The 56,387-nt window shown below is 41.2% G+C and carries 61 protein-coding genes, 1 tRNA gene and 1 pseudogene; 29 read left to right on the top strand and 34 right to left on the bottom strand.

Translation table 11 applies throughout. The features are described from left to right. Positions 1–43 precede the first annotated feature (43 nt). On the bottom strand, positions 44–493 hold the full coding sequence (locus tag IM507_RS18435) for a CopD family protein (protein ID WP_287637490.1): 450 nt from the start codon (positions 491–493) through the stop codon (positions 44–46). A 113-nt stretch (positions 494–606) separates the two neighbouring features. Here IM507_RS18435 and IM507_RS18430 point away from each other — a divergent pair, with 113 nt between their 5' ends. Next, a complete protein-coding gene (locus tag IM507_RS18430; RefSeq protein WP_287637489.1) occupies positions 607–3,303 on the top strand; it encodes a CBS domain-containing protein in 2,697 nt (898 codons plus the stop codon). 218 nt (positions 3,304–3,521) lie between these two features. On the opposite strand, the gene IM507_RS18425 is transcribed toward IM507_RS18430, so the two are convergent. Beyond that, complete coding sequence (locus IM507_RS18425; RefSeq protein ID WP_002733784.1) at positions 3,522–3,686, bottom strand: hypothetical protein; 165 nt, start codon at positions 3,684–3,686, stop codon at positions 3,522–3,524. 112 nt (positions 3,687–3,798) lie between these two features. Further along, positions 3,799–4,092 carry an RNA recognition motif domain-containing protein gene (locus tag IM507_RS18420; RefSeq protein WP_004160869.1) on the bottom strand — a complete coding sequence of 98 codons (294 nt, stop codon included), beginning with the start codon at positions 4,090–4,092 and terminating at the stop codon, positions 3,799–3,801. Between the two features lie 241 nt (positions 4,093–4,333). Here IM507_RS18420 and pheS point away from each other — a divergent pair, with 241 nt between their 5' ends. From pheS to cdd, 4 genes are all read left to right on the top strand, one after another. After that, a complete protein-coding gene (pheS, locus tag IM507_RS18415; RefSeq protein WP_002793490.1) occupies positions 4,334–5,338 on the top strand; it encodes a phenylalanine--tRNA ligase subunit alpha in 1,005 nt (334 codons plus the stop codon). 13 nt (positions 5,339–5,351) lie between these two features. Continuing rightward, complete coding sequence (locus IM507_RS18410; RefSeq protein ID WP_103112545.1) at positions 5,352–5,696, top strand: DUF4870 domain-containing protein; 345 nt, start codon at positions 5,352–5,354, stop codon at positions 5,694–5,696. A 74-nt stretch (positions 5,697–5,770) separates the two neighbouring features. Continuing rightward, on the top strand, positions 5,771–6,898 hold the full coding sequence (locus tag IM507_RS18405) for an NAD(P)/FAD-dependent oxidoreductase (protein WP_002734407.1): 1,128 nt from the start codon (positions 5,771–5,773) through the stop codon (positions 6,896–6,898). Positions 6,899–7,527: 629 nt separating this feature from the next. Next, positions 7,528–7,929, top strand: a complete 402-nt coding sequence (gene cdd, locus IM507_RS18400; RefSeq protein WP_002732296.1) for a cytidine deaminase — start codon at positions 7,528–7,530, stop codon at positions 7,927–7,929. A gap of 104 nt (positions 7,930–8,033) precedes the next feature. Here cdd and IM507_RS23580 read toward each other — a convergent pair whose 3' ends face one another. From IM507_RS23580 to IM507_RS18390, 3 genes and pseudogenes are all read right to left on the bottom strand, one after another. Next, positions 8,034–8,249, bottom strand: coding sequence for a hypothetical protein (locus IM507_RS23580; protein ID WP_024970209.1), 216 nt, complete (start codon positions 8,247–8,249; stop codon positions 8,034–8,036). 57 nt (positions 8,250–8,306) lie between these two features. Next, positions 8,307–8,390, bottom strand: a pseudogene (locus IM507_RS23735) (BrnT family toxin); the annotation flags it as partial. A 227-nt stretch (positions 8,391–8,617) separates the two neighbouring features. After that, positions 8,618–9,883 (bottom strand): YcjF family protein, encoded by a 1,266-nt coding sequence (locus tag IM507_RS18390; protein WP_069473924.1) that lies wholly within the window; start codon positions 9,881–9,883, stop codon positions 8,618–8,620. 58 nt (positions 9,884–9,941) lie between these two features. On the opposite strand from IM507_RS18390, the gene IM507_RS18385 reads away from it, so the two are divergent. Both IM507_RS18385 and IM507_RS18380 read left to right on the top strand, forming a co-directional pair. After that, complete coding sequence (locus IM507_RS18385) at positions 9,942–11,117, top strand: DUF4336 domain-containing protein (protein ID WP_287637488.1); 1,176 nt, start codon at positions 9,942–9,944, stop codon at positions 11,115–11,117. 58 nt (positions 11,118–11,175) lie between these two features. Further along, entirely contained in the window at positions 11,176–11,421 is a 246-nt protein-coding gene (locus tag IM507_RS18380; protein ID WP_002732005.1) for a ssr2422 family thylakoid membrane protein, read from the top strand. A gap of 31 nt (positions 11,422–11,452) precedes the next feature. On the opposite strand, the gene IM507_RS18375 is transcribed toward IM507_RS18380, so the two are convergent. From IM507_RS18375 to IM507_RS18355, 5 genes are all read right to left on the bottom strand, one after another. Beyond that, on the bottom strand, positions 11,453–12,589 hold the full coding sequence (locus IM507_RS18375; RefSeq protein ID WP_002731683.1) for an amino acid ABC transporter permease: 1,137 nt from the start codon (positions 12,587–12,589) through the stop codon (positions 11,453–11,455). Positions 12,590–12,924: 335 nt separating this feature from the next. Next, positions 12,925–13,191, bottom strand: a complete 267-nt coding sequence (gene psaK / locus IM507_RS18370) for a photosystem I reaction center subunit PsaK (RefSeq protein WP_002734065.1) — start codon at positions 13,189–13,191, stop codon at positions 12,925–12,927. A 144-nt stretch (positions 13,192–13,335) separates the two neighbouring features. Beyond that, positions 13,336–13,572 (bottom strand): 50S ribosomal protein L28, encoded by a 237-nt coding sequence (rpmB, locus tag IM507_RS18365; RefSeq protein WP_002732080.1) that lies wholly within the window; start codon positions 13,570–13,572, stop codon positions 13,336–13,338. Between the two features lie 254 nt (positions 13,573–13,826). Next, positions 13,827–14,249 carry a PIN-like domain-containing protein gene (locus IM507_RS18360; protein WP_002733914.1) on the bottom strand — a complete coding sequence of 141 codons (423 nt, stop codon included), beginning with the start codon at positions 14,247–14,249 and terminating at the stop codon, positions 13,827–13,829. Further along, positions 14,246–14,962, bottom strand: coding sequence for a DUF433 domain-containing protein (locus IM507_RS18355; protein WP_123230099.1), 717 nt, complete (start codon positions 14,960–14,962; stop codon positions 14,246–14,248). The genes IM507_RS18360 and IM507_RS18355 overlap by 4 nt, the downstream gene beginning before the upstream one ends. A 174-nt stretch (positions 14,963–15,136) precedes the next feature. Between IM507_RS18355 and IM507_RS18350 the strand changes: the two genes are divergently transcribed. The 12 genes from IM507_RS18350 to IM507_RS18295 all read left to right on the top strand — a co-directional run bounded on the left by IM507_RS18350 (position 15,137) and on the right by IM507_RS18295 (position 29,312). Next, the gene (locus IM507_RS18350; RefSeq protein WP_123230100.1) at positions 15,137–18,340 is read left to right on the top strand and encodes a type ISP restriction/modification enzyme; all 3,204 of its coding nucleotides are present in this window, start codon (positions 15,137–15,139) and stop codon (positions 18,338–18,340) included. A 148-nt stretch (positions 18,341–18,488) separates the two neighbouring features. After that, positions 18,489–21,302, top strand: coding sequence for a preprotein translocase subunit SecA (secA, locus tag IM507_RS18345; protein ID WP_069473927.1), 2,814 nt, complete (start codon positions 18,489–18,491; stop codon positions 21,300–21,302). A gap of 238 nt (positions 21,303–21,540) precedes the next feature. After that, positions 21,541–21,744: a hypothetical protein gene (locus IM507_RS18340; RefSeq protein WP_148045308.1), complete on the top strand. Its 204-nt coding sequence runs from the start codon at positions 21,541–21,543 to the stop codon at positions 21,742–21,744. A 175-nt stretch (positions 21,745–21,919) separates the two neighbouring features. Next, positions 21,920–23,107: an AAA family ATPase gene (locus tag IM507_RS18335; protein ID WP_287637486.1), complete on the top strand. Its 1,188-nt coding sequence runs from the start codon at positions 21,920–21,922 to the stop codon at positions 23,105–23,107. A gap of 24 nt (positions 23,108–23,131) precedes the next feature. Next, positions 23,132–23,638 carry a DUF4276 family protein gene (locus tag IM507_RS18330; RefSeq protein WP_080601585.1) on the top strand — a complete coding sequence of 169 codons (507 nt, stop codon included), beginning with the start codon at positions 23,132–23,134 and terminating at the stop codon, positions 23,636–23,638. Positions 23,639–24,318: 680 nt separating this feature from the next. Next, positions 24,319–24,798: a 2-C-methyl-D-erythritol 2,4-cyclodiphosphate synthase gene (gene ispF, locus IM507_RS18325; protein ID WP_002732071.1), complete on the top strand. Its 480-nt coding sequence runs from the start codon at positions 24,319–24,321 to the stop codon at positions 24,796–24,798. 41 nt (positions 24,799–24,839) lie between these two features. Beyond that, positions 24,840–25,067, top strand: coding sequence for a type II toxin-antitoxin system VapB family antitoxin (gene vapB / locus IM507_RS18320; protein WP_002732589.1), 228 nt, complete (start codon positions 24,840–24,842; stop codon positions 25,065–25,067). Further along, positions 25,067–25,453, top strand: a complete 387-nt coding sequence (locus IM507_RS18315) for a type II toxin-antitoxin system VapC family toxin (RefSeq protein ID WP_002793526.1) — start codon at positions 25,067–25,069, stop codon at positions 25,451–25,453. The genes vapB and IM507_RS18315 overlap by 1 nt, the downstream gene beginning before the upstream one ends. A 92-nt stretch (positions 25,454–25,545) precedes the next feature. Continuing rightward, positions 25,546–27,303, top strand: coding sequence for an arginine--tRNA ligase (gene argS, locus IM507_RS18310; protein WP_287637484.1), 1,758 nt, complete (start codon positions 25,546–25,548; stop codon positions 27,301–27,303). A 570-nt stretch (positions 27,304–27,873) separates the two neighbouring features. Then, positions 27,874–28,266, top strand: coding sequence for a Mo-dependent nitrogenase C-terminal domain-containing protein (locus tag IM507_RS18305; RefSeq protein ID WP_002750927.1), 393 nt, complete (start codon positions 27,874–27,876; stop codon positions 28,264–28,266). A gap of 30 nt (positions 28,267–28,296) precedes the next feature. Beyond that, positions 28,297–29,055: a hypothetical protein gene (locus tag IM507_RS18300; protein WP_002743467.1), complete on the top strand. Its 759-nt coding sequence runs from the start codon at positions 28,297–28,299 to the stop codon at positions 29,053–29,055. Between the two features lie 5 nt (positions 29,056–29,060). Next, positions 29,061–29,312, top strand: a complete 252-nt coding sequence (locus IM507_RS18295; protein ID WP_002750923.1) for a hypothetical protein — start codon at positions 29,061–29,063, stop codon at positions 29,310–29,312. Between the two features lie 42 nt (positions 29,313–29,354). Here IM507_RS18295 and IM507_RS18290 read toward each other — a convergent pair whose 3' ends face one another. The 6 genes from IM507_RS18290 to IM507_RS18265 form a co-directional block, all read right to left on the bottom strand. Continuing rightward, positions 29,355–29,762 (bottom strand): hypothetical protein, encoded by a 408-nt coding sequence (locus IM507_RS18290; protein WP_123230101.1) that lies wholly within the window; start codon positions 29,760–29,762, stop codon positions 29,355–29,357. Continuing rightward, on the bottom strand, positions 29,762–31,708 hold the full coding sequence (locus tag IM507_RS18285) for an AAA family ATPase (protein WP_069473930.1): 1,947 nt from the start codon (positions 31,706–31,708) through the stop codon (positions 29,762–29,764). Before IM507_RS18285 ends, IM507_RS18290 begins: the two co-directional genes overlap by 1 nt. Positions 31,709–31,717: 9 nt before the next feature. Then, on the bottom strand, positions 31,718–31,885 hold the full coding sequence (locus IM507_RS18280; RefSeq protein ID WP_002733637.1) for a hypothetical protein: 168 nt from the start codon (positions 31,883–31,885) through the stop codon (positions 31,718–31,720). An 80-nt stretch (positions 31,886–31,965) separates the two neighbouring features. Then, positions 31,966–32,319, bottom strand: coding sequence for a restriction endonuclease (locus IM507_RS18275; protein WP_256094001.1), 354 nt, complete (start codon positions 32,317–32,319; stop codon positions 31,966–31,968). Then, a complete protein-coding gene (locus IM507_RS18270) occupies positions 32,277–32,474 on the bottom strand; it encodes a hypothetical protein (RefSeq protein ID WP_176721617.1) in 198 nt (65 codons plus the stop codon). Before IM507_RS18270 ends, IM507_RS18275 begins: the two co-directional genes overlap by 43 nt. Position 32,475: 1 nt before the next feature. Next, the gene (locus IM507_RS18265; protein WP_069473931.1) at positions 32,476–32,802 is read right to left on the bottom strand and encodes a hypothetical protein; all 327 of its coding nucleotides are present in this window, start codon (positions 32,800–32,802) and stop codon (positions 32,476–32,478) included. Positions 32,803–33,070: 268 nt separating this feature from the next. Between IM507_RS18265 and IM507_RS18260 the strand changes: the two genes are divergently transcribed. The 6 genes from IM507_RS18260 to IM507_RS18235 all read left to right on the top strand — a co-directional run bounded on the left by IM507_RS18260 (position 33,071) and on the right by IM507_RS18235 (position 39,081). Next, complete coding sequence (locus tag IM507_RS18260; RefSeq protein WP_123230102.1) at positions 33,071–33,772, top strand: 16S rRNA (uracil(1498)-N(3))-methyltransferase; 702 nt, start codon at positions 33,071–33,073, stop codon at positions 33,770–33,772. 385 nt (positions 33,773–34,157) lie between these two features. Further along, entirely contained in the window at positions 34,158–34,787 is a 630-nt protein-coding gene (locus IM507_RS18255; RefSeq protein WP_287637483.1) for a DUF6391 domain-containing protein, read from the top strand. Between the two features lie 78 nt (positions 34,788–34,865). Continuing rightward, positions 34,866–35,099 carry a photosystem I reaction center subunit IV gene (locus tag IM507_RS18250; protein ID WP_002733317.1) on the top strand — a complete coding sequence of 78 codons (234 nt, stop codon included), beginning with the start codon at positions 34,866–34,868 and terminating at the stop codon, positions 35,097–35,099. A gap of 384 nt (positions 35,100–35,483) precedes the next feature. Further along, complete coding sequence (locus tag IM507_RS18245) at positions 35,484–36,872, top strand: aspartate aminotransferase family protein (RefSeq protein ID WP_002800414.1); 1,389 nt, start codon at positions 35,484–35,486, stop codon at positions 36,870–36,872. A gap of 5 nt (positions 36,873–36,877) precedes the next feature. After that, positions 36,878–37,975, top strand: a complete 1,098-nt coding sequence (locus IM507_RS18240) for a sulfotransferase family protein (RefSeq protein ID WP_287637482.1) — start codon at positions 36,878–36,880, stop codon at positions 37,973–37,975. 110 nt (positions 37,976–38,085) lie between these two features. Further along, entirely contained in the window at positions 38,086–39,081 is a 996-nt protein-coding gene (locus tag IM507_RS18235; RefSeq protein WP_287637481.1) for a lysylphosphatidylglycerol synthase transmembrane domain-containing protein, read from the top strand. A gap of 21 nt (positions 39,082–39,102) precedes the next feature. On the opposite strand, the gene kaiC is transcribed toward IM507_RS18235, so the two are convergent. From kaiC to IM507_RS18220, 3 genes are all read right to left on the bottom strand, one after another. Further along, positions 39,103–40,665, bottom strand: a complete 1,563-nt coding sequence (gene kaiC, locus IM507_RS18230) for a circadian clock protein KaiC (protein WP_002743493.1) — start codon at positions 40,663–40,665, stop codon at positions 39,103–39,105. Between the two features lie 193 nt (positions 40,666–40,858). Next, complete coding sequence (gene kaiB, locus IM507_RS18225; RefSeq protein ID WP_002733742.1) at positions 40,859–41,173, bottom strand: circadian clock protein KaiB; 315 nt, start codon at positions 41,171–41,173, stop codon at positions 40,859–40,861. 56 nt (positions 41,174–41,229) lie between these two features. Then, positions 41,230–42,159, bottom strand: coding sequence for a circadian clock protein KaiA (locus IM507_RS18220; RefSeq protein WP_002750903.1), 930 nt, complete (start codon positions 42,157–42,159; stop codon positions 41,230–41,232). 489 nt (positions 42,160–42,648) lie between these two features. Between IM507_RS18220 and IM507_RS18210 the strand changes: the two genes are divergently transcribed. Next, positions 42,649–45,021, top strand: a complete 2,373-nt coding sequence (locus IM507_RS18210; protein ID WP_123230104.1) for an ATP-binding response regulator — start codon at positions 42,649–42,651, stop codon at positions 45,019–45,021. 408 nt (positions 45,022–45,429) lie between these two features. Here IM507_RS18210 and IM507_RS18205 read toward each other — a convergent pair whose 3' ends face one another. From IM507_RS18205 to IM507_RS18160, 10 genes are all read right to left on the bottom strand, one after another. Then, on the bottom strand, positions 45,430–45,789 hold the full coding sequence (locus IM507_RS18205; RefSeq protein WP_069473937.1) for a putative toxin-antitoxin system toxin component, PIN family: 360 nt from the start codon (positions 45,787–45,789) through the stop codon (positions 45,430–45,432). Then, the gene (gene vap15 / locus IM507_RS18200; RefSeq protein WP_069473938.1) at positions 45,767–46,003 is read right to left on the bottom strand and encodes a type II toxin-antitoxin system VapB15 family antitoxin; all 237 of its coding nucleotides are present in this window, start codon (positions 46,001–46,003) and stop codon (positions 45,767–45,769) included. Before vap15 ends, IM507_RS18205 begins: the two co-directional genes overlap by 23 nt. 109 nt (positions 46,004–46,112) lie before the next feature. Beyond that, a complete protein-coding gene (locus IM507_RS18195) occupies positions 46,113–46,316 on the bottom strand; it encodes a hypothetical protein (protein ID WP_079205616.1) in 204 nt (67 codons plus the stop codon). Between the two features lie 50 nt (positions 46,317–46,366). Further along, complete coding sequence (locus IM507_RS18190; RefSeq protein WP_002732780.1) at positions 46,367–46,672, bottom strand: helix-turn-helix domain-containing protein; 306 nt, start codon at positions 46,670–46,672, stop codon at positions 46,367–46,369. Continuing rightward, on the bottom strand, positions 46,669–47,043 hold the full coding sequence (locus IM507_RS18185) for a type II toxin-antitoxin system RelE/ParE family toxin (RefSeq protein ID WP_123230105.1): 375 nt from the start codon (positions 47,041–47,043) through the stop codon (positions 46,669–46,671). The genes IM507_RS18190 and IM507_RS18185 overlap by 4 nt, the downstream gene beginning before the upstream one ends. Positions 47,044–47,478: 435 nt before the next feature. Beyond that, positions 47,479–47,775 carry a helix-turn-helix domain-containing protein gene (locus IM507_RS18180; protein ID WP_002731911.1) on the bottom strand — a complete coding sequence of 99 codons (297 nt, stop codon included), beginning with the start codon at positions 47,773–47,775 and terminating at the stop codon, positions 47,479–47,481. After that, positions 47,768–48,160: a type II toxin-antitoxin system RelE/ParE family toxin gene (locus IM507_RS18175; protein ID WP_002775262.1), complete on the bottom strand. Its 393-nt coding sequence runs from the start codon at positions 48,158–48,160 to the stop codon at positions 47,768–47,770. Before IM507_RS18175 ends, IM507_RS18180 begins: the two co-directional genes overlap by 8 nt. Before the next feature lie 697 nt (positions 48,161–48,857). Beyond that, positions 48,858–50,369 carry a serine/threonine-protein kinase gene (locus tag IM507_RS18170; RefSeq protein ID WP_287637478.1) on the bottom strand — a complete coding sequence of 504 codons (1,512 nt, stop codon included), beginning with the start codon at positions 50,367–50,369 and terminating at the stop codon, positions 48,858–48,860. A 198-nt stretch (positions 50,370–50,567) separates the two neighbouring features. After that, a complete protein-coding gene (locus tag IM507_RS18165) occupies positions 50,568–50,888 on the bottom strand; it encodes a hemolysin XhlA family protein (protein ID WP_002734355.1) in 321 nt (106 codons plus the stop codon). An 11-nt stretch (positions 50,889–50,899) separates the two neighbouring features. Next, a complete protein-coding gene (locus tag IM507_RS18160; RefSeq protein WP_002796307.1) occupies positions 50,900–51,022 on the bottom strand; it encodes a hypothetical protein in 123 nt (40 codons plus the stop codon). Positions 51,023–51,174: 152 nt separating this feature from the next. On the opposite strand from IM507_RS18160, the gene IM507_RS18155 reads away from it, so the two are divergent. After that, positions 51,175–51,405, top strand: a complete 231-nt coding sequence (locus tag IM507_RS18155; protein WP_002733860.1) for a hypothetical protein — start codon at positions 51,175–51,177, stop codon at positions 51,403–51,405. Further along, the gene (locus IM507_RS18150; protein WP_002734998.1) at positions 51,402–51,665 is read left to right on the top strand and encodes a ParE family toxin-like protein; all 264 of its coding nucleotides are present in this window, start codon (positions 51,402–51,404) and stop codon (positions 51,663–51,665) included. Before IM507_RS18155 ends, IM507_RS18150 begins: the two co-directional genes overlap by 4 nt. Before the next feature lie 111 nt (positions 51,666–51,776). Here the strand turns inward: IM507_RS18150 and IM507_RS18145 are convergent, their stop codons facing one another. The 3 genes from IM507_RS18145 to IM507_RS18135 all read right to left on the bottom strand — a co-directional run bounded on the left by IM507_RS18145 (position 51,777) and on the right by IM507_RS18135 (position 53,968). After that, positions 51,777–53,201, bottom strand: a complete 1,425-nt coding sequence (locus IM507_RS18145; RefSeq protein WP_287637477.1) for an AAA-like domain-containing protein — start codon at positions 53,199–53,201, stop codon at positions 51,777–51,779. Between the two features lie 190 nt (positions 53,202–53,391). Next, on the bottom strand, positions 53,392–53,739 hold the full coding sequence (locus tag IM507_RS18140) for a YkgJ family cysteine cluster protein (protein WP_287637476.1): 348 nt from the start codon (positions 53,737–53,739) through the stop codon (positions 53,392–53,394). A 157-nt stretch (positions 53,740–53,896) separates the two neighbouring features. After that, positions 53,897–53,968, bottom strand: a tRNA-Val gene (locus tag IM507_RS18135). Between the two features lie 81 nt (positions 53,969–54,049). On the opposite strand from IM507_RS18135, the gene IM507_RS18130 reads away from it, so the two are divergent. Continuing rightward, on the top strand, positions 54,050–54,586 hold the full coding sequence (locus IM507_RS18130; RefSeq protein WP_287637475.1) for a metal-binding protein: 537 nt from the start codon (positions 54,050–54,052) through the stop codon (positions 54,584–54,586). A 19-nt stretch (positions 54,587–54,605) separates the two neighbouring features. Here the strand turns inward: IM507_RS18130 and IM507_RS18125 are convergent, their stop codons facing one another. Further along, the gene (locus IM507_RS18125; RefSeq protein ID WP_002734097.1) at positions 54,606–56,126 is read right to left on the bottom strand and encodes an ArnT family glycosyltransferase; all 1,521 of its coding nucleotides are present in this window, start codon (positions 56,124–56,126) and stop codon (positions 54,606–54,608) included. Positions 56,127–56,387 lie beyond the last annotated feature (261 nt).

Raw genomic sequence — 56,387 nt, 5'->3', positions numbered from 1 at the left:
AAGCTGCCCTAGAAAGATGTCCAGACTGCTGAACTGCTAAAAGCTAATGGTCAAGGCCTCCCAAACGGATGCCAGCGCCAAAAATGACGAACAATACTGCTAGAGTGGTGACGGCGACTATGTGCAGGGCGAGGACATTTAAGTTTTCCTCGCTCAGTTTAGGAATGAGAAAAAAGCGGGAATGAAGGGCCAAGATGAGAGTTAATAACAGTAAAGCTAACTTAATTCCTATATAAACCGATAAAAAACTATCAAATGACCAAAAATCACGAAATCCGGGCAAATAAATCCAAGTCAGTCCCAGGCCTGTTATTACCTGCAACAATAGCGCAGATAACCCAAAACTTTCAAAATATTGCTCAAATTGACGAATTCGGTCTGGTTCTCGGTTTTTGAGGGCCTGGGGTAGAACGGTGACTGCCAACAATAAATGTCCACCGGCCCAGACGGTCGCCCCTAGGGTGTGGAGAATTACTAAAATTTTGAACAACATCGGTTTCTCTCAGTCATGATTTGCTAACTTATAGTTCTTGACCCGGTTATTTCCGAGTATTTAGTAACAATAGATACAGAAAAAATCTCGCTAACTTCTCCTTACTAAAAAATATGGATTTAATTTTATGTCATCAAACGGCGGATTTTGACGCTTTGGGGGCAGCGGTGGGTTTATCGTTGCTGAAAGCGGGTAGTCGCATTGTGTTAACGGGGGGAGCGCACCCAACAGTAAGGGAATTTTTGGCCCTGCATCGGGATGAATTCGCTTTAATTGAACTGCGTAGTGTCAATCCGTCCCAGATTCGCTCTTTAATTATCGTTGATAATCAGTGGCGAGAGCGTCTGGGAAAAGCCTCCCAGTGGCTCGATTTAGGGCATTTACAGGCGATCGAATTGTATGATCATCATTTGGATAGTGAAAGTGATATTCATGCCTCTAGCGTCCATTTAGAAGCGGTGGGAGCCACCACGACTTTAATTGTCGAAGCTTTACAAAAAGCCCAGATTAAACCAAACTCGATGGCAGCGACGGTAATGGCACTCGGTATTCACGTTGACACGGGTTCCCTGACTTTTGCCAGTAGTACCCCCAGGGATGCCTATGCTTTGGCTTGGTTAATGACCTGTGCTGCTAACATTAAAACGATCGCCCAATACTGTCAACCGAGTTTTTCCCCGCGCTTACAGGAGTTATTTAGCCTTGCTTGGGAAAATCTAGAGATTAAAACGATCCATGACCGTAAAATCGCCCACGTTCTTCTCCATACTGCCGATTTTATCCCGGGTTTGTCTAGTGTGGCCGAGCGCCTACTGGAATTATCCGATAGTGATGCGCTACTTTTTGGCCATAGTTATAGTAAAGACGAGGAAGATAAGTCCCGACAGCGTTTAACTGTGATTGGTCGCTCTAGAATCGATGGAGTGAATCTATATCAGCTTTTTTCCCCCTATAACGGCGGTGGTCATGCTCAGGCCGCTTCGGTGAGTTTTCGCGATGTTCAGCCAGTTCAACAGTTAAATCAACTGCTGGGGGACTTAATTGCTCAAATTCCTCCTTCTCCCACTGCTAGGGATTTAATGTCTTCTCCGGTGCGGACAATTCGTCCCGATACTTCCATATCTCAAGCCGAGCGCATCCTTTTCCGTTACGGCCATTCGGGGTTATCGGTGGTAGATGAGCAGGATCGCCTAGTTGGGGTGATTTCTCGTCGTGACCTCGATTTAGCTCTCCATCACGGCTTTTCTCGCTCTCCCGTGAAGGGATACATGACTTGTAATCCGAAAACTATTACCCCCGACACTTCCCTTCAGGAAATCGAGTCACTGATGGTAACGTATGATTTAGGGCGTTTACCTGTACTAGAAAACGGGCAGTTAGTCGGTATCGTCACTCGTACAGATGTATTAAGACAGATTCATCAAAATGAGCGGGTGCGTTTTGAAGGGTTTGCTTTGGTTTCCTGTCTTTTACCAGCGATTAAAGAGCGTTTAGAGTCGATTTTATGGTCATTCCTGCAAGCTGCCGCCGCTGCCGCTCAAAAACGCGGTTGGCATCTCTATCTGGTTGGGGGTGCGGTGCGCGATTTACTTTTAGCCACAGAAAGGGATACTTTATTGTTACAGGATATCGATTTAGTGGTGGATGGCTGCCATCGCGCCGCCGGTGTGGGTGCGGGGGTAGAGTTGGCTAATTGTTTACAGGAAATTTATCCGGGGGCCCGGTTATCGATTCACGGGGAATTTCAGACGGCGGCTTTGTTATGGCACAAAGATGAGCGTTTTGGCTCGTTATGGGTGGATATCGCTACGGCACGCACGGAATTCTATCCCTATCCTGCCAGTAATCCCCAAGTGGAGGCTAGTTCGATTCGACAGGATTTGTATAGAAGGGATTTTACAATTAATGCTCTGGCAATTCGCCTAACTTCGCCGAAAGAGGGGGAATTACTCGACTTTTTTGGCGGTATGTTGGATTTACGCGCCCAAAATATCCGGGTTTTACACGCTAATAGTTTTATCGAGGATCCGACGCGCATCTATCGAGCGGTGCGTTTTGCCACTCGGTTAGGATTTGTTATTGAACCCTTGACAGAAAACTATATTAGGTATGCGATCGAAAGTGGAGTTTATGAGCGCTCACGGCAACAAAATCAGAATGCACCCGCTTTACAGTCCCGTTTAAAAGCGGAGTTGAATTATATTTTAGAGGCGGATTACTGGGAAAGTGCCTTAGAAAAGTTGGCCGATTTGGGGGCTTTGCACTGTTTACACGGGGATTTAAGTTTAAATCGGGCTTTATGGCGACAATTGCGCTGTCTCAGTCGTTGGTTAGATTGTTTAAGTCTGGAATTGCCGGTGAATGTTTGGTTAATGCGGTTGGAATTATTAATCGCTTCTCTGGCTGTGGGGGAAAGAATAGCGATCGCTAATAATTTACAATTGCCTAAAGATACTGTGGAGCGTTTACAAAAACTAGAAGTTATGGAAAGGGAGATTAGCAATAATTTTGCTTATGATCGACCCGTTAGTCAAATTGTCAGCTTTTTCAATGGTTATCAGGTTCCTAGTTTGTTATTGGTGGCGGTGAGGAGTGAGACTAGGATTCGGGGTTTAATCTGGCAATATTTAACTAAATGGTCGCAGATTGAGGCTCCTATCGACGGCAATGACCTAAAAGCTTTGGGTTATCAACCAGGTCCCGGGTTTAAATCGTTACTTGCGGCAGTATTGGGGGCGACTTTAGATGGAATAGTCAGCAATAAAAGCGAAGCTATGGCTTTTATTGCTAGATTAACTCGGGCTTGCTGAATAAATCTAAAAACCTTATTGGGTAAGACTTTTAGACTTTTTGTCAATCAAAAAGTACCAGTTGTGGGAGAGATAGGGGGAAAATTCTGGGACTTTTTCTCTGAAAATTAGGTAATTGACCAGATGAGAATCGGTAAAACCCTACACCCCACACCCCACACCCTACACCCTGTCCCCACGAAAAACTTTTTGCCGCAGACCCTAACTAAGTCAGCAGATTAGGTATCGGCTGCCCCTTCATTTTCCGAAGATTGTCTTTGATCGCTGGAATAACCGCCTCTACCTCCTCTGGTGGTGGTACGATTAGAGGCAGCCCGGAATTGACGCGCGTAGGCACGGTTGCGTTCAGCTTTTTCTTTTTTCAAATTACGACGTTTAGCCACAAGAATCTCCTTGGGATATTAGATAGACAAGCGGGGAAACGAGCGATCGCTTCCCCTGTTGACAATGAAAAGAAGTTAGGTAATCATAGCCTAGAATGGTTACGATTGGGGATTAGTAGCGACGATCTCGATTGCGATTGCCACCACCGAAGGAAGGTTTGGGTTCTCTTTCACGAGCTTGATTGACTTTTAATTCCCGTCCCATCCATTGAGCGCCGTCAAGAGCGGCAATAGCCTTCGCTTCTTCCTCTGGGGTTTCCATTTCCACGAAAGCGAACCCGCGTTTTTTTCCCGTTTCCCGATCCATGGGGAGGTGAACGCGCTTAATTTTACCGTATTCTTTAAAAACCTCAACTACGTCGTCTTGGTCAACCTCGAAGGGGAGATTACCAACATAAATTGACATAAAACCTATCCTTGCACAGATAAAAACAACAGATTTGTAGAGAACGAAGATTTCGGGAACTAGCTGAACCAATACTAAACAGAAACGCTTTGACCATTAATACTGACAACGAGCCGCAGTGCCGACTTTTATTCTCAACTTCCATCCTAGCACATAGCTATTAGCTTTGATCGATGCTGCCGCTCCCGCCACCGGAGCAGATAAACTAGACTAGAATGCTGCCCTATAAAATGCCCTAATTATGAGTTTATCCCCCCATCCGATCGAAACTGCCCTAAAAACCCTGGCAGGGAAAGCGGAAAATTCCATCGAAGAAACAACAACCCTAGAAGACTTAGAACAGCTAAGGGTGAATTATCTCGGTAAGAAAGGAGAATTATCGCAGATTTTACGCGAAATGGGCAAATTAAGCCCTGAAGAGAGACCGCGATTAGGTGCGATCGCTAATGAGGTCAAAGAATTAGTACAATCGCTGCTGGAATCCCGGCGAGAAAGTCTCCAGAATGCCCAAATTAAGGCGAAATTAGCGGCAGAAACCCTCGATGTCACCCTACCTGCTCTTAGCCGTCCTTTAGGGCGAATTCACCCCTTAAATAGCACAGTTGATCGCATGATCGATATTTTCGTCGGTCTGGGTTACACCATCGCCACTGGGCCGCAGGTAGAAAGCGATTATTATAATTTTGAGGCTTTAAATATCCCTGCTGACCATCCGGCCCGGGATATGCAGGATACTTTTTTCTTGAGGGATGGTCGTTTATTGCGGACCCATACCTCCCCAGTGCAGATTCGCTACATGGAAAGTCACGAACCCCCGATTCGGATTGTGGCCCCGGGCCGGGTTTATCGTCGCGATACCGTTGATGCAACCCATTCCGCGGTTTTCCATCAAGTGGAATTATTAGCGGTGGACCGGGGATTAACTTTTACGGATTTGAAAGGAACAATTAAAGAATTTCTTAAGCAAATGTTTGGGGCCGATTTACCAGTTAAATTCCGCGCTTCCTACTTCCCTTTTACTGAACCCTCGGCCGAGGTAGATGTACAGTGGAAAGGCAAATGGTTGGAGGTGATGGGCTGTGGTATGGTGGATCCCAATGTCTTAAAAGCAGTCGGTTATGACCCCCAAATCTATACGGGTTTTGCTGCCGGTTTTGGCGTGGAAAGATTTGCTATGGTATTACATGAGATAGACGATATTCGCCGTTGTTATAATAGCGATATCCGCTTTCTCCGCCAATTTTAGGGGGATAAACCCGATGGTCATGAGTGAAGATTTAACCAAAAAAAGACTCCTATCTGTGGCTTGTCATGCTTCGATCTTTTTGAGTGCTACGCTGGTATCGGTGGGGATTCCCTTAGCTATTTATTTCATTTCTGATGATGGAACGGTGAAGGAAAACGCCAAAGAAGCTTTAAACTTTCACCTGAATATGTGGTTATACTACCTAATTGCCTGGATTCTAATTTGGGTTTTAATCGGTTATTTGCTCCTAGGGATTCTTGGTGTGGTGAACATTGTTCTCCCCATTCTTGCTATCCTGCAAGTCTGGAAAGATGCTTATAAGGTTTTCCGTTATCCTTTTATTTTCCGGGTTCTGTAATTAATTATCGGGGTTGAAACCTGTTCAACCCTTTTTTAGTCCTATTCCCACTAGAAAAATAGCCTCTGGAGTTTATGACTAAAATTGTCATCATCGGTGCGGGGATAGTGGGGGCTACCATTGCCTACGAATTAAGCGCCATCGAAGGATTAGAAATTACCCTCATCGATGAAAAAAAACCGGGACAAGGAGCAACCGGGGCAGCTTTAGGGATTTTAATGGGGATTATCAGCCATAAAACTAAAGGTAGAGCCTGGAAACTGCGGCAAGAAAGTTTAAAACGTTACGAAACCCTCCTTCCTGAGCTAGAATCCCTCACCGGACTGACTATTCCCTGTAACCGTGATGGTATTGTCCTACTGCGATCGAGTGCCGAAGACGAAGAAAATTGGCGCAAGTTAGCCCAAATACGCCAAGAACAGGGATATTGTCTAGAAATCTGGGATAAAGAGACTTTAAACCAAAAATGTCCCCAAGTGGCCAGCGATCATCTCCAGGGTGCTATCTATTCTCCCAGGGATCATCAAATTAATCCGGCCCTGCTCACGGAGTCTCTCGTCTCTGCTGCGGCAAGAAGGGGGGTTAAATGTCAATTTGGGTTAAAAGTTGAAAATTTTGGGAAGATAGAGCTTCATGGCTCTAATTTGAGGCAATGCACCCACGTTTATAGTTCTAATGGTATAGAGGAAAGCGACTTTTTGATTCTTTCTGCGGGAATCGGTTCCACTGCTTTAACTGAAACTCTTACCCATCCAGTGGAGATACGACCGGTTTTAGGGCAAGCTTTACAGATAAAATTGACGCAACCCTTAGAAAGTTCCGATTTTAAGCCGATTTTAACGGGAAATGACCTGCATATTCTGCCTTTGGCCGGAGCAGAATACTGGATTGGAGCAACGGTGGAATTTATGGACGAAAAGGGCGAAATTATCGCCGATACTGCCCTATTAGAACAAGTGTATCAACAGGCGATCACTTTTTGTCCCTCTTTGGCTGCGGGTGCGATCGTGCGTACTTGGTCCGGTAAGCGACCGCGACCGGAGAAAAAATCCGCTCCCATCATCGAATATTTGCCCGGATACGATAACGTTATTCTGGCCACGGGACACTACCGCAACGGGGTTTTATTGGCTCCTGCTACCGCTAAAATCGTCAGGGAAATGTTAAGTGATAAGTTAGGGTTGGCTGAAAAAGTTTGTTGATGGGGTTAGGAGTCGGTCGTCAGTATTCTCCGAGTCAGGGGATTATTTTTATTTATTCTCCCCTCTCCCCTCTCTACAATAATTACTCGCAGCCAGAAATACGTTGGGTTAGTATCATACTTTGTGCTTTTTGTCAAAAAAACTTTTTTTTTGCAATAAAACTACATAAAAAAAAGATCATCGTTGTGGGTGAAATTGACTGATTTACCCGTCTTGATTAGGATCACCTTCTAGGTGTGGCAAGGGTTTCAAGCATTGCTGCCTAAAAAAGCATAAAATAGCCCATTATGAAATTCTATCAAATCGCTGTAACCTTGATAACATCGTTGTTAAATAAAAATCTTTCTCAATTAATTCTTAAGAATTTATAAATATTGCGGAATGTTAATTTAAATATTCTCAAGGTTTTCCAGTCAATAAATAATTTTTGCTTATCTTTGTCGGAAAATAGAACTCTCGCAACAATCCAACATCTACCATTGGGTTAGGAGTCAGTTATCAGTTATCAGTTATCAGTTATCAGTTATCAGTTCACTGAGAAAACTCCCCACACCCTACACCCTAAACCCTACACCCCACACCCCACTTCCACAATTCCCCAATTCCCCACTCCCTGCTATCGGCAGCCGATGACCCTATCTGAACAAGAAAGACAACAACTCTGTGACACTGCTCGGGAAGTGGCGAAACTTTCCTATTCTCCCTATTCCCGTTTTCGGGTGGGGGCGGCGGTCTTGACAGATAAAAAGATTTATGCTGGTACTAATGTGGAGAACGCTAGTTATGGCTTGAGTTTATGCGCGGAAAGGGCAACTTTAGCGCAAATAATCGCAGCGGGCGATCGAGAAGTACGGGCGATCGCTATAGCCTGTATCGATGGGAAGAATGATATTAGTCAGTTAACTCCCTGCGGAGCCTGTCGTCAATGGATAGCCGAATTAGCACCGCAAGCAGAGATTATTGTCTGTGGAACCCAGCAAAATTATCGTTTTAATCTCTCGGATTTACTGCCTTTTTCCTTTCGTTTTTAACTGTGGGTAAAGTATAGGGTTCAAGGTACTACAACAACGGCTAAGATAACTGGTATAAGAGCCATGATCTGACAAAACATTAGTATCTAGTAAATACTTGAGAGTCATAAATGAACATCTCTCCCCGTTGACTTGTCCCGTAAATTATCAAAAGTATCATCATCAAGACTTGCCAAATCTACCCTTTGCCTAAAATCTTGCAAGGCTGACCAAAAATCATTAACCTCTCTAATTTCTACTAATATCTCTTCATTATCGGGAAAATCAACTTCCTCTAATAACTCAATAATTTTGCCTTTTTTAATTCCTTTAACTAACATAATATCAACTCCTTCTAAATGATCTGTATCGTAGAATTCAACATAGAGAGAATCATCAAAAATAGTTTTTGCTTCCTCAATTGAGACTTCGTGCTTTGATAGATTGCGTTCTGCCTTATTTTTATCCCAGTCAAACTGCATAAAGCCATTATACTGCTACTCACTGAAACTGATGGCACATTTTTGATATGTTTTGTCTATTACTTGAACGGGATATATTCAACTGTATTGAACCATAGTTCTGGTTGAGAAGCCCAAGTAAATTTCCAGTGGAGCTAAAGCTGACGAATGTTACTAAAATCTCGCTAACTTGAAGATATGCTACTTGTCTTAGGCTGCTTTATCTCCAACAATTAAGGGGCTAATAACTACATTTTATCTCCCCCCGTGGCGACATTTTTAAATCTTTCTTGGGCAGCAGAAAAAGCCTCTTTCATCACCCTTTGAATCCTCTTAGGATCGGGTTTTTTACCCCCCATTAAATCGCCAAAATAGACACAAGCGCCCTCTCCTAGGGCCCAGGTATAGGCAGCGGACCAAGAAGCGGCGATCACACTGCCAAAACCGGGGATAAATTTCACCAATTCCCGACCGATGGCCTGGGCCAAAAAGCCGCCAGCGATCGCACTGACGACTCCGCCGGCTTGGGATGGGGTTAAGACTTGACCGTATAATTTGCCTAAAACCCCCACCATTGACACTTGTAGGGCGGTTAAAACGGGCATAGTCGCTAAGGGTAAGGGAATCGCCGCCAAGGTCGCCGCTATGACGGAAAAGGCTAACATATAGCGTCGGGCCACGTCCCGATAGAGATTGCCTAGTTTATTGCTGGTTTCCCGATCTAAAAGTTGGTGGATGGTGTTAGCCTCAGCTTTTGGCAATAAATCGGCTAAATTGTCTCTAAATGCCTCTAAACCGTAAAAAACAGGGTTGTAACCGTCTTCCTCTAGGGTAAAATCTATTAGCACAGAATTGTCATATAAATCCTTAAAAATTTCTTTAATTTCTTGATAGGCGCGATTGATATCCTCGAAATCGGGAGGATAAGGGGGATGATCGGCGATATTAGGAGGATAAAGCTGATGAAGGCAGGTTACAGCCAGTAAACAGGGGATTTTAGGATATTTTTGCCGCAGTTGTTTGGTAATTTCCAGAAGGCTATCGGTGGCAAAATCATCAATTTTTACCGTCACGATAAAAACCTGGGCGCGTCCCGTATTTTCAGCTAAATCTGCCAATAATTCCGCGATTATCGTCTCTGTGTGTTGATAGGCATCTCCTAACCCCACCGTATCGGTAAAAATCAACAGGGGTAAATCTTCTGCGGGGTAGGTGTAGCGCTGGGTGTTTTGGGTGTGGGGACGGAAACCTTGCCCGACGATTTCCGCCGAAACTCCCGTTATTCCCCGAATAATCGAACTTTTTCCCGTTTGCGGTTTACCGATTAACAGCGCCTCGGTGGTGGGTAATTCTTGACGGACTTTTTCTAAAATTTCCGCTACTTGACTATCACTGACACTAAACCACTGGAGGACAGTATTAGTCAACTGGTCGATGGGGAGTCTTTTCATCACTTTCCCCGTGAGACTATTCCAAGTATTGACCAAAGAATCAATGGGCAGTTTATTAGTCATGGGGATTAGAAGGGTTTATGATAACTAAAATAGAGATTTTCAGCCATAGAATCAGACGATGACAAAAGCCGCAATTAGTCCGCAAGATTTATCATGGCCTTTCTGGCCAATTGTACCACTTTATCCCTACGGTCAAAGACGGACAATTCGCCAAGAAGTGGTGAAAGATACGCTCTGGACATTTGAGCAATTGCAGGGTATTTTTTATGTGGTTGTGCCGATTCGCATGACGGTAATTAAGTTAGCATCTGGGGGTTTATTTGTTTATGCACCTGTGGCCCCGACTCCTGAATGTATTCGCTTAATGCGTGAGTTGGAAAGTGAACACGGGGAAGTTAAGTATATTATTTTGCCGACGATTTCTGGGATTGAACATAAGGTTTTTGTGGGTCCTTTTGCTCGTTATTTTCCTAAGGCTATAGTTTATGTTGCTCCTAATCAATGGAGTTTTCCTCTTAATTTACCTTTGAGTTGGTTGGGTTTACCGGCAAAACGAACGGAAATTTTACCTGCTGACTCGACAACTACTCCTTTAGGAAAAGATTTTAGTTATGAAATTTTACCCGCAATTGATCTGAATGTGGGGTACTTCTCGGAAGTGGCTTTTTTTCATCACTACTCTCAAACTCTGCTGCTAACCGATGGCATTATTTCTATCCCAGAAAATCCTCCCGCTATTTTAGAATTAGACCCCTATCCGCTGCTGTTTCACGCTAAAAATACGGCTAAGGATCTGGTGGAGGATACCCCAGAAAATCGCCGTCGGGGTTGGCAAAGAATTTGTCTTTTTGCTCTTTATTTTCAACCTCCTGTTTTAGCTGTTCCCAATTGGATTAAGGTCTTTCTAGATGCTTTTACTGCTAAGGAAAAGAGTAAAAAAGCCTATTTTGGTTTATTCCCTTTTCAATGGGGGGATGATTGGCAAAAGACTTTTTTAAATTTGCGTCGCGAGGGGAGGTTAATAGTCGCGCCAATTTTGCAAACTTTGATTCTTAATCGCACTACTGACGAGGTTAGTCAATGGGTTGATAGAATTGCCCAATGGCCGATTAAACAGGTTATTCCTTGTCATTTTGCTAGTCCAATTCAAGCTGATAGGCAAGAGTTTCAGCAGGCTTTTTCTTTCTTGTCAAAAGATTCTTATTTACCTAAAGATGACTTGGAATGTTTAGAAAGTATTGATAGTTTTTTAGTGCGCTGGCGATTGACTCCTCCTCCTGATAAAAAATTGTAATTTATGGCTAAGAACTGCTATAATATATGCGGTTGTTAGTTGATTGCTAATCAAGGTCATGCAAATTCCCGAAAATCCCAGTAATGATGACATCAGAGCAGCGTTGATTCAATTGCGAGAAGAACTTGGTCAAAAAGTTGACCGCTTAGAATATAAATTTGATGCCTATCAAAAAGGTACAGACGGTATGGTGAGAATGGCTACTACTATCATCATTGCCACCGCTTCTGTGGTGGTTTTATCTAGTCTTAGTCCTGCGGTGACAGCAATTATCACCGCTTTATATTCTGCTAATGCTCATTAATTAATTTATCGCTAAATTCTGGTGCATTAGGCTACCTTTCTTGAATTTTTACCCGTTTGTTTAATTGATTCATAGTCAAGGAAATCACCAGATTAAAGAATAAATAGGTTGCCATAACTACTATTAACATCTCTACAGCTTTTCCTGTCTGATTAGCGATGGTACTAGAGATAGCATAAATATCATTATAACCGATAGCGATCGCTAAACTAGAGTTTTTAACCAGATTTAAACATTCATTAGTTAAAGGAGGAATAATCACCGGCAAAGCTTGGGGAAAAATCACTAATCTCATTACTAATAAAGGTTTTAATCCCAAGGCTTTAGCTGCTTCCCATTGTCCCCGATTAACCGATTGAATCCCTCCCCGTACCGTTTCCGCAATAAAGGCAGCTGTATAAACAGTTAAACCGATTAGGAGAGTAGCAAACTCGGAAGAAAGATGTAAACCGAAGTCAATATTTTGATTAAGAGGATTAACTTGGGGACTTTGCCATTGTAAACCCCAAATTAGGGGAATTATAACTAGGATTAGTAGGCTAGTTAGGCATAAACCAAGTTTATTTTTTATGGATAAAAATAATGAGAAAATTATTCCTAAAGCAATGATAAATAAGGTTAACCATGTCCTGAAACTATTAGCGGGGAAAGGTAAATAGACTCCTGAGTTATTTAAAAATATACTGCCAAAGAACTCTAAAGATTCCTCAATCTTCGGCAGTTTCAGAAACACAGCAAAATACCAAAAAAATAATTGTAATAATAGAGGAGTATTGCGAATAGTTTCCACATAAATTGTTGCTAACTGACGAATTAACCAATTATCCGACAAGCGACCTAACCCGATGACTATTCCCAGACTAATCGCCAAAAATATGCCACTAATCATAATGCGGAGAGAATTAACTAATCCCACCAAAAGAGCGCGAAAATAGGTATCGGTGGGACTGTAGGCAATAGGAGAGTCACCAATCGCAAAAGAGGCTGGTCGGTCAGGATCAAAGAGAAAGCCAAAGCCAAAACTTAAGCGTAGGCGTTGGAAATTAATCACTAAATTGCGACCAAAAAACCAGAAAATTAGGCAGACAATTAGCAGGATAATTACCTGTAGAAAAATCTTCTGAAATCGCTCATCGTACCAAAAAGAATTTTTTTGAGGTAAAGTCATATTTATTATAAGTAAGTGGTTCTAATTAAATAGAAGATAGATTTTGCCTCTGATCCCCCCTGCCCCTCTTGATAAGGGGGGTGCCGATCCCCCCTTAGTCCCCCCTTAATCCCCCCTTAATAAGGGGGGCATCTGATAATTTTTAACACCTACCTACTTATACCATTTCTCTAAATGAAAACTACACATCGAATTTAAGTCACCCTTTTTAAGGGGGATCTAGGGGGATTAAACTTCTGTAGTCAGACTTTGGAGAATTGGTATTATATAGTCCAGAATTTTTCACAAAAGAAATCGGTGACTTTTGGCCACCGATTAAGAAAATCAAAACATATTTAGATAACTCCGAGACGGGAGAGACCGAGGATGACACCGGCGCCGAGGACATGACCAAAACTGGTAGTACCCAGTAAAGCGCCTAATCCCATACCACCGAATAAAGCGGGGGAAGGTAAAGCAGGACCGACATTTTGTTGTTTAATAGTCGCTTTACCGAAAGCAATAGCGAGAATATTGCAGATAATCATGACAATCGCCACTTTGGGACTCCATTCGCTGGAACCTTGTACGGCGGTGGCGGCCATTAATAGGGTTGAGTACATTGAAATTCTCCTGAACAGGTCGTTTTAAGTTTTTAATCTTAAAGGTAGTTTTCACCCCACATCACGCCCTGTTGCAATACTTAATAATCAAAAGCAGAGGAGTCAACAATAAGGCCGATTCGTCTCTACTTATGAACTACTCGCTTAGTACAAATTCAAGTTTAAGCCTACTTCTCTAGCGAAGACGGCTAATCCTTTCTTTTCAATGGTTTTGATAGCTTTGGTAGAGATGCGTAGTTTTACCCAACGGTTGCCTTCCGACCACCAAACTCTTTTCCATTGTAGGTTAGCTTCTTGTAATTTTTTGGTGCGACGGTGGGAGTGGGACACCGCATAGGCGTTATTGGCCTTTTTCCCCGTCATAGTACAGACTCTAGACATAATTTACTCCTGTGCGATCGATGTTTGTCAATAGTCAACCTTTCTAGTTTAACTCAAATCTCGCCAGAAGTCCCCCCCTTCCCCTGGGTGAAGTGAACGGAGATAAATTTAACAGCAAGTGGGGGGATTAAGAAGTTGATTAAACCGGTTCACTGCTCAGACAATTTCGACAATTGCATCAGAGGTAATGGTGAGAATATTGTCAACAAATTTAGCTGTAATTTTTTACTGAATAAAAAATATTTTAATAAGTTTTACATAGTTTCTATTATTCTGGTTAATTCATTTCTATTTTTCCACAATTTTACTTGACAATTTTGGTATATTTTGGCGATAAAAGGAGCTTGATTACCTTGAATTATTCTTTCGATTTTATCGATTGTTTCGACAAAAATATTAATCATGGTTTGACGAGGTAAGTTGCCAGAAACTAGAACAAATACTTGAGCCTGATAACGGGCTATCTGTTGAACTTCTAAAATATTTCTACCAATGTTTACATCTTTAGTTAATACTATCCATCCTCTTTGACTAACAATAGGTAGCAACTCCGTATCCGGTGCATCTGGGGCAAAATGGGCATGATGAAATTCAATTTTAACCCCTATTTCTTGCAAAGCTTCACCGATAGATTTTCCTAAAGCGCGGTCGATAAAATAGGTGTATTGATAGGTCATGCCGCTTGCCAATTGCACTCGAATAAAATCGCTTTTTCAATTTGCCAAGGTTGACAATTATAATCATTGGCAATATCTTCTATAGAGTCCCCCGCATCATAAAGTTCTGTGACAACTTTAGTGGGAATTCCTGTTCCTGTGATCACGGGTTTTCCGAAGGAAATATTAGGGTCTATCTTTAGGACTTTATTGCTGAAGTCTTCCCCATTTATGTCGATAGTGGGAAAAAGCCGTGTGGCGATATCTTGTTCATCCCATTCAATACGAGTTAAGAGATTATTTAAGAATTGTTTCATCGTCAATTGTCCCGAACGGGAGGCATTAATTAAATGTTCAAATTGTTCAATAAAAAGGTCAATTCCATCGGTACTAAATTGTTTTTGAACTAGAGGATGATCGGTGTTAAATTGTTCACTAATATAGTCTAGGGTAAGTCTAACTTTATCGAGAGGGATGTTATGAACGGTGCGAATGACTCTTAAAACGTGCGCTTCCACTAAGTTAGTAAAGGAAAGTTGCGGAATATTCAGATTAGGTCGTTGAATGAGGGGTAAAAACTCTTTTTGTCCTTTTTTAGTGGGGTAGGTGCGTCCTCGTACCCACGTTCTCAGAGTGGGCAAAGGAATATGGAGATAGCGCGCAGTATCGGCTATAGTGTAGGTGGGAACATGATAGAGATGCTCTAGAGATAAGGGAGATGATGCTTTGACCATCGTTAATATTTTGGTGAAGTTGTTGAGATGAGATTATCGCCTATTATTTCATTCTAGCTAATTTTGGTATCCTTGAGGATAGGGATAAAGCAGGATGAGGGCATCTCAGTGGACATTGGGGGCAAATGAGGTTATATTTTATCTATAGAAGAACGTTTGTATGCAACACTGATAATGAGTAATTCACTGCCAAAATATCTAGAGGAAATCACAGGCATTTATCAACAGGGTAAGGCCACAGAACACAGTTATCGTCCTGCTTTAAAAAAATTAATTGAATCCCTAAATAATAACCTACAAGCTCTCAATGAACCCAAAAGGATTGCTTGTGGCGCTCCGGATTTTGTGATTAATCAGGGTATAGTAGAAATTGGCCATCTGGAAGCAAAAGATATCGGAACTTCTCTCAAAAAGGTTGAAAATACTCCCCAAATAAAACGTTATTTACAGGCTTTGGGTAATTTAATTATCACTGATCATTTAGAATTTCGTTGGTATGTATCGGGAGAATTGCGTCTATCAGCTGCCGTGGCAACTCTTAATCAAAAAAAGCAAATTAAACCTGATTCCCAGGGTATTTTGCAAGTAGAACAATTGTTCTGTCAATTTTTCCTCTCAAAAGTTATTCAGATAACAACACCGCGAGAATTAGCGAAAAAAATGGCCGCTTTAGCGCAGTTAATTCGAGACGCAATCGGCCAAGCTTTAAAAGATCAAGATTGCGGGGGAATGTTGCGGCAACAATTGCAATCTTTTCAACGAGTTTTAATTAGTGATCTCAATGAAGCGCAGTTCGCGGATATGTATGCACAAACAATCTGTTATGGTTTATTCGCAGCACGCTGTAATACGGATCAAATAAGTTCTTTTTCCAGGGAAACGGCAGCATTTCGCCTCCCAAAAACTAACCCTTTTTTGCGGGGAATTTTTCATCAAATTGCTGGTACAGAATTAGATGAGCGGATTACTTGGGCCGTGGATACTCTAGCGACTATTTTACAACAAACGGACATGGAGGGGATTCTCGGCAGCTTTGGAAAACGCACACGCAAGCAGGATCCTGTGGTTCACTTTTATGAGACTTTTTTAGCAGAATACGATAGTAAAATGCGTGAGTCTAGGGGGGTTTATTATACCCCTGAACCCGTGGTTTCTTACATGGTTCGCAGTGTGGACTATATTCTAAAAAATAAGTTTCAGATTCCTAAAGGTTTGGCCGATGCCAAAAAAATTACTATTAAAAATCCTAATAATAGCCAAGAAACTCAGGAAGTTCACCAAGTTTTAATTCTCGATCCTGCTGTGGGAACAGGCACTTTTTTACACTCTGTTATCGACCATATCTATGACAGTTTTCGTCAACAGAAAGGGATGTGGTCTAGTTATGTCAGTAAACATTTATTACCCCGTCTCTTTGGGTTTGAATTACTGATGGCTCCCTACACCGTAGCACACATGAAGTTAGGTTTACAACTTCAGGAATTAGGCTATGATTTTAGTGCCGATGAACGCTTGGGAATCTATCTCACTAACACCCTACAGGAAGCTTTTCAAATTCCCCCTGCTGACGGTTTTTTAAATCGCATTCGCGATGAAGCAGCCGCGGCAAAAGATGTTAAGCAAGAAATGCCAGTTATGGTGATTTTAGGCAATCCTCCCTATTCCTATCAGTCGATGAATACTGACCCTTGGATTGTGAATTTGGTTAAGGATTATTATCAATTAGATGGAAAACCATTGGGAGAGAGAAACCCTAAAGGTTTATTAGATGATTATGTGAAGTTTATTCGCTTTGCTCAGTATCGGGTAGCGGAAACTGGTTATGGAGTTGTGGCGTTAATTACAAATCATGGTTATTTGGATAATCCCACTTTTCGGGGAATGCGTCAAAATTTGATGCAGACTTTTGATGATATTTATGTTTTAGATTTGCATGGGAATAGCAAGAAAAAAGAAGTTTGTCCCGATGGTTCAACCGATCAAAATGTGTTTGATATTCAGCAAGGTGTAGCGATTGCGTTTTTTATTAAGTATCAAGATAGTCAGCAAGATTTAGCCAAGGTTTATCATGCTGATTTGTGGGGTGTTAGAGAGGTTAAAGAGAATAAGGAGTTAGTTGGGGGTAAGTATCATTGGTTAGATGAAAATGATATTAGTTCAACTGAATGGGAAATTATTAAACCTGAAGCAAGTTTTTATCTCTTAAAAAATCAAAATACAGCTTTATTACCAGAGTACGAGAAAGGCTGGAAAATAGTTGATATTATGTGTGTTAATTCAACAGGTGTAAAAACTCACAGAGATCATTTTGTTTTTGATTTTGATTTTGAATCTCTTTATAAGAGAATAGAAGATTTTAGAAATATTCAAATCGCCGACAAAGAAATTGGAGAAAAATATAATATAAAAGATACAAGAGATTGGAATATTTTTGAACAAAGAAGAGCTTTGTTTAACAATAGTCAGTGGTTAAGTTATTTTACTAAATGTTTATACCGCCCTTTCGATCTCAGGAATTATTACCATCATGAAGATGTAGTAGAACTGCCAAGAAATGAAGTAGTTAGAAATATTTTGCTTGGATATAACTTGACGTTGCTTTATACAAGACCACTTTCGCCAAATTATGAATTTTCGGTTTTCTTGACTGAATTTCCTCCTCATCAATGTGCCATAGGAAATAAAACTGCGGGTGCGGGAGCTTCTTATCTTTCTCCGCTCTATCTTTACCCAACCAATACCCCAACCCTATTTGACACAGAACCAACCAACTCGCCAAATGGTCGCCGTCCCAATCTAGCGCCTGAATTTATTAAGGAACTTTCGGCAAAACTTGAATTAGAATTTATCAGTGATGGCAAAGGAGACGAAAAGAAAACCTTTGGACCAGAAGACATTTTTAACTATATCTATGCGGTCTTTCACTCTCCCCAATATCGCCAACGTTACGCCGAATTTTTAAAAATAGACTTTCCTCGCGTTCCTCTCACCAGTAATCAAGAATTATTCTGGGAATTAGTCAAAAAAGGTGACAGATTAGTGCAGTTACACCTAATGAAAGCAACGGGAAAAGAAATTAGTAGCTATCCCGTGGCGGGTTCTAATCTAGTCGAACAGGTGAAATATGACGAAAATAAACAACAAATTTCGATTAATTCTGACCAGTATTTTGCGGGGATTCCGCCCCAAATTTGGAACTTTTATATCGGCGGTTATCAAGTGTGTCAGAAGTGGCTAAAAGACCGCAAAGGTCGCCACCTTAGCTACGATGACCTAGAACATTATCAACAAATTATCTCCATTTTAGGCGAATCGATCGCAATTATGGAAACTATAGATATAATTATCAATAAATATGGTGGTTTCCCCTTTAGTTAAGCCACCGGTGAGAGAAGATTAACTTAATTTTTGCCCACTGGCAAGAGTCCCTTTTCAGGGATAAATGACTCTCTACTCCCAACGAGAGTGATACAATTGTTAACACCACAGACCAAGAGCCAATCGAAGCGAGAGAATAAAAACTGCTATGTTAAAAGCCCTACTCGGAGATCCCAACGCCCGCAAAATTAAAAAATTTCAGCCCCTCGTCACCGAAATCAACCTGCTGGAAGAAGACATTAAAAACCTGTCCGATGAGGAATTAAGGAGCAAAACCAGCGAATTTAAGGAAAGATTAGACAAAGCGAGAAATTATGACGAAAGAGAGGAGATTCTCGAGGAAATCCTCCCCGAAGCTTTCGCCATTGTCCGGGAAGCGGGAATCCGAGTCTTAGGGATGCGTCACTTTGACGTGCAGTTATTGGGGGGAATGGTACTGCACAAAGGACAAATCGCCGAGATGAAAACCGGGGAAGGAAAAACCCTGGTTGCCACACTCCCCGCTTATTTGAATGGATTGACCGGAAAAGGGGTTCACGTCGTCACCGTCAACGATTATCTCGCCCGTCGTGACGCGGAATGGATGGGGCAGGTACACCGCTTTTTAGGGTTAAGTGTGGGACTAATTCAAGCCGGCATGAGTCCAGAAGAAAGAAAGAAAAATTATGCCTGTGACATCACCTACACCACTAACAGCGAACTCGGCTTTGATTATCTGCGCGATAACATGGCTACAGTGATGGGGGAAGTTGTCCAAAGACCCTTTAACTACTGCGTTATCGACGAAGTGGACTCCATTCTTATCGATGAGGCCAGAACTCCATTAATTATATCAGGACCGATCGATCGGCCCACAGAAAAATATATTCTCGCCGCCGAAATCGCCAAGCAATTAGTGCGCCAAAAAGTAGAAGACGGACCGGGAGACTACGAAGTTAACGAAAAAGACCGTAACGTTTTAATGACCGATGAAGGCTTTAAAAGAGCGGAAGAACTATTGGGAGTTACCGATTTATACGACCAAGAAAATCCCTGGGCGCACTATATTTCTAACGCTATTCGTGCCAAAGAACTCCAGAAAAAAGACGTTAACTATATCGTTCGCAGTGGTGAAATTGTTATCGTTGATGAGTTCACGGGACGGGTCTTACCGGGGCGACGTTGGGGCGATGGTTTACATCAGGCAGTGGAGGCTAAGGAAGGGGTAGAAATTCAACAGGAAACCCAAACCTTAGCCACGATTACCTATCAAAACTTTTTCCTACTCTATCCGAAATTATCCGGCATGACTGGGACGGCTAAAACCGAAGAAACGGAACTAGAAAAAGTCTATAACCTGCAAGTAACAATTGTTCCCACTAACCGCGTTTCTCGTCGGCAAGATTTAGCCGATGTGGTCTATAAAAATGAACAGGCAAAATGGAACGCCGTCGCCGAAGAATGTCAACAAATGCACGAACAGGGTCGCCCGGTTTTAGTTGGTACCACCAGTGTGGAAAAATCAGAAGTGCTTTCGCTGTTATTACAGGGAAGAAAGATTCCCCATAACTTACTTAATGCTCGTCCGGAAAACGTGGAAAGGGAATCGGAAATCGTCGCCCAAGCAGGCCGGGCCGGAGCCGTAACTATTGCCACGAACATGGCGGGACGGGGAACCGATATCATTCTCGGTGGTAACTCCGACTATATGGCCCGATTGAAAATTCGCGAGTATTTAATGCCCAAATTAGTTATGCCCGAGGATGACAATTTGGCCTTTAGTTTACCCAGTTTAGGAGAACGCAATCGCCCCCAAGGATTCGCCCCGGGTAAGAAGAAAAAAAACTGGCGCGCCTCGGCGGAAATTTTTCCCACCGAGTTACCGAAAGAGGTAGAAAATGCCCTGAAAGAAGCGGTTAAATTTGCCGTTGATACCCACGGAACTCAAAGTTTACCCGAATTAGAAGCAGAAGAAAAAATCGCTATCGCAGCCGAAAAAGCTCCCACGGATGACCCGGTTATTCAAAAGTTACGCGAAGTCTATAAATTAATTCGCACAAGTTATGAAGATTACACAGGCAAAGAACACGATGAAGTAGTAGAAAGGGGCGGACTGCACGTTATCGGGACGGAACGCCACGAATCCCGCCGTATTGACAACCAATTGCGAGGCCGGGCGGGCAGACAGGGCGACCCCGGTTCTACACGCTTCTTTTTAAGTCTAGAAGACAATTTATTGCGGATTTTTGGGGGCGACCGCGTGGCTGGTTTAATGGATGCCTTCCGGGTGGAAGAAGATATGCCCATTGAGTCGGGAATGTTAACTCGTTCCCTGGAAGGAGCGCAAAGAAAAGTGGAAACCTTCTATTATGATGCCCGGAAACAGGTGTTTGAATACGACGAGGTGATGAATAATCAACGGCGCGCTATTTATGCCGAACGTCGTCGGGTTTTGGAGGGGATGGACCTAAAAGAACAGGTGCTGCAATACGCCGAAAAAACCATGGATGAAATCGTCATGGCTTATATTAATCCTGAACTGCCGGCAGAAGAATGGGATTTAGAAAAACTGATTAGTAAATCTCAGGAATTCGTCTATCTGTTGGCAGATATTACCGCTAAAGATATCGAGGAGATGAGTGTTAATGATATCAAGATGTTCCTACACGAAGAAGTTCGCAAAGCCTACGAAATTAAAGAACGTCAAGTGGATAATATTCGCGCCGGTTTCATGCGCGATGCCGAACGTTATTTTATCCTGCAACAAATCGATATGTTATGGCGCGAACACCTGCAAGCTATGGAAGCTTTACGCGAGTCGATTGGTTTACGCGGTTACGGTCAAAAAGACCCCCTAATTGAGTATAAACAGGAAGGCTACGAGATGTTTTTAGAAATGATGATTGATATCCGTCGTAACGTGGTTTATTCCCTGTTCCAATTCCAACCGCAAGGACAACCCCAAGCAGTGGCTAGTGAGTGAACAGTAAAAATTAAAGGTTGGTTTAAATTGGGGAGAATTGGCTAAGGCTGATTCTCTCATTTTTTTCTACCGAGAAATCAGTCACCTACAATCCACACTAGGACTAAAATTATCAGTCCGATTACTCCATAGGACAGCAACGACCCCAAAGAATTGAGGATTTGTATGGGAAAATGAATCAAAACTTGGTAAGTAAAATCCGTAACTGCCAGCAAGGCAGTGAAAAATATAGTCACAAGTGTTATCATATTTAATATCTTCTCATTCTGATAGAATAAATGGCTATCCTTTGCGGCAATCGGCAGTGGATAGTCAGAATTTAGGAGATTATCCCCAAGAAAAAACTCGGAGTGCGGTAGAATCGGGAGAGCGTTGGGTTTCATGCTTCAACCGTTCGGCAAAAGCTCACGGCCGAAGCCCAACCTACGTTCTTGTTAAATAAGATTTAGTATAACTTGATCGCTGTTAAAATTGCGGTAGAATCAGGAGAGCTAATTTGCTATAACCAGTCCAGAAGAGCGAGATTACTAAAAATTGACCAGTTTTTTGCGGGAACTGGGAAAATTAACAGCTAATCTGGGACAAGACGAGCTAAAAGCAGCAGAGAGCAACAATCAATGTCTAAAAACTCTATACCTCGAATCGAAAATCTGCGCGTACAAAATTACCGAGCTTTACAGGACTTAGAATTAAAAAGCATTGCTCCTTTAACCGTTTTTCTCGGTCCTAATGGGAGCGGAAAATCTACCATATTTGATGTCTTTGCTTTCCTCTCTGAATGTTTTACTGTTGGTTTAAAAAAAGCTTGGGACAGACGGGGAAGATTTAAAGAATTAAGAACCAGAGGACAAGAAGGTTACATCATTATCGAATTAAAATATCGAGAAAAATTGGCATCACCTTTAATTACCTATCATTTGGCTATTAATGAAGCTAACAATCGCCCTTATGTTGCCGAAGAATGGTTACAGTGGAGACAAGGAGCGAAGGGCAAACCTTATCGCTTTTTAGACTTTAAAGAAGGGGGAGGAATAGTGGTTAGTGGAGAAAATCCCAAACCAAAAGATAAACGAATCTCTGAACGATTAGACTCCCCAGAATTTTTAGCTGTTAGTACCCTCGGACAATTGGCCAAACATCCCCGGGTTAGTGCTTTGCGTCGTTTTATCACAAGTTGGTATCTTTCCTACTTAACCGCAGATAATACTCGCACTCAACCAGAAGCAGGAGCGCAAGAAAGATTATCGCCAACTGGTGACAATTTACCTAATGTTATTCAATATTTAAAAGAAGATCATCCTCAACGATTAGAATCTATTTTACAAACCCTTTCTCGTCGAATTCCTAGATTAGAAAAAGTAGAAGCATCTATTATGCCGAATGGACAGCTTTTACTTCAAATTAAAGACGCACCTTTTCAAGAGCCAATTCTTGCCAAATTTGCCTCCGATGGCACTTTAAAAATGTTGGCTTATTTAACTATATTATACGATCCAAGCCCTCCGCAATTACTGGGAATAGAAGAACCAGAAAATCATCTTCATCCCCGTTTATTACCTGAATTAGCAGAAGAATGTCGGGCAGCGACCGCAAGTACACAATTAATGGTAACAACTCATTCTCCCTTTTTTGTAGATGGTTTGAAACCAGAGGAGGTTTGGGTACTTTATCGAGATGAAAATGGTTTTACTCAAGCTAAACGTACTTCAGCAATGCAAGGAGTTAAGGAATTTATTCAAAATGGTGCTTTGTTGGGTCAATTATGGATGGAGGACTATTTTGATGTGGGTAATCCTAGCATTTAAGTTTAATAGCAAAGGAGGGAAAAAGTGCATCTTGAATTTTTAGTTGAAGAATTTTCTACCCAAGAATGTTTAAATCAAATTTTACCTAAAATATTATTTGAGAATGTCACCTATAAAATTCATGCCTTTCGAGGTAAATCCGATTTAATCAAAAAACTACCGGAGCGATTAAAAGGCTATCAATGCTGGATACCCGATGATTATCGAATCATTATTCTTGTAGATAGAGACAATGAAGATTGTCAAATGCTCAAAGAAAAGTTAGAAAATATTGCCCAACAAACAGGACTGATCACCAAAACGATTAGTGAAGATAAAAAAACATTTCAGGTGTTAAATAGAATTGCTATAGAAGAACTAGAAGCTTGGTTTTTTGGTGATATTCAGGCTATAGTCTCAGCCTATCCCAAAGTTTCTACTAATGTGGGACAGCAAGCAAAATACAGAAAACCCGATGAAATTCCGGGCGGAACTTGGGAAAACTTAGAAAAGATACTTCAAAAAGCTGGGTATCATCGAGGAGGTTTATAAAAAGTGAAAGCAGCCCGAGAAATTTCTCAATTTATGACTCCTGCTCATAATTGTTCTCCTAGTTTTCAGATTTTTTATCAAGGTTTATTGGCGATGATTAGCTAAGTATATTTAGGAAAGTAAATGATGAAACTGCTAGATCACTGTCAAGGATAAATCGATTTTTAACTGTTGAATAAATTGTTGCATAATTGTTCAAAATTCGGTGTTTAACTATAGCGTTTCCGAAGCTAGTGAGGTACACCTATTTTTCTTCCCTTTTGCATGAGTGCCTAAAACCCATAACTTTTGTACCTCAGCAGACTGAAAAACGCTATAAATCTTATTTAAAAAGAACGTAGGTTGGTTTGAAGCATGAAACCCAACCCTCTCCCGATTCTACCGCAATTTTAACAGCGATCGAGTTATACTAAATCTTATTTAACAAGTATAGAGTGGGAAGTGGGAAGTGGGAAGTGGGAAGTGGCAAGTGGCAAGTGGGTTTTTAAAGTTGGATTGGCAGTTAATGATACTATCAAAAATAGATTTAGTATAAGCTTTCATTGTATTGGGAAAAACTTCAGCAGAATAGTTCATCCTTCCTAGCTAATTAACTAATAAGGACAAGTGAGGGAAATCTTTTCCCTCACTTGTTCCCTTTTGCGATAAGATAATTAATATAACTTCAAAGGGACTGCTCTATGAATATTCGTATTGGTAACGGCTACGATATCCACCGATTAGTAACAGGAAGACCTTTAATTTTAGGAGGAGTAGAGATTGCCCATACTGTCGGTTTATTGGGTCACAGTGATGCCGATGTCTTAACCCATGCTATTATGGATGCCATGCTGGGAGCGCTTAGTTTAGGCGATATCGGTCATTATTTTCCCCCCACAGACCCACAATGGCAAGGGGCGAATAGTTTAAAATTATTAGAACAAGTTAATCAATTAATTATCGATAAAGGTTGGCAGATTAATAATATTGATTCGGTAATTGTTGCCGAAAAACCGAAAATGAAACCCCACCTCAGCGCGATGCGAGCCAAGTTAGCAGAAACTCTCAAGATTAATCCAGAACAGGTGGGAATTAAAGCCACTACTAACGAACAATTAGGACCAGTAGGACGAGAAGAAGGTATCGCGGTTTATGCCGTGGTTTTATTGGTTAAGGAATAAGTAATTAGTAAGAATTAGCTCAGATTAAGTATCCCAAACCTATGAATATAGACACAAAAATCTTAGAAACTGTCGAAGCAATGCCAGAGTTATTAAAAATAGAGCTGCTGCACTATGCTGAATATTTGATGGCCAATTATCAATCAGATGTTATTATAGAGAAACCTTCTCTTAGAAAACGTCGTTCAGGAATTTTACAAGGTACATTTACCTTACCTTTGTCCGATGATTTTGATGAGTCTTTGGAAGATTTTCAGGAATATATGTGATGACATCTTTTCTTCTGGACACCCATACTTTCATCTGGTTAACTGAAAACGATCCTAACTTACCTAATAATCTTCGGGAGGAAATTGATTTTGCTCCTGAAGTTTATGTCAGTATTGTTAGTCTCTGGGAAATCGCGATTAAGTTAAATTTAGGTAAGTTAGCCCTACAAAAAAGTTATGAAACCATTGAAACTAAACTAGAAGCATCAGATATAACCTTACTGTCTATATCATTTTCTGATACTCTAAAAATTTGTACTTTACCCTTGTATCACCGTGATCCATTTGATAGAATGCTAATTGCTCAGTCTCTAAACAGATCGCTAATTCTAATTAGTAAAGATACTAAATTTGATGCTTATAATGTACCAAGAAAATGGACATAATACCCCGTCCGGCTCAATTCTATTCAAGATGAGAGCAAGATAAATTTCCTAATTCCCCATAGACTTCTAACATTCATTGCTAAATTCTCTCTATGACTGCCATTATCCAACAAATAAAAGAGCGTTTTTCCCAATCCCTAGTTAAATCCTTTGGGGAAAACTTTGCCGCTACCGATCCTCTAATTGTCGCCGCTAGTAACCCCCGTTTTGGCGATTATCAATGTAATATTTCCCTCTCTTTAGCCAAAGAATTAAAACAAAAACCGCGGGAAGTGGCGACAACTTTACTAAAAAATCTAGAGATAGATGATCTCTGTCAACCCCCCGAAATTGCCGGACCTGGTTTTATCAATCTTACCCTTAAACCCAGTTATCTAGAAACCCAATTAAAAGACCTAATTACTGACAACCGTTTAGGAGTTGCCACTGCTAACCCCAGTCAAAAAATTATTGTCGATTTTTCCAGTCCCAATATTGCTAAAGAAATGCACGTCGGTCACTTGCGATCAACTATAATTGGTGATTGTATTGCTCGGATTTTGGAATTTCGTCATCATCAAGTAATTCGTCTTAATCACGTCGGGGATTGGGGTACTCAATTCGGGATGTTAATCACCTATCTACAAGAAGCTTATCCTAGCGCTTTAACCCAAGCAGATGCTCTTGATTTAGGGGATTTAGTTAGCTTTTATAAAAAGGCTAAAATTCGTTTTGATGAAGACGAAAACTTTAAAGAAACTGCCCGTCAAGCCGTAGTAAAATTACAGTCAGGTGATCCTCAAAGTCGTCAAGCATGGCAGTTACTTTGTCAACAATCACGACGGGAATTTCAGAAAATCTATGATATTCTCGATATAAAACTGACGGAAAGGGGGGAATCTTTTTATAATCCCTACCTTGAGACAGTAATCAGAGAATTAGATCAACAGGGATTGCTAATAGAAGACAATGGCGCTTTATGCGTCTTTCTCGATGGTTTTACCAACAAAGAGGGGGATCCTCTGCCCCTAATTGTCAAGAAATCCGACGGCGGTTATAATTACGCTACCACCGATTTAGCGGCAATTTGTTATCGATTGCGTGAAGATAAGGCCGAAAGAATAATTTATGTTACTGATGCTGGACAAGCTAACCATTTTGCCCAAGTATTTCAGGTGGCTAAAAAAGCGGGATTTTTACCCGATAATGTGGCAGTGGTTCACGTCGCTTTTGGATTAGTTTTAGGGGAAGATGGTAAAAAATTAAAAACTCGTTCCGGAGAGACGGTAAAATTACAAGAATTACTCGATCAAGCGATCGCCTATTCCCTAGCTGACTTAGAAAAAAGACTGGCAAGCGAGGAAAGAGAAGAAACCGGCGATTTTATCGCTAAGACTGCCGAAACTGTCGGTTTAAGTGCCGTTAAATACGCCGATCTCAGCCAAAATCGCAATAGTAACTACGTTTTTAGTTACGACAAAATGCTCAATCTGCAAGGCAACACCGCCCCCTATATGCTGTACGCTTACGCTAGGGTCCAGAGTATCAGTCGCGAAGGTGGTATTAATTTTCAGGATTTAAGTGCCAATTCACCGCTAATTCTCAAGGATGAAAGCGAATTAATTCTGGCTAAACAATTACTGCAACTGCCGGAAGTAATTAGTGCAGTGGAAGAGGATTTATTACCCAATCGTTTATGTGATTATCTTTATGAACTCAGTAAAAAGTATAATCGTTTCTACGAAAATTGTCCCGTTCTGAAAGCAGCAGAACCGATTAAAACCTCTCGTTTAGTTTTGTGTGATTTAACGGCAAGAACCCTAAAATTAGGCTTATCTCTCCTGGGAATTCCCGTTTTGGAAAGAATGTAAATCAGTTATCAGTTATCAGTTATCAGTTATCAGTTGACAGCAAAAAACGACCCAATTCATAATTGATAATTCATAATTGATAATTGATAATTCATAATTGATAATTCATAATTCCCACACCCCACAGCCTACACCCTACACCCTACACCCTACACCCTACACCCCACACCCCACCCCTTGCATTGCGTATCTTTGACAAAAGCGGGTGATATTTTATACCCAGAAAAAGTGTACTATGCTGACGTGAAAAAACCTGACTTTTTGCTAACCTAGATATAGCTCTAATCAGAGCCAATATCTTTGGGGGAAGCTTAGAGATTAATCTAGTTAAACTGACTCATGACGTTATCTTATTGTCGTCTGTTGCCTATTAGCTTTCAGGTGATAACTCGGAGATCGGGAATTAGTACAAAAGTTCAGATTTCCTCTCCGCAGCCCCAGCGTTCCTGTGTAGTCTTAACGAGTAATTTTATCCCAGAGATGTTATCGTTAAAGCGGTCAAATGTCCGAACGTCCTAGAGGATTTTCGGGAAAGAGCATTTGCCCTGTCGTAATCTCAGATAGAACCTTATGAGTCAATCAATTGAAGATAAAGCTATGGCCGATGCTGATGTATCAGATTATACCACAAATAAAATAATTGTCTCTAATTGGATCGCCCCTTGGTCGAAAGGCAATCGGAAAAATCCGTCACCGCAACCAAAATGGGATTTATGGCAACCCCTGCGGCAACGAATTGATCGCCTAGAAATCAATACACCTGAACTAGCTCACAGGATTTGTCGTCTAATTCCGGCTCAATGTCCCTTTGCGCGGAAAATTAACCTATTTAGCTGGACAATTCTAGAGATTCCCCCCCTTTGCAAGCTAAATCCCCTCTACGAAAACCTGATGATGTTAAGATTTCGCGCTCTTTCTTACCTGGCCGATGAATGTGGAGAGGATATCGGTGCTTACTGCTAAAATGGGAGAGTGTCTTTAATCGCCACACCTATGGCCATCATCGCTCTGAAAGCTTGGTATCTGGACAAATACGAACCTATCCGCGAGGTTGTCAAACGTCCCCACGACTTGCGCTTAAGTCGCAATAGTCTCTTAAAATCGGGTTTAAGAGCCGATTTTCTCGATGATAGTCTGACAATACAGGGTTCTGTCTGGTTCCAACGCTATTTAGAAGGGGAAAGGGTGGAATTTTACCTCGAAGGTAGTGGCGGTTACGTCATCTCGAATATTGACCTGATTTCCCAAGAAATTTACTTTACTAAACAGGACCTCAGCACTTGGCTGGATCCCATCATTTATTTTAGCTCCCAAAGCCAATTTAAGGACTCTAGCACCGCTTTAAAAACAGTTTTGACCGAAACCGTCGAAAATCTCAATAAACGCTCCCGTTTGCCCTTAACTATGGAAGAAACGCCTCGAACTGAGGGCAATGTCACCCGGTTGAGTGATAGTCAATTACGCAAAATTCGCAAAAGTTTATTATTTATTGCCGATGCTACGGCGATTAGCCAAAAGGAAACGGAATTACTGCCCAGTCCCCTAGTGGGTGTAGAATTGGGTTATGCGATCGCTTGTAAACAGGGCGGACAAATTCTGCTAACCTATCAAAATCGGGCGGAATTAAAGGGTAAACTAGCTTTTGACCTGCCAAGCTACCAAAAATTAATTTTCTCAGATCTTAGCGAATTGCGTCTCACTTTTCCGCCTTTAATGGCAACTTTATTACAAAAATTCAATCTGATTAGTTAAAAAAAATGAGTAGAAAAGCTGACGAGTACGCTGTACATTTGTTCTTGAGCAGTGGACATCGCGAGGAAGTCCGTTTTTTGACTATCCAAGAATTTCAAAAGTGGTACAGTAACGAATTAGTTCCGAAAGCCGATTCCAGGGATTTTATCAATGTTCCGATCAGAAATATTCAAGGGGAATATATGGTTTTACGTCCAGCTAGTATCGTTGCTATTCGCGTGGAACCCGTCTTTTTTGGCAGTGTGGAAAGAATCTAATTTGTCGTTATCCCTAAAAAAGATAGTTAGATAGGGAGAATTTTAGAGATTATTGATAATTCTCTCAATGTCAGCTTGGATTTGATTGCTGACTTTGCCTTGCCAGCGTTCTTTTAATTCCCTTAATCCCACTTCTGCGTATTGACAGATCTTATCTAAAATTTCTTTGCCATCGCTGGGTTGAGGATAGGAATTCTTTTTACAGATAATATAAATTCCGGCAGTTAAAGCTAAAATAACTTCTGGCTCGATTTGGCTAATATTAATTAAATCTTGTCGATTACTCAAAGTGGTTCCGTAGATACTTAAGTCTTGTTTAATGGCAAAAGCAGCGGCGAATAAATAAGCATCTACCATGCGCTCAAAGGTTTTATTATCTTTTAGTACCTGTAGATAATTTCTGGAAGTTTCCGAGGCATAAATCTTCAAACTGGGATCGATTCTCTGCATTAGTAATTCTCCATCACTTCAATCACGGAAGCATCTTCATCGGCAGCCAAACGGTGTATTTTGAACATATCAGTAGTATAGGGGAGCAGCAGATTTAAAAGTGGATCGGGAAGATCGCGATCCGTGGCTAAAATAATCACTTGGGAGTTTAAATTAGGGAGAGAGTTAATAATATTTTTTTGATGTTCTTTGTCTAAATGGCCAAAAGGTGTATCCATAATTAGGGGAACACAATTATCGGTTATTTGATTTAAACCAGTGATAAAAGCAAAAGCTAAAGCTTCCTTTTCTCCCGCACTTAAGACATCGGGATTTAATAATTTTCCCGTGATGGTACGGATTCCTAAAGTATATTCGGGAGTGATTTCTACTCCTTTATATTCCTCTGGTTTGTTGGTTACTTGTAAATAGCGATCGCTGGTTACTTGATTAATCATTTTTTGGGAATTATCGATATGCCATTCGATTAATTCGTTAGTGGCATTTTTTAAACCTCTGGCCATTTTAACCTGATTAGATAACATCAGTGTGGTTTGATTTTCACTAGCTAAAATTTCCACTTCTTTGCGTAAATGTTCTAATTGCTTTTCTTTGATTTCAATGTCCTTTTGCAAGCGTTCGATCTTTTCTTCAATCTCCTTAACTTTTTGTTCCGATTCGTCAACTTTTCGCCAAATATCCCTAACCGAGTCTTGATTTATTCCCGTGGTTTCCTGTTTTAGCTGTTTAATATATTGATTGATTTCTTCGATTTCTTCTTCTAAAAGATCTCTTTGTAAAAGCAATTGACTATAATTGCTAAGTTTGGCATTATCTCGGATAATTCCCTGTAAATCAATTCTAATTTGATCTTTTTCTATTCTGGTGGTGTTGTCCACTTCTAAGGACTCTAGTTCGGCAATTTGTTGAAGTATAAAGTCACGAGAATTTTTGTCTAAACAACGACCACATAGACAGCTTTCATCGTCAAGTATTGCTTTAAAAATTGCTGTAGAATTAGTTTTATAGTTGCTTTTTAAGCTAGTAACTTGCAAATCATCGGCCATTTCCTGCACAAAGTTAATCAGCAAAGGTATCGAAGCTGTTTTTAACCAAGAATCAATAGACTTTTGCAGGTTATTTAACTCAGTTTGTAAACCGATACGCTTTTTATCTAAGTTATTAATTTCCTCTAATTTTTCTCGTAAATTTTCAATCTGAGCAGCTTTTTCTTGAGCGACTTGGTAGATAACTATAGCATTTTTTTCCTCATCTTTAGCATTTTTAAGCTGACCTTTTTTAAGTTCAATGTCTCCTTCTAATTCTCGCAATTGTTTTCTCTTATCTTTTAAAGCTTGACTGGTTCCCTCTGCTTTATTGAAACGGTTTTCTAATTCTTGTAAGGCTTTTTCTGTATCATCGCGCAGATTTCTTAATTCCGGGATACCCAAAACTTTTTCAATTGCTTCTTTTGCTTCTTTAGTTTGAGTTATCTGGGTATATTGTTCAATTTTTAAGCCATCAAAACAGAAAAAATCTCGAATAGATTTAGGAAGCAATGCTTCGATATATTCCCTAGAGTTACTTCTTATGGTTCCATCTTCATAAAATAATGCTTCCTCTAAGCTGAGAGAAGAAGTGCTACCATTAACTTTTAATTTCGCTGTGCGACTGATAAAGTAATTTTTCTCGTTTCTAGTAAAATTTAATTCTACCCGCATTTCTTTTTCTTCTGCTGATGAAGAATCCTCCTCACCTCGATAAAAATAGGTTTTCAGAGTCTCTTTAGATACAATATCTACCCCATAGAGACACCATAAAATCGCCGTCATCAGAGAAGTTTTACCGTGGCCATTATTACCGAAGATAATATGAATTTTTCTGTCGGGATGCAGGTTAAAAGTAATATTTTGACTAGGGTAACATTTCCAATTAGTTAAGCGAATTTGTTTCAGTCTCAAAGTCATAGAGTTTATTTATTGTGAGGAGTCGGTATATTTTTCGATAAGTTTGACAATTTTAGGTGATAGCTGCCGATTTTTTAGAGTAATTTTTTCTACTTCTAAAGCCATGGCTTCCTTTAGCAGTTGGGGAGGTATCTCATATTTTTGGGCTATTTCTTTAATTTTAGCAGTTATGTCCATGAATTTTTTGTGGGTTGGGGAGTGGGTATTGTCAAGTCTTAATTCCTATTGGCTAATAGATACCTTGATGAGGAGAAATTTTATAACAGATCTGAGTAGGTAAGACCATAGTAACTTAATTCTTGGACTAATCTGTTAATAACTGTAGCTTGATTGCTGGCTGCCCGGGCAAAATCAATAACTCTTTTGATCTCCGATGCAATTAATTTTACCTCACTATCGCTCCAAGGGTTAAGACATCGATTCAAGTTGCTTTTTTCTTGGCCACCAGCTGCCGGGATAATTTTGCTGCGACGTTGAATAAATTGACGAGGAGAAGCATCAGCATCGAGGATAATTCCTGGACTGACTTGTGTTATATCAACTCTCTCATCAAGACATTTTACTGTCACTAATGCGTCAGTATTTCCCGAAGACAACTGTGATAATAACACAACTCGATCGCTGTCTGAGGAACTAGAGCGAGCGATTCTTTTTCCCTGACGCACCAATCGGGTACCAATCTAAACAAGGTAGATAAATTTTTTTCAATGAGATTATGGCGATCGCTACGGTATTCTTCTAATAAGTCTAATTGTTGTAGTGACAATTTAAATTCCTCCTCGATCTCGTTTTAAGTCATAAATCACTTTTTCATAACACCAGCTTTTACTGCGTTGGGGATTTCTCAATCTAATATTTAAAAGCAATCGAGTCGCTAAAGCTTTATCTCCATTCACGAGGGTTAAAAGTTCTCTTTCTAAGTAGAAAAGTTGCTGCTGACTGATTGGCAAATTTTGACGATTATTTTTAGAAGTAGCTCTTTTCGGTTTAGTGGGGGATAAAGATACGGTATCGACTAACCACCAGATAGCTACAGCTAACCCCAACAACAGCACCCCCATAAAAGAGTATAAAACGATGCCTAGTAAATTCATTAATCAATTCCCGTGTTTGTTAATGATCAAGATTTTAGGCTAATCTACCGGCTCTTCTCGACTTTGTGTGATAATTTTTGCTTATGGAATCGTGAAATGCTTATCGGGTAACACTTTTAGGACTATTTTGTCGAAGAAACTATCAGTATAGACCTCGTTTCCACACAGAAACCAGAAGAGCCATCTACCCCATACAAAAACACCATAAAAGCTAAAATAGATAGCTGACAGTGATTCTGAACACAATAGCAATATATACTAAACCGCCTTGTATTATCGTCTTCTTCTCGATTTTAATACCCTAGAAAACGGGTTAATTGCCTTAACACCCGAACAAAGTCATTATCTTAAAAAAGTTGTTCGTTTAAAATCCCATGACCGTTTTATTGCCCTAAATGGACAAGGACAAGCGTGGTTAGCGGAAATAATTGATAATTCTGCCCATCTTTTAGAAGCGATAAACGAAACTAGCGAACTACCAGTACAAGTGAATTTAATGGTAGCAATTACCAAAAATGGCTTTGATGATATTGTTCGCGCTGCCACCGAATTAGGAGTTTATCGGATTATCCCGCTGCTGACAGAACGCGGTTTAGTTAATCCTAGTCCTCAAAAAATTGACCGTTGGCGAAAAATTGCCCGGGAAGCTGTAGAACAATCAGAAAGACAGATTATTCCCATAATCGAAGAACCACAGCCATTTTTAGCCATCCTTAAGCGGGGAGCTAACCCACAGACAACTTGTTATATTGGTGTTACGCGTAGAACAGTGGCCCCGCTACTTTCTCAATTACAAACATCAACCGAGATAACCATGGCCATCGGACCGGAAGGGGGATGGACGGAGGCAGAAATAGAACAAGCAATCGCCGCTAATTTTCTACCTGTATCACTGGGAAAACGCATTTTGAGAACAATTACCGCTCCCTTAGTGGCTCTCGCTATCATTAACGCCTATTTAGACAGCTAATTGACTACAGTTTTTATGACCAAGACTAGCAATCGAGATAACTGAAATCCTTTCGCTTCTTAACTAGGGTTTGCGGCAAAAAGTTTTTTGTGGGGGCAGGGTGTGGGGTGTAGGGTGTAGGGTGTAGGGTTTTACCGGTTTTCAGGTGGTCAATTACCCAATTTTCAGGGAAAAAGTCCAGGGATTTTCCCCCTGCTCACTCCCATGCCCGGCACTTTTGGATTTCAAAAAAGTCTAGAAGTCTTATCCAACAAGGTTTTTAGATTTATTCAGCAAACCTTACCTAAAGCAAAAACTAGCAGCAGTTCCCCAGTGGTCAGATTTTCCCCTTTTTGTCGAATAGCACCCTCATCTTCCCCGAAAAAACTCCCCCTAGCGCAACTTTATGACCCCTAGTAGCCCTTCTAACCCCTCTTTTGACTGGTTTAACCCCTCGCCCCAGCAAGACAGCGATTTACTGGCACAAATCGGCTTTATCCCCGGTGTCAAAGAATTTCTCACCCTGCGACAGGTTCACGCCTTGGAACACGCCACCGTCTGGGTATTAAGCGAAATGGCTGCCCGTCGTCAATCGCCTTTTGACCATTCCCCCGCAGATAACGAGGCCCTGGGGGGACTGTCCACCGATAGGGGTTTTTATCTCTACGGACAGATTAATACAAATGAACTGCAAATTGCGGCCAAACAGGCGCTCCGTCGTCTCAAAAATGGCGAGGGGCAATTGGCATTACATCCGCGTTGTGGCACCAATTTATCGGTAACTTTAGCCTTAACCGCCGGCTTAGTCTTAGGAACTCATCTTATCTTCCCCAGAGGTCCGATTTCTCAGTTATTAGGCTTAGGTTTAGCCACTGCCACCGCTTTTCAAATCGGGCCAGATGTGGGAATGTCGGCCCAAAAATACCTGACTACGGCTATTCCCTTTAACTTAACAATCGTTAACATTGCACCAAAGGCAGACCTATGGGGACGTTCGGGGCATTTCGTGGCAGTGGAGTGGCAAGATTTGCAATAAAACTTAAAGTAAAAACCCTTTCGGCAAACTCGCTCTGATTGTAACCTGTTAACTAAACCCTTAAAAAAAACAACAGCTATGCCTGGAATCGAACGCGGAGCCGAAGTTAGAGTCAAACGGAAAGAGTCTTACTGGTACAACGATGTAGGAACCGTAGCCAGTGTTGACAAAAGTGGTATCCTCTATCCCGTTATCGTCCGTTTTAAAACTGTTAACTACCACGGTTTTAGTGGTAGCGCCGGTGGACTGAATACCAATAACTTCGCTGAAAGTGAATTGGAACTCGTTAAGGCTGCCCCCGCTAAGAAATAAAGCTGACTAAAATTCAGCCTATCATCACCGACTGACTGACAGGAATTCTCTCTTGTTGGTCGGTTTTTTTATAGCTATCAGTAATCAGTTATCAGTAATCAGTTATCAGTGAACAGTAAACAGTTTACTGATATTACATTTTGGGCGCATCGCTTGCGCCCCAACCATATAAAAACTGACTAATAAATTATCTAAAAGTCGCTTGAACCTTTAGCCAACAAGAGTGAATTAGTTTAATTGTCCTAGATAAGTTTTTAAATACTTGACAAAATATATCAAATAATTTATAATATTAGATAACCAAAAATCATGATAATGTGCTATCAACATAATCGGGTTTGAGGTGTTTAAAAATTAGTTTTTCAGTAATCAAATCTGGAATTTATGAGCATTTTAGAACTGATAGAAAAAAGACTAGAAGAAAACTTTGCCCTCCACGAACAATACCTAAACCCCCAGATGGTTAGGGTACTAAAAACGATCGGCTATGATCGCCACTACGTTAAAGCCCAAGGTCCGTACCTATTCGACAATCAGGGGGAAAAGTATCTGGACTTACTGAGTGGTTTTGGTGTTTTCGCCCTCGGACGCAATCACCCCAAGATCGTGCAAGCTTTACAGGAGGTATTGACGGCAGCATTACCCAATTTAGTCCAATTGGATGCTTCTATCCTAGCGGGATTGCTGGCCGAACGGTTAGCAGCGATCGCACCTCCCGGATTAGAACGAGTTTTCTTTGCTAATTCCGGCACAGAAACCGTCGAGGCTGCCATTAAATTCAGCCGCTACGCCACCGGACGCAGCAAAATTGTTTACTGTCAGGGAGGCTACCACGGGTTAACCATGGGTTCCCTTTCCGCCACCGGCGATCCCCATTATCGCCAGGGATTTGGGCCTTTTGTCGCCGATTTTGAGGAAATTCCCTTCGGCGATCTGGCTGCGCTCGAAAAAGCTCTAATTAACCAAGAAGTAGCGGCTTTTATTACCGAACCGATCCAAGGTCACGGAGTGAGAATTCCCGAACCGAACTATCTCCCCGCAGCGGCTGCCCTTTGTCGTCGTTACGGCACTCTTTTTGTGGCCGATGAAGTGCAGACCGGTTTGGGCCGGACTGGCAAAATTTGGGCAGTGGAACATTGGGGGGTAGAACCGGACATTTTATGTGTTGCCAAGGCTCTTTCGGGCGGTTTTGTGCCAGTGGGAGCGGTTCTCTGTCGTCGCTGGATCTTCGATCGAGTATTCGATCGCATGGATCGTTCTGTGGTTCACGGTAGCACTTTTGGTAAAAATAATCTGGCCATGGCCGCCGGTATTGCCACTTTACAGGTGATTGAAGAAGAAAAATTAGTCGAGCGATCGGCCGTAATCGGTCAACAAATTATCGCAGAACTACGGCCCCTCGTAGATCAGTACGAATGTTTGCAGGAAGTGCGGGGATTGGGGATGATGATCGCCTTGGAATTTGCCGAGCCGAGCAGTTGGTCACTAAAAGCCGCCTGGAAAATGCTAGAAACCGCCAATAAAGGGCTATTTTCCCAGTTAATCGTCGTTCCCCTCTTTACCCGCCATCAAATTCTCTCGCAGGTTTCCGGCCACGGCATGAATATCATCAAGTTTATCCCCCCCCTCACCCTCTCCGATGAGGATTGCCGTTGGCTTGTCACCGCCGTTAAAGATGTGGTGGCTGATGCACACCGCTTCCCAGGGGCCGCTTGGGAATTCGGTAAAACCTTGGCCAGCCAAGCTATCCGCCAAAAAACCGCTAAAAAATAGTTAATATGTCCAGTTTGTTTCATCCCCTCTGCGGTAGCAACCTTAGCACTCTCCTTCGTTTGTTTTTGACCAATGGCGGCATTAATCGCCCCAATTTGGCCCCAGCAACCCTGGCGCTGGCAGTTACCCTGGCGCGACTGCCTTTTTCTACCCTAGAACGAATTTTAATGACAGGGTTTTATGAGCGCGGCGTACAGGTAAAAGCACCCATTTTTATTGTCGGCTATTGGCGCAGCGGCACGACCCATCTCCACAATTTACTCGGTCAATCGGAGCATTTTGGCTATATTTCGCCCCTAGCGGTGGGATTACCCTGGGATATCCTCGGCATCGTCCGCTTATTTCAACCGCTGCTAGAATTGGCCCTACCTAGCGATCGCCATGTGGATAACGTCGCCGTTACTCCCGATTCCCCCCAAGAAGACTCGATCGCCCTAGCCAGCATGATCCCCCTTTCCTACTACCATGGTTTATACTTTCCCCAACGTTTTCAGTATCATTTCCAGCGAGGGGTTTTTTTTCAAGGCTGCAGCGAGAAAGAAATCGCCACTTGGCAGCGTTGGCATACTCATCTATTAAAAAAAGTTTCCATACATCAAAAAGGCAAACAATTACTAATCAAAAACCCCGTTTATACGGCACATATTGCCAAATTGCGAGCTATCTGGCCCGATGCTAAATTTATTCATATCTACCGCAATCCCTATCTAGTTTTTCCCTCAACCCGTCACTTTTTTACCCGCATCCTACCGGAACTAGCACTACAATCCTACGATAATTTATCCACGGATGAAATCGAGCAGGTAATTCTGAAAAGTTATCCCTCAATGCTTAATTCTCTCCTGCGAGATAGTGCCGATTTACCCGCCGATAGTTTTGTAGAAATTCGTTTTGAAGATTTAGAAAAAGACCCCCTAGCACAAATCGAGAAAATTTACGATCAACTGCAACTTCCCGACTTAAAAATATCCAGGCCTCGCTTTGAGAAATATATCGCCAGTCTGCAAGGATATAAAAAAAATAATTATCCCCCAGATGCAAAAGCGATCGAGTTAGTCGAATCCCATTGGCTACCATTTATTCAACGTTGGAATTATTTTTAGTTATCAGTTATCAGTTATCAGTTATCAGTTATCAGTCACAATTCATAATTCATAATTCATAATTCATAATTCATAATTCACAATTCACAATTCATAATTCACAATTTAGTATGAAATATCTTAAATTTATCTTTCTGGGTTTAGGTTTTGTTTTACTAGGGGTAATTTTACGCCAAACCAATCTACAAGAAGTTTGGCAACAAATCACCCTAGTCGGTTGGTGGGGAATGACAGTAGTGATTATTTTTTATTTCCTAGAATTCCTCACCGATGTTTTTACTTGGCAACTAACTTTTAAAAGCATTCCTATCCAACCTCGATGGACAATTCGCCTATTATTAATTTACATGGTAGGGGCAGCCTTTAATCGCGTGACTCCCTTCGCTTCTTTGGGAGGAGAAGGTTTTAAAGCAGTGATGTTAAAAACTCACTATCAGATTAGCTATAAAGAAACCAGTGCCTCGATTATTCTGACCAAGACATTAAATACTGCTTCCCTTGTCTTCTTTGCAATTATCGGTTTTTTTCTGCTCCTCGCTTCCCCAAAATTTTCTAATTCTTTTAAAACTTTTACCGGATTAAGTCTCGCTATATTCTCCAGTTGTATCCTGATATTTTTCTTGATTCAGCGATTCCGTTTATCCTCCCGAATAGTTAATCGATTAGGTCATTCTTTTTTATGCGATCGCCTAGCTAAACCTTTAGAAAATCTTCGCAGTGTCGATGATCGTTTAGGAGAATTTTACCGGAATCTGCCCCTATTTAGAAATGGCTTGATCGTCGGTTTTCTCAATTGGCCCCTCGGAGTTTTAGAAATTTATGTTTTAATGCAGTTTCTCCAACATCCGATCAGTTTTGCCGATGCTTGGTTATTTGATTCTGTTGCCCAATTGGTACGCGCTGGAACCTTTTTTATTCCCGCTAATATCGGTACTTTAGAAGGTTCTTTAGTGCTGCTGGGTGCTTCCTTAACCGGCAGTCTAGAATTAGGTTTAGCGATTTCTCTAATTCGCCGGGTTAAAGATATTCTCTGGATTATATTAGGTTTATTGATTTGGTGGTTATTTTCCCTAAGACCGACTTTACCCGATCGCTCTTCAAAATAATCTCCATCAGTCAACTCCCGATTATTCATCCTGTAATTTTTCGCGTACATTGCGAACAATCCGCGATAATTCAGTCTTTTCATCGACGCTAATTTTAGTCGGAGAACCACTAATAATCCGCTCGTAATTGCGGAAAGAATCCTTGATATCCGCCCCATCCTGACTGATAGTATATTCACGAATCCCTTTATCGTGCCAAGAACCGCGCATCTTAAAGACGTTAATCGCTCGCGACATTTCGCCGCGAATTTCCACATACTGCAACATTAAAATCGTGTCGGTAATCGTAGAAATATGGGATTCGGTGATCGAGTGCGCTCCCATAAATTGGTCGGTGGTATTGGTGAAAAATCCCGTAATTTCCTCCTGTTTGGCGTATCCCGTCACCCCGATCACAAATTGCCGAAAAGCATTATTTGTCACCCCGCGAGCGAGTGCCGATAGAGAATCGATGGCAATGCGGGAGGGTTTAAATTCCGAGATTTCCGACTTAATCATCTGTAAATGGTCTTCTAATCCCGCCGATTCCGGGTAAGAACACAACAATTTTAATAATCCCTTGCGTTCCATCTCCTCAAAATCGATCCCCCAAGAAGAAGCATTTCGGGACAATTGGGCGCGAGATTCTTCATAAGCGAACAAAATCGCCCGCTCACCGCGCCTACAGCCTTCTTCCAGAAATTTACTGACTAAGAGAGTTTTACCCGTACCTGTTGCTCCTGTGGCCAAAATAATCGAATCCTTGAAAAAACCGCCTCCACACATATCATCAAGGGTTTTTACTCCCGAAGAAATGCGGACATTAGAAGAGCGCTGAGTTAAACGCATCGCACCGAGGGGGAAGATATTAATGCCATCATTGGTGATAGTAAAGGGATATTCCCCCTTCATGTGGGTTGTTCCCCGTAATTTGAGGATTTCTGCGGTTCTGCGTCGCCTTTCTCCCTCTAGCACGTTCCGCATAATTACCACATTATCAGAGACAAATTCCTCTACACCAAAACGGGCCACCGCTCCGTATTCTTCGATACGTTCCGTGGTCATAATTGAAGTCACTTCTAATAATTTTAACCGGGCCACGAGCCGAAAAATTTCTCGCCGCACCACTGATGCCGCTTCGTACTGCTGAAAAACGGCAGTTACAGAGTCAATTGATACCAGTTTGGCTTTATATTTGGTAATTGCGTATTGAATGCGCTCGATTAGGGCCGAAAGATCAAAACTACCCACCACCTCTTGACCTTCCGGATCCGGGGAAGCATCGAGAATAAATAATTTACCCTGGTCAATTAATTCTTCTAAATCCCAACCAAAACTATAGGCATTTTGGATAATATCGGTGGGAGATTCTTCAAAAGTAACAAACAGGCCCGGATAGTCAAAATACTTGATCCCATGGTAGAGAAATTGCACAGCAAGCAGGGTTTTTCCCGTGCCAGAAGTGCCACTAACTAAGGTAGTTCTCCCCATGGGTAAACCACCGTGAGTGATCTCATCAAAACCTTCAATTAGGGTTCTAATTTTGCGAACACCTTTCGGTTTAATCGGTGGATTCGATTGGCTATTAGAGTTAGATTGAGTCATTATTTATCCAGCGAGTATTTAAAGAGTAGGATTTTTATCTAATTTTTCCACAGAAACATATCAAGCCTGACTAAACACTTTACACTATCTCGATTTCCATTGACTCTTGACTTTCCCCTAGAGGTACTAGATTAAGCCCCGATCATTTCTTCTTCAATCAATATAACCCGTCTAATCAACTATGGACAAAGACCTAGCTATCATTTTCTCGTTCACGAATTTCCTCGTATAGTAAGTCTAAACCGATCAGAACCTTCTCTCGATCGGACAAATCACCAATAATTTTCCGCACCGGGGGAGGGAGGACTTTCGCAAGGGTAGGAGTAGCGAGAATCTTGTCTTCCTCCGCTAGTTGCGGGTTTTTCAGCACGTCAATCACCTTGAGCGCATACACTCCCTGAAATTCCTCTTCTAGGATATTTTTCAGGGTTTTTAAGGCCCGCACGGAGTTGGGGGTATTGCCGGCGACGTACAGTTTTAAAACATAGGTTTTTTTAAAGACGCTCATAGGTTAAGATCAAAGGGGCTGGGGATAGGAGTTTATTGTTATTTATGGGGGAGATTTTAGTCTATTCCCAATAATAAATCATAAGGGATATCCTCGCGAGGTATGGAACGACGATACATTTCCCCCAAGTGAGCAAGGATATCAATGAGAGCGAGACGATAATCTAGGAGAATTTCCTCACTTCTGCCTTCTAATTTTAACTGTTGGGAAAATTCGTCCATTAACTCCATGTGAATTTCCAGAATTTGCGACACTGAGAGATCGGTAAAAAAGACATTATTAACCAACTCATCGATCGCTTGATTAATCGGATAATCCTGTTGGAAGTAATTTAAAATAATCTCCCGATAATCTCTTCTTAATTCCCGCAGTAATTCTTTTTTTTCCTCCGGGGCAAGATTGCGATAGAATAGCTGCGGGTTGCGTTTGTAGTAAACACCTAAATAGCCGAGTCTTTCTTTTAATTTTTCTGCTAAACGGCGCTGTTGTAGGAGGAGAAAACTGTGATTATTTTCCACGGGATTCGGTTGGTTAACAATCGTAGTACGCTCGGAAAAAGAGCAATTAGGAGCTAAATGGAGAAATCGAGCGATCGCTTGGTCGATAACCGAGGTGATGCTGTCTAATTCCTTGACGGTGATTTGTAATTCGGCACTATGATAGAGACAGGTGGGAGAGTCATTCATCTCAGGAGCGATGTTCTTGTCAGCGACAATGATCACTACTGGCAGTAAAATCCCCCCTTCGTAGAGTTGATTAAAAGTCGGCTGTAGGGAAGGATGAAAGACCACCAGCAAACAATCGATTTTTTCCTTCTCTGCCTCGATATTAGCCAATAGTTCGCTAGAAGATGACCCCAGGGTTAGATTATACCGTTCATTAGCCAATAAAGCCGTCAAAGAATTAACCAGCCCCAGAGGTGAACTCACCCCCGTCAAGGGTGAGTCCGTTGGGACAAAAGCATAAATAGTCAGTCTCGGAGGCAACGTTTTCTCACCCGCAAGGTAGATAGAAATTGACAAACAATAGGTTAGGCTTTCTCTGTTGAGAAGACAACCCCCCGCCATCAGCTAAGGGAAGTTAAAGGTTAACTTTGCTTTTTGGCAGTAGGTATCGTAGTTAATTGTAATCAATGGAGCGGTTCTCTAGATGAGCGAGCGTCATAATCAAGATAAATTCAAGTTCTAGGACGACTAATAGTTTGGCCATCAGTTTGTTAATTAGGGCTGGCTGAATAAATCTAAAAACCTTGTTGGATAAGACTTTTAGACCTTTTTGAAATCCAAAAGTGCCGGGGATGGGAGTGATCAGGGGGAAAATTCAGGGACTTTTGCCCTGAAAATTAGGTAATTGACCACCTGAAAATCGGTAAAACCCTATACCCTACACCCTACACCCTGCCCCCACCGAAAAACTTTTTGCCGCAAACCCTAATTATGCCCTAAAGCTACCGCCACCGCCCCCTAATTATCCCCATGCCTAGCGTTACCCTCAGTCTCCATCACTTTAATCAATCCGTCACTGCCTGTGAATTAATTATTGACAGGGCCAGTCTTTGCGATTTAATTAACACGGGCAATCCAGAAGCGATCGTGGTGGTGGATGAGAGGTATTGTCCCCTAGGACTGATTGAGAGTCAAGCCCTGATTGCTTACCTCCTCTATCAACAACAGTACCCCGAAACCAGAAACCCCTCCCCCAACTGTCTGGATCTGAGCGGTTGGCTGCGTCCGATTATCCCTCTTAACTCGCGCATGGCCGTGAGTGAATTTCTGGCCACCCTGACGGGAGAAGCGATCGCAAAAGCCCCTATTTTAGTCGATGCTCAGGGGAAACTGTTAGGACGCTTAGACACGGGCAAACTTCTCCAATTTTGTCTCGGGCGTTCGATTCTCGATGATCCCCCCCCGCGGCTCCGCATCAGCGATCGCATCCCCCCCCGCAGCGATCGTCCTCTGGAATTTCTGGAACAATTACCGCTGCCGCTGCTGCTCTACAGTCCAGAAGCAGGGATTTTATACCAAAATCAGGCTTGGTGTCAACAAATCGGGGCAGCTTTCCCCGCTAATATCGATAACTCTGCCTTGGCTTTAGTTAATGACCCCCTAACCCTCCCATCCCCCACTCCCCCCCTGTTTCCCCAGCGTCTGGAAACGCTGACATCGGGTTTAACTAAGACTTGGCGCCTGTTATCCGTGCCGTTAAATTTAACGGATAATTATCCTTTGATCGAGAAAGCTTCAGGACTATGGTTACTGTTAGCCACCGATATCACCGAACAACAGCAATATTGTCAGGAATTAGCGGTTAAAAATGCCGATCTAGTCCATTTAAATCGTCTTAAGGATGAATTTCTCGCCTGTGTTAGCCATGAGTTTAAATCGCCCCTCACCGCCGTTATCGGTCTCTCCAGTCTGCTCCTGGAACAAAAAATCGGTGAACTTAACCCCCGACAGTCCAAATATGCCGATTTAATCTATCGCAGCGGTCGTCAGTTGATGGCTTTGGTTAATGATCTCCTCGATTTAACCCGCCTAGAGACAGGACAACTACAATTAACTTTATCTAGAGTCAAAATCGATCGCCTCTGTCAACGGGTGTACGATATCATCGTCGATAAGTATCCCCAACGTCTCGATCTCCCCAGCAGCTATCGTCTTGACATCGAATCGGGGTTAGACTATGTTCTGGCCGATGAGGCCCGTTTACAACAGATGTTAGTGCATTTGTTAGATAATGCGGTAAAATTTACCGTTGATGGCGGTAATTTGGGCATTAAAGTCAATCTTTGGGAAAATTGGCTGGCTTTTACCGTCTGGGATACGGGAATCGGTATTCCGGAAGAATCCCAGCATCTGATTTTTCAGAAATTCCAACAGCTAGAAAGTCCTTTCACCCGTCAATTTGAGGGCGCAGGTTTAGGTTTGGTCCTCAGCCAAAAATTAGCACGCTGTCACGGTGGCGATCTATCTTTTGTCTCCAAAGCTCGGGAAGGTAGTGAATTTACTTTACTACTGCCGGTTCATCCCCAAGGTGCCGAGCAGGAGTCCGCTACTCCCCAGCGTCTGGTGTTGGTGGTGGAAGCTAATCCCCAAGTGATCGAACAGTTTGTCGATCGCTTGAGTGAATTGGGATTAAAAGCCATTATCGCCCGTAGCGGCACTGAGGCGATCGAAAAAGCCCGGCAGTTAAAACCCCGTTGTGTTTTTCTCAATCCCAATCTACCCCTCTTGTCCGGTTGGGATGTGTTAACGCTGCTGAAATCCCATCCCCAAACCAAAGATATAAAAGTTATTGTCACCGCCGCCGATTCCGAGCGCAACCGCAGTCAACAGCAAGGGGCCGATAGTTTTCTGGTTCCACCAATCACCTCGGCTGCCCTGCAAGCTTGCCTAAATCTGACCGTTTCCCCTGTTCCTAGCCGCAAACGGCGCACTGCTCCGACTCTGCTGCGTTTACACGGTCATTATGCCCCCAATTTCTCCGATTTATCTTCCTTTAGCTGGATTTGGAATAATCAATTAGTCCGGGAGAATTATCGTTTTATCGAGGCCGATAGTTGCGAACAGGCGGAACTTTTAGCCACTGTCTGGGAGGTGGACGCTATCTTAATTGATAGTTCGATCGCAGAAGATTTATACTCTTATCTGCAAACCTTGAGCGAGTCGGAAACCCTCGCTAATTTACCCCTAGTCACCCTTGATGTGGCTGTCACCGAGGTAGCCAATCAAATCCCCGGTTTAGCCGTTTTTCCCTGTTTGGCCCCCCCAACGGAAAACCGCATTGAACAGCTATTAAAGGTAATCGAGACTGCTGATCTGGCTTTTTCTCGCCACAAAGAACAGTAAGGGTAAGTCGGGCCAGTCTTGGGATGACAAGCAATGTCGATGCTCTAGCCCGATTTTACCTAGAACTTGGTGCTAAAGCGCAACTACAAACCTTAACTCAACCTAGAGATTATTAACTCAATTTTCTCAAAAAAATCGACCAGCCGTTAGGTGAGAAAAAGAGAAGAACCGAGAACATTAACGCACCCTACAAATTAAGATGGTGCGTTACGGCGCGATCATAATTTAATTAGGGCTTGCTGAAAAAGTTTTTCGTGGGGGTAGGGTGTGGGGTGTGGGGTGTGGGGTGTAGGGTTTTACCGATTTTGAGGGGGTCAATTACCTAATTTTCAGGGAAAAAGTCCCTGAATTTTCCACCCGATCACTCCCATATTTGGTACTTTTTGATTGACAAAAAGTCTAAAAGTCTTATTTAGTTATTCCAAATTGTTGCAAAATTAATAAATCTTGATCGCCTGTAATTAAAAAGTCAGCTTGACTATCTTTGGCTAAGGCTAAAAGGTAGTTATCTTTAGCGTTTCTACAGATATTAATTTTTGATTTAGTTTCAATACATAACCCAATTATGTTTACAAGCTCAAGTAACTCTTGAACTTTACTTTGGGGAAAATGCTTTTGTAATTTTGGTCTTTTGGTAACAAGGTTAATCTCATTAAGTAGCTGTGGAGAAAAAATCGGCAGAAGAGTTTTGGCTAACTGTTTACCAATAAGAAAGCTAATCCAAAGGTTAGTATCAATAATAACTTTAATTGGTGGCTTGTTGTCCATAAATTTCAGCCCTAACTTCCTCCACTTCTTCGGTAATTGTCTCTAAGGAAAGCTCATCAGTTTTAAAAGTTTCTAGAAGTTGGGTTAATTTTTGATTTAAAGTTTCTTTTTCGAGTTCTTTACTGAGTTTTATTTTGTCACTTTCTGGGAGTTGTTTAACCAAATCTAAAATCTGGTCAAAGTTTAAGGTTAGTTGGTAAGTTTTTTGGTTCATTTTCTCAAATTATTGTTGATTGATAAAGTTTAATTGCTCGCAGTGCATACTCAAAACAACGTTCCCGAATATCTATTTGTTTCTTCTATTCTTTTTGATAATTCATAATTCATAATTCAAAAGAAAGGTCTGGTTCAGCTTCTATACAACCGATAAAGTCAGACCAATCTTCTGTTCGCTGCTCTTTCATTTCCTGTGGGTTGGGAGAATATCGTTTTTTGAGAATATCTACAAGTTCAAGAATAGTCTGTTGTGCGTCGGGGGGAAGGGACGCAATATCTTCTTCAATTGTTTCTAGGTTTATCATTGTCATTGTTTAAATGCGCGACAGCTTATTCTCATTGTAGCAAATTACTGAAACAATTAGGCTGAAACTAATTCAAATTTAACCTTTATTTTTAGGGCTGTAGCGATGAGATTTAGCAACAAAAAAGAGTTTCCTTCATAGTCAGCATTTTCTAAGGCTTCAATAATAGATTCATCAGTATTAATTAATTCTGCTAAAGCTTTTGTTGAAAGATGATGTGTTTCCTTAATCTTAAATATTTTTCTGGCTACTTCGTCATCAATACGAGCCTTTTCTAATTCTAATTGACGTTCTGGATTATTAGCATAATAACGTTGGTAAAGAATTTGTAAGCCATCGGCTGTCGTTTGGTGTGTATTCATATCAACTCCTGAAAATAGGTGTGTAATTCGGGATTTTTTTCAAATTTAGCTTTGTTTTTAATTGCTTGCTCGATTTCCAGTGGTAGAACTTCTTTTTCTTTAATTATACCATGAGAAATGACCACAGCTTTGTTTTTATAAAAGAAATAAAGAATTCTATAATTTATTCTTTTAAAATTAACTCTCAATTCATAAATTTTGTCCCGCAAAAAGTCTGCTTCTGGTCTGCGTAATTCATATCCTAGTTCTGCCAGTCTTTGTAATTTGATAAAGCATTTGTTTTGAGCTTTGCCAGGAAGACTATCAAGCCATTCTATAATTGGTATATTACCTCTTTCATCTTGGTAAAAAATAAGTTGTATTTTTGGCATATTAAAGCTTTTATATATGTGAGTTTTCTAACAAATGATAAATTAAATAGTGTCAAGTATCGAGTTCCCCAAAAGCTGATGTTTACATGAGCAAAACCCCTAAAATTAGACTTGACAAAAGACCTGAGATTGTTATATTTTACAGGTAACAAGCTTTTAAACGAGAGAGCCACGCCCCACGCACCAATTATATCATTCATTCTACCTGAATATCAAACAGGAACTAGAAACCTGTTACTAGGGAGAGATTACTGCGGGGGGGATATTCGGTAGCAGTTAAATAATCATAATAAAAACCACTCCAGACACAGTAGCGGCTCTTGTCGGGTGCGTTAGTGATAGCGTAACACACCAATTTTCTTAAGATGCTGCGTTACGGCGCGATCATAGTTTAATTATTAACAAATCTCCTTTAAATACGCGCAAACACGCACCCTACAAGCTACTAACAAGGCTCATTTTGACTCGTTGATTAAGGGCAGTGGCAATTTTTTGTAGCATTATTAGGGGATTGTCTTGATAGTCAGCGTCTTCTAGATCTTCAATAACGGATTGCTCAACATGGATTAGGTCGGCTAGTTGTTGTTGAGTTAATCCAGCATTCATACGAGCGTCATAAATCAATTGTGCGATTTCTGAGTTGAGGGATTCTAGGGCAATTTGTTCTTTGATTGTGGGATCGTCTGCAATCATTTGGTGAATGATTTTTACGGCATCTGTGGTTTTAGGCATTGTTTATTTCTCCTTGATAAGTATGAAGTTCTGGATTTTGTTTAAATTGTGCTTTTCTTTGGATAATTCTCTCGATGTCTTGTGAGGGAACGGCGGAAGTTTTTTTGATAAGAGCATGACCAATAATTGCTATATTTTGACCATGATAAAAATAGAGGATTCGATATTGTATGGTTCCCTGTTTGGCTCTAAGCTCCCAGATATCATTTCTGAGATAATCGGCAGCAGGGCGGCGCAGTTCATGACCTTGTGCGGCAAGTTGTTCGATTTTGGTTATACATTTGGCAAATCCTTTTTTATCAGTTTTGAGTAATTTCTGAAGCCACTCAACAACGGGTGAGATGCCTTCTGCTTCTTGATAAAAGATGATTTTTGTCTTTGGCACGTTTCTTTTGAAATAGTATGCGATGAAAAATCAATAAATGTAATCAGGTGATGGTGATGGGTATCGAATTGCTGGATATCTCATAACCTCGTTGAAAAGAATTATGCGATCGCCCCTTGTTTATCCCCTAAATTAAACTTAGAAATTCCGCGATAATAGACATCAACATCGTTAAGTATCGAGTTCCCCAAAAGCTGATGTTTACGGGAGCAAAATCCCTCAAATTAGACTTGACAAAAGACCTGAGATCGTTATATCCTACAGGTAACAAGCTTTTGCACGAGAGAGCCACACCCCACGCACCAATTATATCATTCATTCTGCCTGAATATCAAACAGGAACTAGAAACCTGTTACTAGGGAGAGATTACTGCGGGGGGATATTCGGTAGCAGTTAAATAATCATAATAAAAACCACTCCAGACACAGTAGCGGCTCTTGTAGTGGACTGTTTCAACTAAAATAGGGCAATAGATTTCGGCTTAAAGTCTTAGATTATAGAATTTATAGCATTTTTCTAATACACCAAATTAGCTGAAACAGTCCAGTAGGGTGCGTTAGTGATAGCGTAACGCACCAATTTTCTTAAGATGGTGCGTTACGGCGCGATCATAGTTTAATTATTAACAAATTTCCTTTAAGTACGCGCCTAACGCACCCTACAAGCTACTTAACGGTGTTAACTCCCTACAATAATTTAATTGGAAACACCTAATTCTTTTAGTCTATCCAGAGAGTTTTGATACCAGGTTTGATTATTTTGTTGTTGATAAAGTTTTGTTGCTTGGCGAAAATCCTTAATTGCCTTTTCATTGTCATTTAATTCTTTGTATATTAAACCGCGACTATAGTAGGCATCAGCATAGTCAGGATTGAGTTTAATCGCTTGATTGTAGTCGGCAATCGCCCCTTGCTTATCTCCTAAATCAGACTTAGCAATTCCGCGATTATTGTAGGCATAAGCATAGTCAGGATTGAGTTTAATCGCTTGATTGTAGTCGGCAATCGCCCCTTGCTTATCTCCTAAATCAGACTTAGCAATTCCGCGATTATTGTAGGCTACAGCATCGTCAGAATTGAGTTTGATCGCTTGATTTTGATCCGCAATCGCCCCTTGATTATCTCCTAAATTATAATTGCCTATACTGTAAATTGCTAGTCCGATCACCCCCCCAAATACAATCATCCCAATGCCGTTATATAGCCATTTACGTCTAGTTATTCCTGATGGATTCTTAATTTTTCTCTGAGGAGGAGGTGAAACGGGGGGAGGTTGTACTACAGTTCTACTTGAAGGAGGATTATTCAACACTGTCAGAACTTCTGAAGCTGATTGATAGCGCTGACTAGACTTATCTTCTAACATCTTGTTGAGGAGATTCGCTAAAAAATCACTAATTGATCTTTTTTGCGATTTTAATACCGATTGCCATAACCATCGCCGCTGATTCACATCATAGACCGAATCAGGCAAATTACTGTTACTTTGGGGGAAACATCCTGTTAATAAACGGACACAGGTAGCGGCTAAACTATATAAATCACTAGCGGCGACTGCACTGCCCATGATATGTTCATAAGCAGCATAACCCGGAGTATATAAACCTGTCCCCATTTGGGAGGTTTGCTCTTTAATTCCCCCAAAATCAATTAACATCAATTTACCGTCACTCCGACGACGCATCAGATTATCCGGTTTGATGTCACGATGGATCAATCCTTTAGAATGGAGATAGACAAGGACTGGTAATAATTGCTGTAATATTTCCTTGATTTTCTGTTCACTAAATCTTCCTTCTCTTTGATACTCTTGAAGCAGGGTTTCTCCTTCAATAAACTCCTGCACTAAATAGAGGGAGTTCCCCTGAGAGAAATAATCATAAACGGTGGGAATTTGTTCGTGTTTTAATTCGTCTAATTTTTCCGCTTCTCTTTGAAATAACTCCTTAGACTTCTCCAGAGCAGCTCCCTGCATTTGAGCAATAAATTTTTTAATAACCCGGGGTTTGCGATTAAAATTCAAGTCCTTAGCTTTATAAGTTCTACCGAATGCGCCTTCGCCTAATACTCCGACAATGAGATAACGGCTATGAAAAGAATATGATTGGCTAGTTTGGCTTAAATTTCCGCCACATCCTTGACAATAGCTATAATGAGTCGGATTTTGAGGATGGGAACATTCGGGATTGAGACAGTAGAGGATACTCATAAATCATCTGGAGAAATTTGATTAAGTACCTAAAAAAAATTGATGATCTCATTGAGAGAAGATGTGTAGGCTCCCTTAGGCGGTCACAAATCCCGTCAAAAAACCAAAATTAACAATCCGCCGTAACGCACCAATTCTATCATTAATTCTACCTGAATATCAAACAGGAACCAGAAGCCTGTTCCCCGGCAGTGGAAGTTAGGGGTTGCTAACAGGGGGAACAGTGATGACAAAGCGGATGACAGTTCCGATAACTGCTGTTGCCAAGATGGTGATTAATGCCCAAATTTGGGCTTTCTGGGAGCCTTTAATCTCTTTTAAATCACCTTGTAAGGTGTTGAATTCTCCCTGTAATGCCTTGAGATCTCCCTTTACTTCGGCCTCGAATCTGACTTGAACAATCCTGATCTCTGTGACATCTTTCTGGAGCGCGTCTAGCTTCTGATTGGTCTCTTTAAGATTCTGATTAATCTGGTCTAGGATTTTTCCTAAATCGGTTTCGATGGTGGGGCCGCTCATGGGTTAGACTCCTAATTAATTGGTGCTGTTGTTTCTGACTTAGATTTCAGTGTTTGAACAAATTGTAAAACTTTTTGTTGCTTTTCCGGTGTCAGTTCTCGCCATTGTTCAAGTAGTTCTTCTTCTTTACCCATAAATACCTCGCTCTTCAATTATGAATTGTTTGGTTTTGAGCAAGGCTCATTAATAAAAACCACTCCAGACACAGAGGAAACAAAGATCATATCATTTTGGGTTTGCGGTGGACGTTGTAGAATAGAGAAAACCTACTGCGCTGATAGATACCATGCCCTCTCCTGCTATTACCACGATCATCAAGATGGTTGAGTCTCTGCCTGATGAGCTTCAAGAGCAGTTAGTAGAGTATGTTCGAGCTTATATTGCAGAAATTGAAGAAGAAAAACGATGGGATCAGTCGTTTAAACAGACGAAGAATAATCTAGTCGCAGCAGCACGGAAAGCCAAAGAAGATATTGCGGCAGGATTGTCCGCACCGATGGATTATGAGCAGCTATGAATTCCGCGACATTGCCCTCATTTTGGCAGAAGTATCGCGACTTGAAACCAGCAGTCAAAGCCGGAGCCAAGAAAGCATATCGGTTATGGGTAGAGAATCCGTTTCATCCATCGTTACATTTTAAGTGTATTGACAGCGACGAAGATATTTGGTCAGTGCGTGTAACGAAGAGTCATCGAGCTTTGGGAGTGCTGTCAGGGGATACAGTGACCTGGTTTTGGATTGGCGATCATGATGAGTACGAAAAGTTTTATTCGTAAAACACAGGAACTACAAGCCTATCCCACTCGAACTTTAAAAACCCCCTTGCCACTCTCCTATACTTTTTAAACAGTATTTAGTATCACTCCCTCATAATGACATTCGATAAACTAGATGGCATAGCGACTTTTTTCGGAAGTATCAAAGTGAGCAAGCGTAATTTTTTTGGCGAAGATAGAAGTTTTTCGAGGCAAAAAAACAGAACGTTGCCGGAAATATTCGCTAAAATATTGACGGTAGAGAGGACAACTGACTCGGCAAAACTTACCTTGTCGGTGAATTAGTCCGAGACTTTCTAGGTGAAAAGCTGCCATTAAATCAATTTCTATGTCTTTTTCTGCCATCACCACCTTAGCAAAGATAGCCGCTAAATTGCCCTTTAAGTATTGCAGATGCGAAAGTAAACGTTTAAGATGGTCTGCAAAAATATTATTTTCCTCGCCGATAGAAGTAGCTAGAATGGTTTCTAGGGTACAATCACCCCGAACAATATGATAGCAAGCAAGACGAATTAAATAGGGATTACCCCCTAGAAATATCCGTAATTTTTCGGAGTCAAAATTCTGATCTAATCCCTGTCTTTGACTTAATTCTCGTACTTGTGCGCTGGTAAAATTAGGCAATTCGATCGGTAAACCAAGACTAAAAGGAGATTGATAGGTATCTGAGGTTTTATCAAGCTCCTGTGCAGGGGAATAGGCAACAATTAAACGTAATTTTTGCCAGAGGGGTTTGTTTTTGCCTTCCTCGTGCCAGAGGTGCAGAATACTAAAAAATTCTTCCCTTAGCTGTGGATAGGGGAAAAGATATTCAAGATCATCAAAGGCAATCACTAAAGGTCGATCGAGATGGGAGAGAATATGCTTTTCTAGATAGATTTTACAGTTAATTTTACACCCTAAGAATTCATCCCAATCCTGTGGGAGATGATTATCTAAATCTAACTGACGACTAATACTAACACAAAGCCAACGCATCCAGTGATTTAAATCTTGAAAAATTGAGCTTTCTGCTAACCGAAAACTGAAATAAATTGTATGGTATTGCTGTTGTTGTGCATAATTAATAATTCTGGTTATCAGGGAAGTTTTTCCCATTTTTCTGGCCGCATTAATCCGGATCAGACTACCCCCGCGCAAGACCTCTTGATAACAAGTCTGTTCCAGATTGTTTCTGTTAATATAAAAGGGGGAATTGAGGGGGACTTGTCCCTCTGGTAACTCAGGCAATAGTTGAGGATTAATAGTATCAGTTTCTGGTAAGTTAGGACGATAATAATCGCTATTTTCTAGAGTTAAATTAAAAGCCTGAAAACAATGTTTTAGGGTTTGTTTATCCACTCCCGATTCACAAGCAAATACCTTCATCAGAGTATCTACCCCTAAAAGAGTTTTCTCGCTGAGGACTTCTAGGGTGAAACGATGACCACGGTTATCCCGATATTCCGCTTCTTGTTTAGCAGTAAGTATTTTTTCTAGTCCCGTGGAGGTGAGGATAACCCCGCGTCTGCGGCGCTGTTTTTCTGGTTTTTTCATGATAGTTTTTCCCTGTCCTGAACTCAAACTCTGCACCCCTAGAGGTTTTGAGTTTCCTATAGACTTATCCTCAACAGGGAAACAATCAATTCCGTAATTTTACTGATTTAGCCATCGAGAACCTAGAAGAGCCTAACCAGACCACTTATTTTCTCCTCCGTCTGAGTTATTTCTGGGATAGGGGTAAATCTTAGCCTACTTGCTGACGATAGATATTCATTTCTAGGCTATCTTCCCCATAAAGATCCTCAATGTGTTCATGACAACAATCGATCGCAAATTGATCGAATTCTCCCGGTGCAATTTGATACATTTTGGCAAAAATATCGGGTTGAACACGACAAAATTCTGGTCTCTGGTCATAAATGGTACAGAGACGGGTTTGGCGATCAAAGTTTATACACCAACCCCCTTCCCCCACCATGCTGAGATATTGAGTTAATTGTGCGGGAGTCAGATATTCTTCTAAGTCAGGACGCTCATCGGGATTTAGTTGACAACAAGCTCCACAATTTTTAATACATTTCCAATTGGCCATATAACCGGTGTGCCGCGATGAATTAATCCTAGTACCTACTGACTAGCTTACTAGCAAATAGTCCCTATTTCCCGTTCCAGCAGCAATTACCCTCAATAGTTTTAATCTCAACCTGCGATCGGGAGTGAAAGCTTGACAAGGCAAGAATCTAATAAAATGGGCGTTGTAAGGGTCGAACTTACGGCATCCTGCTTGTAAGGCAGGCGCTCTACCACTGAGCTAAACGCCCGAATTAATTTCGTACTTTCTCAGCATAACATATATTTTCAAAAAAGTATATTATTTTTTTGAGCGAGTTAATTTTTTTCCGATGCCCTCTGGTCGAACTCACGATCGCATTACCCTAATTTTGCTGCTACCGATTGCGGGGGCGAGTTTTTTGGTCAGTGGCAGTGGTAAATTAACCCTGTTACTCTTGGCCAGTTATTTGTTTAGCGGATTCCTGTTTGGGCCAGATCTTGACATCCACTCGGTACAATACAAACGTTGGGGTTATCTGCGCTGGTTGTGGCTACCCTATCGTTCTATGATCCGTCATCGCGGTTGGTTATCCCACGGTTTATTGATCGGCACAATTTTTCGGTTATTTTATCTTGGTAGTTTTCTTTTACTAGCGGCGATCGTGATCATTCCGATCCTGCAAAGTTTCTGGGGTATAGACTGGGATTGGCGACTGTGGCCGCAGCAAGCGATCGCATTATGGCAACAGTATCCCCGGGTAGCGAGCGCTATTTTCCTAGGTTTAGAATTAGGAGCGATGAGTCATAGTTGTAGTGATTGGATCGGATCTGCCTACAAAAGTTCTCGAAAAGTGGCTCAAAAACCGGTAAAAAAGAAAAAACGTTAATAATCCCCGTCCACAATTTCTAATTAGCCTTACTTTGATATTCTTGCCAAGTTTTTGGACTGATAAAGAGAGTTCCTTTTTCTTGCTGGTCGGGGAACTGGATATAGTTTTTCTCTAGATAATCCTTGAGTTTTGGTGATTGCAGAAATTCCTTTTCAAATCGATAGAGGAAAACCAAATCTGGCTGTCTTTTTTCAATAACTTCTAGGATAAAATCCCCATCGAGATTCTGATTGAGAAATCTCTTTCTGGTGATGACAGCCGTTTCTGGGGGTGTTTTCAAGAAATATTTATATATGTAGTGAGGATTATCGGTTAACAGAAGTTTATCGGAGTTTTTAAATTTTTCAAACACAGCTTCTGCTAAAAGAGGTTTATACTTTTTATTATATTGAACGTAGGCATTAATTCCAGGATCACGATTGGTGATTATTCTTAAGGTATTAAAGAGAAATTGACCAGACAGGGGTAGAAAAATTAGCATTTTGAGAACTAATTTCTGGGTTATTTTTCGATTTTGCCTAAATTCTCCGAGGCTATCAGTAATTTTTAACTGTTCGACAAACAAGGCAATTATCCAAACGGCGGGAATAATTAAATGGATATAATAATGAGGCCAAATTGGGGCGACTGTAGCAAATCTGAACAGATTAGAACCTAACCAGACCAAGGGCGGTAAAAGTGGTATTATGTTGCGAGTAAAAACCATCGCTATAATAGCTATCGCTGTGACGATTAGATAAATTGGTTCGTACTGTAGGGCGCTTTGTAAGAGAGTCCATAAGGTGAGATTGTCTTGAGCGAAACTAGCGGCAACACTGACATGAGATTTAATAACATTTTCGTAGGAAAAAGGAAAAATAGTCAGGGAACCCAAGACAAAGACTAAAATAACAGCGACTGACCAAATAATAATATCAATGATTCTTTTAATAAAACTATTCTGTTGATTAAGAAAAATAATTAAAGCTACAGTTGGGATAATAGTAATGCCTGCAAGTTTAATTTGCAGGGAAAAAACAAAAGCAATGGCACTGACTAAATAGAGTCCATACTTAAGCTTACCCATGAATTGAACGGCTTTAAAGATCATAAAAATACTTAAGATTGTAAAAAAAAGTGAGGGTAATTCCCGCAACATTGTCGTTGACAGGTTAATATACACTGGACAGGTTGAGAGAATGAATACTGATAAACAAGAGGCTAATATTCCGCAATTAACTCTCAGAATTAGATAAAAAATTCCTAACATAATTGTGGACAAAGAAAGCACCATAATGCGCGCCGCATGGATAGTAAATCCTGTCACGCTTAACCAACCATTTAGTAAAAGAGATAAACCCGATAAATGATCGTGCCAAACTTGTTCGTAGAGACGATAACCTTGTTTGGTGACGTAGGCAAGTACCAGAGCCACCGCTTCATCAAAATTAACTATATAGGGATAATCAAGCGGGACTTTCCAGAAAACGATCCCTAGGAAAAAAACAGCAATGGCAATTAATGCCATTAAATCAAAACGATCAGATTTCCTATTCATAACTTTTCTGGACAAGAATTGCTGCGTATCTTATCACAGATCGAGACATCAGTTAAGTAGATGGTTATAATTAAATTAAAAATGGATTTTAGGTTCGATCCCCCCTGCCCCCCTTGATAACTATCCCTTATAGGGATCTTTCTTAACAATTTTTGCAGTAAGCACTCCAACCCTTATCCTGACTTGATTTCAGTTTTTTCTTTGTTTTGTAAGGGTGTCAACAAGGAATATTACAAATTGTTAACCGAGTCTTGAAAGCCT

Source organism: Microcystis sp. M20BS1 (genome assembly GCF_020245305.1).
Classification (GTDB): Bacteria; Cyanobacteriota; Cyanobacteriia; order Cyanobacteriales; family Microcystaceae; genus Microcystis; species Microcystis ichthyoblabe_A.
Note: the sequence above shows the minus strand (reverse complement) of the source record. Positions and strands in the feature narration are given on the sequence as shown.

Coding starts and splice junctions, on each gene's coding strand:
- IM507_RS18375 (WP_002731683.1), bottom strand. CDS start 12,589: ATGACTTTACCTCAAAAAAATTCTTTTTGGTACGATGAGCGATTTCAG.
- kaiC (WP_002743493.1), bottom strand. CDS start 40,665: ATGACTCAATCTAACTCTAATAGCCAATCGAATCCACCGATTAAACCG.
- IM507_RS18185 (WP_123230105.1), bottom strand. CDS start 47,043: ATGCCAAAAATACAACTTATTTTTTACCAAGATGAAAGAGGTAATATA.
- IM507_RS18300 (WP_002743467.1), top strand. CDS start 28,297: ATGGCCATCATCGCTCTGAAAGCTTGGTATCTGGACAAATACGAACCT.
- IM507_RS18180 (WP_002731911.1), bottom strand. CDS start 47,775: ATGCCTAAAACCACAGATGCCGTAAAAATCATTCACCAAATGATTGCA.
- IM507_RS18235 (WP_287637481.1), top strand. CDS start 38,086: ATGAAATATCTTAAATTTATCTTTCTGGGTTTAGGTTTTGTTTTACTA.
- IM507_RS18125 (WP_002734097.1), bottom strand. CDS start 56,126: ATGAATAGGAAATCTGATCGTTTTGATTTAATGGCATTAATTGCCATT.
- IM507_RS18335 (WP_287637486.1), top strand. CDS start 21,920: ATGTCTAAAAACTCTATACCTCGAATCGAAAATCTGCGCGTACAAAAT.
- pheS (WP_002793490.1), top strand. CDS start 4,334: ATGAGTTTATCCCCCCATCCGATCGAAACTGCCCTAAAAACCCTGGCA.
- IM507_RS18210 (WP_123230104.1), top strand. CDS start 42,649: ATGCCTAGCGTTACCCTCAGTCTCCATCACTTTAATCAATCCGTCACT.
- IM507_RS18290 (WP_123230101.1), bottom strand. CDS start 29,762: ATGCAGAGAATCGATCCCAGTTTGAAGATTTATGCCTCGGAAACTTCC.
- IM507_RS18295 (WP_002750923.1), top strand. CDS start 29,061: ATGAGTAGAAAAGCTGACGAGTACGCTGTACATTTGTTCTTGAGCAGT.
- IM507_RS18410 (WP_103112545.1), top strand. CDS start 5,352: ATGGTCATGAGTGAAGATTTAACCAAAAAAAGACTCCTATCTGTGGCT.
- IM507_RS18150 (WP_002734998.1), top strand. CDS start 51,402: ATGAATTCCGCGACATTGCCCTCATTTTGGCAGAAGTATCGCGACTTG.
- vapB (WP_002732589.1), top strand. CDS start 24,840: ATGAATATAGACACAAAAATCTTAGAAACTGTCGAAGCAATGCCAGAG.
- vap15 (WP_069473938.1), bottom strand. CDS start 46,003: ATGAACCAAAAAACTTACCAACTAACCTTAAACTTTGACCAGATTTTA.
- IM507_RS18265 (WP_069473931.1), bottom strand. CDS start 32,802: ATGAATTTACTAGGCATCGTTTTATACTCTTTTATGGGGGTGCTGTTG.
- IM507_RS18360 (WP_002733914.1), bottom strand. CDS start 14,249: ATGACCTATCAATACACCTATTTTATCGACCGCGCTTTAGGAAAATCT.
- IM507_RS18285 (WP_069473930.1), bottom strand. CDS start 31,708: ATGACTTTGAGACTGAAACAAATTCGCTTAACTAATTGGAAATGTTAC.
- IM507_RS18390 (WP_069473924.1), bottom strand. CDS start 9,883: ATGACTAATAAACTGCCCATTGATTCTTTGGTCAATACTTGGAATAGT.
- IM507_RS18160 (WP_002796307.1), bottom strand. CDS start 51,022: ATGGGTAAAGAAGAAGAACTACTTGAACAATGGCGAGAACTGACACCG.
- IM507_RS23580 (WP_024970209.1), bottom strand. CDS start 8,249: ATGTTAGTTAAAGGAATTAAAAAAGGCAAAATTATTGAGTTATTAGAG.
- IM507_RS18245 (WP_002800414.1), top strand. CDS start 35,484: ATGAGCATTTTAGAACTGATAGAAAAAAGACTAGAAGAAAACTTTGCC.
- IM507_RS18205 (WP_069473937.1), bottom strand. CDS start 45,789: ATGGACAACAAGCCACCAATTAAAGTTATTATTGATACTAACCTTTGG.
- IM507_RS18250 (WP_002733317.1), top strand. CDS start 34,866: ATGCCTGGAATCGAACGCGGAGCCGAAGTTAGAGTCAAACGGAAAGAG.
- IM507_RS18355 (WP_123230099.1), bottom strand. CDS start 14,962: ATGGTCAAAGCATCATCTCCCTTATCTCTAGAGCATCTCTATCATGTT.
- psaK (WP_002734065.1), bottom strand. CDS start 13,191: ATGTACTCAACCCTATTAATGGCCGCCACCGCCGTACAAGGTTCCAGC.
- IM507_RS18430 (WP_287637489.1), top strand. CDS start 607: ATGGATTTAATTTTATGTCATCAAACGGCGGATTTTGACGCTTTGGGG.
- IM507_RS18170 (WP_287637478.1), bottom strand. CDS start 50,369: ATGAGTATCCTCTACTGTCTCAATCCCGAATGTTCCCATCCTCAAAAT.
- IM507_RS18255 (WP_287637483.1), top strand. CDS start 34,158: ATGACCCCTAGTAGCCCTTCTAACCCCTCTTTTGACTGGTTTAACCCC.
- IM507_RS18350 (WP_123230100.1), top strand. CDS start 15,137: ATGAGTAATTCACTGCCAAAATATCTAGAGGAAATCACAGGCATTTAT.
- IM507_RS18280 (WP_002733637.1), bottom strand. CDS start 31,885: ATGGACATAACTGCTAAAATTAAAGAAATAGCCCAAAAATATGAGATA.
- secA (WP_069473927.1), top strand. CDS start 18,489: ATGTTAAAAGCCCTACTCGGAGATCCCAACGCCCGCAAAATTAAAAAA.
- IM507_RS18435 (WP_287637490.1), bottom strand. CDS start 493: ATGTTGTTCAAAATTTTAGTAATTCTCCACACCCTAGGGGCGACCGTC.
- IM507_RS18305 (WP_002750927.1), top strand. CDS start 27,874: ATGAGTCAATCAATTGAAGATAAAGCTATGGCCGATGCTGATGTATCA.
- kaiB (WP_002733742.1), bottom strand. CDS start 41,173: ATGAGCGTCTTTAAAAAAACCTATGTTTTAAAACTGTACGTCGCCGGC.
- IM507_RS18130 (WP_287637475.1), top strand. CDS start 54,050: ATGCCCTCTGGTCGAACTCACGATCGCATTACCCTAATTTTGCTGCTA.
- IM507_RS18190 (WP_002732780.1), bottom strand. CDS start 46,672: ATGAATACACACCAAACGACAGCCGATGGCTTACAAATTCTTTACCAA.
- IM507_RS18140 (WP_287637476.1), bottom strand. CDS start 53,739: ATGGCCAATTGGAAATGTATTAAAAATTGTGGAGCTTGTTGTCAACTA.
- IM507_RS18240 (WP_287637482.1), top strand. CDS start 36,878: ATGTCCAGTTTGTTTCATCCCCTCTGCGGTAGCAACCTTAGCACTCTC.
- IM507_RS18155 (WP_002733860.1), top strand. CDS start 51,175: ATGCCCTCTCCTGCTATTACCACGATCATCAAGATGGTTGAGTCTCTG.
- IM507_RS18195 (WP_079205616.1), bottom strand. CDS start 46,316: ATGACAATGATAAACCTAGAAACAATTGAAGAAGATATTGCGTCCCTT.
- IM507_RS18315 (WP_002793526.1), top strand. CDS start 25,067: ATGACATCTTTTCTTCTGGACACCCATACTTTCATCTGGTTAACTGAA.
- rpmB (WP_002732080.1), bottom strand. CDS start 13,572: ATGTCTAGAGTCTGTACTATGACGGGGAAAAAGGCCAATAACGCCTAT.
- IM507_RS18385 (WP_287637488.1), top strand. CDS start 9,942: ATGACAAAAGCCGCAATTAGTCCGCAAGATTTATCATGGCCTTTCTGG.
- IM507_RS18145 (WP_287637477.1), bottom strand. CDS start 53,201: ATGAAAAAACCAGAAAAACAGCGCCGCAGACGCGGGGTTATCCTCACC.
- IM507_RS18380 (WP_002732005.1), top strand. CDS start 11,176: ATGCAAATTCCCGAAAATCCCAGTAATGATGACATCAGAGCAGCGTTG.
- cdd (WP_002732296.1), top strand. CDS start 7,528: ATGACCCTATCTGAACAAGAAAGACAACAACTCTGTGACACTGCTCGG.
- IM507_RS18420 (WP_004160869.1), bottom strand. CDS start 4,092: ATGTCAATTTATGTTGGTAATCTCCCCTTCGAGGTTGACCAAGACGAC.
- ispF (WP_002732071.1), top strand. CDS start 24,319: ATGAATATTCGTATTGGTAACGGCTACGATATCCACCGATTAGTAACA.
- IM507_RS18165 (WP_002734355.1), bottom strand. CDS start 50,888: ATGAGCGGCCCCACCATCGAAACCGATTTAGGAAAAATCCTAGACCAG.
- argS (WP_287637484.1), top strand. CDS start 25,546: ATGACTGCCATTATCCAACAAATAAAAGAGCGTTTTTCCCAATCCCTA.
- IM507_RS18405 (WP_002734407.1), top strand. CDS start 5,771: ATGACTAAAATTGTCATCATCGGTGCGGGGATAGTGGGGGCTACCATT.